Raw genomic sequence first — 51,264 nt, 5'->3', positions numbered from 1 at the left:
TAGCGCCGCAATATGCGCCAGTATTCGCGTAGTTCCATCGTCACCTACTCAAGCAAAGACGCCACAGAGGCACGGGACACAGAGATAGGAAACAGGCCACAGGTTACAGGGAATCAGGACGTATGCCAAGCTGACTCCCAGGAGGCAGAATCTACTTCCTAGACCCTTCTCCGTGCCTCTGTGCCTCTGTAGCGGCCCTCTCCACGAACTGGCACAATCGCTGCTGGAAGATGGCCTTGTCGAAGCGAAGGGCACTGCGGCGCAGGACCTCCGGATCGAAAGCGGTCTGGTCCAATCGGCGCAAGGCCGCCGACAGTGATTCCACCGACTGCTCCGAGAACAGGATGCCCGTCTCCCCGTCCACGATAGTCTCTAGTGAGCCACCCCCGGCGTAGGCTACGACCGGTCGGCCGGCGGCCTGGGCCTCGACGGGGGCGATGCCGAAGTCCTCTAGCCCGGGCCACACCAGGGCTCGACATCCCTGCACCAGCTTGGTCACCTCTTCGTCGGGCAGCCAGCCAAGGAACTCCACGGTGGGACCGGCCAGGGCCTCCAACTGAGGGCGGGCGCGGCCCTCGCCCACCACCTTGAGGGGCAGCCCAAGCTCGCTGCAGGCACGCACGGCCAAGTCCATTCGGCGATAGGGCACCAGCCGCCCCACCACCAGCAGGTAATCGTCCATGTGAGAGCCGGGTCGGAAGCGGTCTGTGTCCACGGGAGGGTAGATGATGGGTGCCTCTCGCCCATAGATAGCCCGGATGCGCCGCTGGACCTCTCCGGCGATGGCGATGAAGTGGCTGACCCGTCGGGCCCCCTGAAGATCCCACTGGCGCAGAAGGGGGATCAGTGCCCTCACCCCCACCCTCTGCCACTTGGCCATGCCCTCGCGGGTTAGGTAGTCCTGGAAGCCCCAGAGGAACCGAGGAGGGGTCAGGCAGTAGGCGATGTGAGGCGCGGACCGACACCGGGCTCCGGTGGCGAATCCGCTGCTGATGCTGACGACGGCGTCGAATCCCTCCAGGTGAAGGGTATCGAATGCTAGGGGATAGAGGGGCAAGTACAGCCGGCTGCGGCGGCTGACCGCTGGCAGGCGGTTCATCCAGGTGGGCCGGATGTCCCAGCTCCGGAAGTGGGGAGGCAATGCCCCGGGGTCGTAGATGCTGGTGTAGAGGGGGGCCTCGGGCCAGATCTCGTGCACCGCTTCTAGGACCCGCTCAGCGCCGCCATACTGGTTGAGCCAGGAACAGACGAGGGCCAAGCGCAACTGCTGCCTCCGTGGGCGCGAGTATAGCAGGGAAGGAGGGAAGGAGGGAAGGAGGGGAGGAGACAGGAGGAAAGGAGGGAAGGAGACAGGAGGGGGAGGAGTGAAGGAGACAGGAGGGAATGATTGGAGGCGGCTAAGGGAAGGTGCTCGCTGGCAGGGAGAGGACGGGGCGGTCATTCGGCGGGGTGGTTGGCGGTACCCCCTTCGCTGGAGCACAGTTCTAGCCTGCCCTTGCTTGGCCTCGCAGCAGCCAGCCACCTGACGATAGAGCGGCTGCCCCCGCGGCCACCGCCCGGCTCCTCCCCTTCCGTCTCCTCTACTCCTCGCCTCCTGTCTCCTGTCTCCTTCACTCCTTTCCTCCTGTCTCCTTTCCTCCTTCCCTCCTTTCCTCCTGTCTCCTCCCCTTGCCCGACTTGTGGGGGGTGCTATACTAGCCTGGCCCCGGCGAAAGGATAGCTCTGTCGTGTACCTGTCCTACTTCCTTAGTGCAATCTACCTGCTGGCGGCCCTGCTGCTGGCGACCTACGGCTTCAATTCGCTGGTGCTGACCGCCCTCTTCCTCCGCCATCGGCGTGGGTCTAGGGCCGAGGAGCCTCGATGGTGGCCCTCGGTGACGGTGCAGCTTCCGGTCTACAACGAGCGCTGGGTGGTGCGACGTCTGTTGGAGGCAGTGAGCCGGCTGGACTACCCTCGCGATCGGCTCCAGATCCAGGTTCTGGACGACAGCGATGATTACACCCACGCCATGGTAGATTCGATGGCGGCGCGGCTTCGGCGGCGCGGGCTGGACGTAACGGTGCTGCATCGCACCGAGCGCTCCGGCTACAAGGCCGGAGCGCTGGCGAACGGCCTGGCGTCGGCCCGAGGCGAGTTCATCGCCATCTTCGATGCCGACTTCGTCCCGCCTACCAACTGGCTTCGACGCGTGGTGCCTTACCTGGCGGCCGACAGGGGGCTGGGGTTCGTGCAGACGCGCTGGGGGCACATCAACGAGGGCTACTCTGTGCCGACGCGGGCCCAGGCTCTGGCGCTGGACGGTCACTTCGTGGTGGAGCAGCCGGCCCGTCAGCGAAGCGGCTTGCTCATGAACTTCAACGGGTCGGCGGGGATATGGCGGCGCCGCTGCATCGAAGGGGCAGGCGGCTGGAGCGCGCGCACCCTCTGCGAAGACCTGGACTTGAGCTACCGGGCCCAGCTGGCGGGATGGCGCGGGCTGTACTTGCCCGAGGTGGTGGTGCCGGCAGAGGTGCCGCCCACGGTCTCGGCCTTCAAGAGCCAGCAGCGACGCTGGGCCACTGGCAGCGTCCAGTGCCTGCGCTACCTGGCCGGGCCCGTGCTACGTTCCCGCCTATCGTTGGGCCAGAAGGTGGAGAGCCTGATACACATGGGCGGGTACCTGGGCCACCCGCTGATGCTGGTGCTGCTCCTGGTGTCTCTGCCACTGCTGCTGCTGGATGGCGGCTTGCGCTTCCACCTGACCTTCTTGGGCCTGGCCAGTCTGGGCCCTCCCACTCTCTACATCCTGTCGCAAGCCATGCAGGGAGGCGCAGGATGGCGCCGGTTGGCGTATTTGCCCGTTCTGGTGCTGCTGGGGACGGGACTGGCCGTGAGCAGCACGCGCGCCGTGATCCGCGCTCTGCGGTCGGACGGGGGTGCCTTCGAGCGCACCCCCAAGTACAGCCTGGTGGGAAGGAGGGGCGACTGGCGGGGGCGACACTACGTGGTGGGGGCCGATAGCTGGACGCTAGGGGAACTAGGGATGGCGGCCTACGCGCTGGTGGCGATCGCCGTGGCGGCGAGCCGGGGCAGCGTCTACGCCATTCCCTTCCTGGCGCTGTACGCGGCGGGCTTCCTCTATGTGGCGGCAAGCAGCCTGAGCGAGGCGCGGGCGGAGCGAGCGGGAGCGCGTCGGGCCGCGCTCAACTCCCAGCCGAGTCGGCCGTGGGTGGGCTGATTCCGTCCGGCCTGGGCTCGTCGACCGACGGGCTCGACTCGGAAAGGGGCAGGGGCTCGGGCTGGGCTGGCTCTCCCTTGCGCATGAGCACGTGTCCCCGAACGATGCCTCCCTCGTCGAGCAGCAGGTCCACCACGTCTACGTCTCCCACGACACGGCCGCCATCCAGGATCTCAACCTTATCCGCTAGGATGTTACCCTCCACCGTGCCCATGACCGAGACGTTGCGCGCCCTAACGTCGGCCTTGACCACGGCCCTCTCGCTGACGATGACGTTGCCGGAGCACTCGACGGAACCGCCCTCGATCAGGCCGCCGATGTGGAGGTTCCCATCGCACTTGAGCTCACCCCTGAGAGTGGTGTTCTCGGGGATGTTCGTGTCTATGAGCTGAGCCGGGTCGAAGACGGCCTTTCTGAACACGAGCGCACCTCGGGGCGGAGATTGGATGCTGGTAAGGGCACTATAGAGCTCCGGGCGTCTCCTGTCAACCGAGCACGTGACCGCCGGGGGCTGACGGTACGGATCCCGATGTGCACCGCTGCTCAGGTCCTGCGCTGCGCTCAGATTGCGAAAAGAGGCCCGAATGCACTGTAGGTGCGCCTCCGCTCGATGGGTGCGCGTGCGCGCCTTGCCTCCCGGTGCCTGCTGCGCTCGGGCCCTTTCCCGCCGGTGCGGGAGGAGAGGTTTGGCGGATGCTGATAGGCACATCCGAGAAGGGACGTCCGACGGCATCAAACAGCTTCTCCTGCGGTGGGACGATCGAGCGCTGGGCCTGCCTTTCGTTCGTCCGACTCTCGGAGACCTGCTGCAGAAGACCACCCTGTTCCAGGTGCACCTGAGGAAGGCCCTGCGCCTGCGGCGTGACGGATGGGGCGCTTCGGGTTACGATCGCGACGTACGAGCGGGAGCGATCTCCCGCTGTTGAGCTCTCCGAAGGAGGCGCAAGATGCAGCCCACCGACGTGGCAGCCATGATGGAGCGCCTGACCCAGATGGTGCAACCCTGGCACGAGGGGGTCACCAACCCAGCGGCGGCGCAGGAGGCAGTGCTGAACCGGCTCCTGCAGGGCTACGCCCGGACGGGCTACGGACGGGAACGCGGCGCTTCCTCCGTCGAGTCCATCGAGGAATACCGGCGGCGTTTCCCGGTAATGACCTACGAGTCCTACGAGCCTCTCATCCGGCGGGTGATGGGGGGCGAGACGGAGCTTCTCCTTTACGAGGAGCCCATTGGGTGGGCCATCACTCGGGGGAGCACCAAGGGCATCTCCAAGTTCATCCCCATGACGCCCACCGACCTCAGGGTGCGGGTGAGCGCCGCCCGGGCGGTGGTGAACTACGCCCTGCAGACGAAGCGCTTCGAGGTGTTCCGCGGGGTCAACCTGAATCTCAACTTCCCCTCCGTGGTGGGCACCATACGGGTGGGGGAGCGGGAGGTGGAGTACGGCTACAGCTCCGGCATCTACGTCAAGCATGTCTCGGCGCAGACGCCCGTGCGCTCCCTCCCGACCCAGGAGGAGATAGATGCGCTGGGCGGTGGCAAGACCATCGCTGACTGGGACCGCCGCTTCGAGCTGGCCTATGAACGCTGCCGGCAGGAAGACGTCAAGCTAGTGGGAGGCGTGGCCCCGACGGCGGTGGACTTCGGACGATACCTCCGCCGGGAGCATGGAGTCTACCCCAAGGACCTGTGGCAAGTGCAGGTGATGACCCTGGGCAGCGTTCCGGGGATCAACACCCGATACAGGCCGGTGCTGCGGGCGCTATATGGCCCGGTGGACGTGTACGAGATCTACGGCGCCACCGAGGGGATGTTCGGCCAGCAACGGGACGAGAAACGCGCCTGGGTGCCCAACTACGACCTCTTCTTCCTGGAGGTGGAAACGCGAACGGGCGTCAAGATGCTGCACGAGATGCAGCCCGGCGAGACGGGAAGCCTGGTAGCATCTACCCCGATCCTGGCTCGCTACCGCATCGGCGACCTGATCCGCGCCTACGAACCGCCTTACTTCCGCTGCATCGGCCGCGACACCCCCTGGACGCCCCTGCGGCACTTGTGGGACGGGCTGGTGAACTGGGACTTCAACCGACTCTGATACGTGATGCGTGATTCGTGATTCGTGATGCGTGATACGTGACGCGTGAGCGGTGCCAACACTAGCTACCTATCACGCATCACGTATCACGTATCACGCATCACGTACCACGCATCACCGCCGCGTGAGCGCTCCCACCAGAATGGCGATTCCCACTCCTATTAGGATCAGAGGCCAGACGCTGCCCCAACCTATGACCGCCCCCGCCCCAACGAGGAAGAGGACGATCGCCAGCACCAGCCTCCCCGAAAGGGGACGGCGATACTCGGGCCTCAGATACCGGAACAGCACCTCCAGGCCCACGATCACCCCTGCCCCCATCAGAATGATGCCGAAGGTGCTTATCCCCTCCAACCCCGGGATCAGGCCGGCATTCTCGGCCAGAAGCACCAGCCCGGCGAAGATGAGCGCCAGAGCTAGAGTGAGGGTGCCAGGGCGGTCGCTGGCCCCCTTCTCCTCCTTTTCCTGGCGGTCTCGCCGCTCCTTCTCCTCTTTCTCCTGTTTCTCGCCGCGGGTGCGATACTCACTAGGTTCGCGAGGGGGGTAGTCATCGGACATCGCTAGTGCCCTCCTGGAGATGCGTCCAGCGTGAAAACGGCGGCCCTTGGGAGATGATGCGGGTGGACCTCTAGCGTGTCAAGGCGCCATGGGAAATGGCACGCGGATGACGCCTATGCGACGCAGCTTCCCACTGATCTTCTTCCTCTCCTTATCCCTCCGGTTGGCGCAGATTGGCTCTAGCTCAGCGTCATCCGCGTTCCATTCCTTGCGGTTTGCCTGGAATGTGGGGACTGGTGTGTACTAGCGCGGTCGTCGCAAGCAGGAGAGGCTGTGGACTACCGTGCCGTGGTGTTCGACTTTGACTACACGCTGGTGGACTCGTCCGAGGGGATTCTGGACTGCATCAGCTACGCGCTGGACCAGCTGGGCCTCCCTGCCGTGTCGGCGGAGCGGGCGTGCCGCACCATCGGCCTCTCCCTGCCCGAGATCTTCGTGGAGCTGGCCGGCACGGAGCAGGCCGCCCGCAGCGACGAGTTTGGGCGCCTCTTCGTGGACCGGGCCGATCGGGTGATGAACGAGATGACCCGCCTGTACCCCGAGGCGCGCGCTGCCATTGAGGAGTTGCTCGAGTGCGGCCTGAGGCTGGGCATCGTCTCCACTAAGTACCGCTATCGCATCGAGCGGTTCCTCGAATCGGAGGGGCTCAGGACCGCCTTCGCCGTGGTAGTGGGGCGGGAGGACGTGCCTGTGCCCAAGCCCGACCCCTACGGCCTTGTCGATGCCATCGCTCGATTGGGGGTCGTCCGGCAGCAGGCGCTGTACGTGGGCGACAGCGTGGTGGACGCCGAGACAGCCAGCAGGGCAGGGGTGGACTTCGTCGCCGTCCTCTCCGGCGCCACCGAGGCCGGGGAGTTTGGCCCCTATGCCCCAGTGGCCGTGCTCCCCTCCCTGGCCGAGCTGCCGGAGTTGCTTGGCTGCCCCGGATAGAATGGTGCGCTGATGACGCTGATACTACGCTGATTCCCGCCGATCCCGTGGTACTAGACCTGTGTGATCAGCGTAATGTCAGTGTCATCATCGTTCTATCGTGACGCCGGGCACGCGCACGATGAGGACCGGGTCGCCCGGCGCCGTGGACTCGAAGACGGCCGGCAGCCGCTGAGCCAGAAGGGCGCCGGCCTCGGGCCCGTAGGCCTGCCGCTCCAGCGGCCCCACGTAGACGTAAGCCACGCTGTAGCGATCCAGCACTGCCTTCGCTTCTTCCCATGAACGGGCGGTGTAGAGGCGCTCGACGTCTGCCTGACGTTCGCTGAAGCGGGAGGTACCCCGCCACTGCATCTCGTGGAAGTCCCAGCCCAGGATCGTAGGAAGGCCGGTGTTGGCGCTGACGCGGCCGAAGGCGGTGTACGATCCGCCAGGCGCCTCGGCGATGACGGACGTTCCCCGGACGTTGGCCTGTAGCCAGGCAATGGCTTCGTACTCCGCCGGCCGGTGCCGAGCCAGGTGGGCGGTGCCGTCCAGGGTGGGGCTCCCGGAGAACCCGTCGGCGCGCGTCCACAGGCTGAGGGGTGGGTAGACCAAAGCCATGAGCAGGAGAGCGAGCGCGGGAACGGCGAAGGTGAGCCGGGCCCAACCGCGCCACTGGTTCCAGAGGCAGTACGCGGCGTAGCTGCATCCTAGCGACAGCAGCACCCAGGCCTGATAGTAGAACTTGAAGACGGTGTTCATCCGTGTGCCGAAGTAATCCCGGAGGTAGACGAACTCGACCGCCCAAGTGAGCCCCAGGGCGAGAGCCATCATGGCCAGGCTCAGGGCGGCGGTAGGGGAGAGGGGACCCAAGGCTGCGGCTTGCTGGTCTTCCCCGGGTGAGTTGTCGCCTGGCCTCCGGATCAGGCGGGCGAGGGCAGCCGCCATGACGCCGCTGACCGCCAGGAGCATCCAGGGCGAGCCGAGCCTGGTGACCAGGGAGCGAGCAAGGACCTGGCCCCACGGTTCGTTCCCCACCAGCTGCCTCAACTGCTCCATGCCCCGGAGCTGGGACAGGACCTGGCGACCGGCGGGGAGCGCCAGCAGTCCCAGGCCGACGGCGAGCAGGAAGAGATACGGGGTGGCGAAGAGGGCAGCCCACCACAGACCAGCAGGGCGCAGCGCCGCCCGCCCGTGGTGCCACAGGTGCCAGCCGGCATACGCGGCGGCCACAAAGTAGAGCGGGCCCAACATCACCAGGTACTGGTGCAGGTGCGTGTGGCCCAGGAAGTTGGGGACAATCCCGGATGCCTGAGACTGGAACGACAGGTAGAAAGGCAGGTAGGCCAGCAGACCCCCGAGGCCCATGCCCACAGCCACCGCCACGGTGATCCGGCCGCGCCGGCCGGAATGGGGGAGACCGATCCAGGTGGCGGCGGCGAACAGTGCTAAGTAGATAGGCCAGTCCCAGGTGTTCAGGAAACCGAGGGCCCCCAGCGACACGGCGGCCATGCCCAGGAAAGCTTCATGGGCCCTCGGCACCGGCTCCCTCCGCAGGCGCAGCGTCCACTCTACGCACAGCGCTGCCGCCAGGGCGGCGAAGGGCAGGGCCAGGACGTGAGGATGCATGTCGCCGAGGAGGAAGCTGAAGAAGGGGAACTCGTCGATGACCTCTATAGGCTCCCCCAGGGGGGAGCGATCGTTGATCACCCTGGACGCACGCCACCACCAGAGGTAGCGATCCGGTAGCCAAGGCCCCGGCTGCGGTGCCTCCAGCAGGTCCTTGATGTCCAGCCAGCGCCAGAAGCTGGCCGGCAGCAACCCGCGGGAGTGGATCACCTCCAGGAAGCCTTCCAGGTTGCCCATCACCGTCAAGGCGACGCTGCCCAGCAGTCCAAACGAGACGGGCACCCTGCCTACAGGAGAGCGGCGATGGTGGTGGGCCACCATCCCCCGCACCACGGCAAAGGCGCCGGCCAAGGTGAGCGCGAACAGACTGGCAATGCCCAGGTTGAAGGCCACCGCTGGAGCCACGTCGGAGAGCCTAGCCAGGGCAGCCATCATGAGGTAGCCAAAGTAGTAGTAGCTGATGGCGTAGCCGGCAAGCCAAGGATCGTGAGGAGGGACCGACCCGTCACGGAGCAAGGCATTGAGGAAGGCAAACTCCATCGGCTTCTCGGTGCCCTCGATCTCGGGCATGTACGAGCGGGTCAGCACCGCCAGGACGAAGGCCCCCACGAACAGCGCCTCGGCGATGACCGCCGGCTGCACCTCCCCCGGCTGCGGGCGTAGCCGTCCGCCCATCGCCCATCCCAGAGCGAAGACGAGGGCCAGGCAGAAGGCGAAGGCAGTCGCTTCGACCCGCAGGAAGCCCAGGGCGGAGAGCAACCAGAGCCCGTATGAGGCGGCCAACAGGCCGAGGGGCCGGGCCAGGGCGAAGCTGGCGCCAGGCAGGTGGATGAAGAGGCGGCGGGCCAGGGGCAAGCCGGCCAGCCCCACCACCTCCAGCACCAGAAGCCAGCGCAAAGCGGCCAGGACGTCAGATAGGGGGAGCATGGATGGAGCCTACTCCTCTTCCGTACCGGGCACCAACCAGCTTCGTCGGCGATGGGCGTGCTGCGCCAGCGCCACTAGCGCGTCTGCCTCCTCGGGCGAGTCGCAGCTGGTGGAGAGGAAGAGGCCCTCCGGCTCCAGCTCGTTCAGGAGCACCGAGACCTCCCAGGGCTCGCAGAACAGGCACAGGCCCTTGCCCCGGGCCTGCACCCGCCGTAGCAGTGGCAGCCACCGGCTCATGGGCGGAGCGCCAGCACCGGGCACCCACTGGATGGCGGTGAGCCGGGGGAGGGCCAGCAGGGAATCCAGGTGACGGGCTGCGCCGGGCCCGTCCAGGTGGTACACCGTCCGGGGGACCAGGCGAGTCTGCTCCTCAACGAAGGGGAGGAAGAAGCGGTCGAACATCTCCCGTGAGATCATGATGGAGAAGTCGGTCTGCAAGTCCACGGCGGGGCGCTCCGACCACAGCCCCATCCAGAACACGTAGCCGCCCACGTGCTGATGGATGATGCCGTTGCAGGCCTGCCAGTACCGGTACCAGGCCTGGTTGATCCTGGGCAGGGCGGCGAGGACCTCGCCGGGGTGCTCGATCAGGTCCACGGCCAGACGCTCGGCGCCCCGCAGTCGGGCCAGGATCTCACCGGGACCGTTGAGGTCGGGGATGGAGACGTAAGCGTACCCGGGCGCCTCCCGCGCTCCGGCTTCCAGGAGACGACTCACCTTCATCCACCAGGGATTGGTGGGGTCGAAGCCCAGGGGGGGACAGTAATCCCAGTCGGCGATGATGGGCTCGGTCCAGGTTGTCTGACGGTTGAGGATGTGGAGGGGTGCCCCCAGGAAGGCGGCCAGGACGGCCACCATGCCCCCGGACACGGGCCGCAGGACGGGGAAGGCATCGCCGCCGTAGTAAGTGGCCGCCAGTACTCGCCGCTGGCGCTCCATCACCGTTTCGGGGTCGGTCCAGTAGGCGACCAGTTGCTCCGGGGCGACGTCCTCCTCCGGCAGGGCGGCCTTGGGCGCATGCACGGCGATGGGGACGCGGTCCACCACCTCGCCCTCCCACCAGGCCTCGTACCTCTGCTGGATGAGAGGCCAGTCCAGCTTGTCAGGCAGCTCCATTGGGTCCATCAGCGCCTCCTCCCCACCGCCTGGAGACCCTCACCGCTATCGCGGCGTTGGCTGCGGCGAATGCCGGCCCGAAGGGGTTTCTGTGCATAACTACATGTAAAGCTGTGGATAAGCGCAGAGCCTATCCACAGAGCTGTGCACCTACCCTGTGGACAAGCTTGGTCGCCGCAGATCACTGCGACGATTGTGCGGGTTGGAGACGACCTGTGCAAGCCGGGGCGGAGGCTCACCGCCGAGACCGCAGAGACCGCAGACAGGAGATAAGGAGAGCAAGGGAGAGGGGAACACAGGGGAGGGGCACAGGCGCAGACGGCAAGGAAACCAGGCCGGCAGCTCACGAAGCCTGGCGCTCGTCATCGAGCCGCGCTCTTCTGGGTCCTTCGTGTGTTGTTCTCCGCGGTCTCAGCGGCCTCTGCGGTGAGGTCCCAAGGCGTTACATGAAGCGCTCGAAGCGTTCCTTCTTCACCTTACAGATGGGGCACCGTTCGGGAGGCTCATCCCGGGCGCAGAGGTAGCCACACACCCGACAGCGCCACACGGGGTAAGCGAGCGACTCGATACCCCGGCGCTGGGCCTCCTCTCGTTCTCTCTGGCGGACCTCAGGGGGTGGCCGCCGCTCGGGAATGGAGCCAATGGTCTTCTCCCCCCGCACCACGGGCTCGGTCACGTACAGGCCGCAGTAGCAGGTATCGTAGTCGTTGAGGTCGGGGTCGCGGTAGTCGCACGGGCAGATGATGTCGCGATCCTCCTCCTCGATCCCCGAAGCCAGTCGGCAGGGGCAACTCTGATAGCCGTACCGCCTCTCGTTGACCAGCAGGCCGTGCACCAGCTCCTTGGTGAAGGCCACGTCCGGGTTGAGATAGTAGGCGGAGGCACCCTGCTCCCGAGTGAGCTTCTCGTAGAGCCGATCCACCTCTTCGGCGGTCACCTGGGTTGGCTCAGTCATCCTGGGCCAGCTCCCGGATGGCACGCTCGTCGAACCCCACTATGGCCCGCTCCTGGTTCACCACCAGGGTGGGGAAGGAGCGGGCTGGGTTCCAGCGGCTCACGTCCTCTATGACCTTGCGGCGGTCCTCGCCCTGCTGTAGGTCCACATCCACGTACCGGTAGGCAAGGCCCAACTCGTTCAGAAGGGCCTTAGTCCTCCGGCACCACACGCAGGTGCTGAGGGCATACATGAAGATGTCACCGACGTCCTTGCCTTCAACCTGGTTCACTTCCACAGCCATGCTTACTCACCTCCATTGTTGCAGCGACGGACAGTGTACCATCTGGGCGGTAGGGGCGCGAGCGGCGGACAAGGGGAGGGGGAGAGGGGGAGACGCGGAGACGGCCATCGTTTGGTCCGGCGGGGTCTGGCCCCTGCGACAGGCCGCTCTGTAGGGCGGCACCTGTCGCCGCCCTCCGGACTGGTCCGTCGCAGGGGCAGGGCCCCTCGTGTGGGCACGATCTATGGCGCTTGGGCCTGCTCTCCGCCCCTCATGTGCCCAGCGCCAGGGCTCCGGGAGCGCCCAGCAGCTGGTAGGCGCTCAGGGCCGAAGCCAGGGCCTGGCGGGCCGCGTCCGGAGACAGGGACTTCAGTTCCCCGTCCAGCGCGCGCTCCAGCCTGAGTGGCCGTGGCGCTACCATTCCCAGGATGTCGGGCACGTCTGCCACCAAGAGAAGCCCGGGCAAGTATAGAGGGTCTGCCTCCTCGGCGGCGAAGGGCAGGCACAGAGTGGCAGGAAGCGCCTCCAAGGTGGCCGAGGCGATCCGGCGATCCAGGGCCGCCGCCAAGAGCCCAGTCATCGAGGCGGCGAGCGATCCGCGTGCGACCAGGTGCACGCGACCGATGTCCTTTCGTCCCAGGAGGTAGCTGACGCTGCACATCGTGTCCCAGGCGCGCATGCCCACGAGGGGCCGGCCCAGGGCCAAGGCAGAGAGGAAGTCGTGGTCGCGGTCGGGCTTGGTCTCGCCCACGCCTCGGGGATCGAAGGCGTAGACGGCATGGCCCTGATCGAGCAGGGAGAGTGTTTCAGCCTCGGGCAGGGCATCCTTGCCCCCCTCTAGCAGATAGAGGTAGACATCGGGTGCTTCGCCTGAGTCAGGCCGCGCCAGAACTGCGGGCAGGACGATGTCGGGCTCGCTGCGGAACCAGAACCGCTCCAGTCGGTAACCCTTCCGCTGTTCCTCCGTCACCAGGCGCACGTCGAGGGGAACGTCGAGCGGTCGGCCTCCCAGGATCTGCCACAGGGCCTCGGCCAGCGACTGCTGCCGCTGCCGGACGCCCTGAGCGTCTTCCGGCTCGGGCGTTTCTGGCAGGCACTCGACGCGAGCGGCGAACAGGTCCGCCAGGCCGATGGCTCCTGCGGGAAGGCCGGCGGGGAAGACGCGCAGGTAGCTCTCGCCGGGTGCCTCCTCTTTGCCCTCGGCCTCCAGCGCCAAGTGGCTCGCCACCTGGGGCCGCCCCATCAGCCAACGGTCGAACCAGGCGTACATGGCGCGGCGCATTTCCTCGTTATAGGCGTGCTCGTCGTAGCTCTCGAAGGTGGCGAACCGGGAAGCGTCGTATAGGGCGTACACCTCGGCGATCCGGTCGGCGGCCAGGCGCGCCGAGAGGATGGGGAAGCCTCGGTCCAGGATGCCGTGGATGAGGAGCAGGGCCCTGGGCGCGATCATGGCAGTGATCTCGGTCAGGTCGGCGATGCCGACCAGGCCGGGGATGGTCTCGCAGGTGCAGAAGGCCTTCTCCATGTAGTCACTCACGATCTCCACCGAGCAAACGGGCACGGAGGCCTTGATTCGCTCGTCCAGAGCGGAGACGTACATGGTCTGGTTGCCGCCGCCAGAGCAGCCCGTGCAGCCGATGCGCTCCGGGTCCACGTCGTCGCGGGAGCAGAGGTAGTCTATGGCGCGGATGTTGTCCCACAGCTGGACGCCCTGGAGGGTCTGCCCGGCGGCGAACAGATACCAGGACCGTCGGTGGCCCATGGGCTCGCGGTCGTTGTAGCCCACCGCATCGACCGAGAGGACCACGTATCCGCGCCGCGCCAGCCCCACCATGCGCCGCTGCACTGGCTCCTGGTAGCGGCCCAGGGGCCAGTGACCGTGGGGGCAGAGGATGGCGGGAGCAGGCCCGGTGAGCCGGTCGGGGACGAAGACGCTGCCGGTGACGTAGAAGCCGGGCTGGCTCTCGAAGGCCACGTTCTCGATGCGGTAGCCCTCCCGCTGGTGGGTCGAGGTGATCTGAGCGTTGAGGGGAGTGCGCTCGGGGAAGCCGCCCAGGGAGTGGATCAGCTGGGCGCGGATCTGTTCGCGACGCACCTCCCAGGACCGCAGGCTGTAGATGGGCATCTGTCGGCGCAGCACGCGATCGGCAGCCCGGAACAGGTGCTGACGCATCATGTCGGGATACGGTTGTGGGAGTACGAGGCCCGCCCAGGACGGAGTGCTTTCGCTGTCGCTCATGGATCCTTCCCCCTTGTGAATGCGTCCGGCCTCGGTCAGGCGCCCAAGCCGGCCAGGACTTCGATCTTCAGGGCCTTGAGGCGCTTCATGACGTCGTTCTGTCCTCGGCCAAAGTAGTCGTGAAGGGTGCGGTATTCGGCGTAGAGGCGGTCGTAGACGGCATGGGCTCGCTCGTCGGGCCGGTAAGTGACATCCGCCAAGTAGGCCATGTGGGCTGCGGCCTCCTGGATGGTATCGTACCCCCCAGCCGCCTTGCCCGCGGCCACCGCGCCGTGCATGGCACTGCCCAACGCGCCCGCCTGCTGGCTGGCGGCCACCTTGAGTTCGCGCCCTAGGACGTCGGCATAGACCTGCATGAGCAGGCGATTGCGGCCGGGCAGCCCGCCACAGGTGACCACGTCGTTGATGGGCACCCCGCTGTTCTTGAAGGCGTCTATTATGACTCGGGTGCCGTAGGCGGTGGCTTCGATGAGTGCCAGGTAGATCTCCTCGGGGCGAGTGGCCAGGGTGGCCCCCAGTAGCACTCCGGTGAGGTCGGCGTCCACCAGGACGGAACGGTTGCCGTTCCACCAGTCCAGGGCCAGAAGCCCGCTCTGCCCGGCTCTGAGGGCGGACGCCTTCTCCTCCAGGTACTGGTGCAGGCTGAGTCCGCGGCGTCTGGCTTCGGCAGCGTACTCCTCGGGGACGGCGTTCTCCACGAACCAGGCGAAATGATCGCCGACGCAAGACTGGCCGGCCTCGAAGCCGAAGTATCCGGGGAGGATGCCGTCCTCCACCACGCCGCACATTCCCTCCACCTCGCGCATTTCAGTGCCGCACACCATGTGGCAGGTGGAGGTGCCCATGATCATGACGAGGCGATTGGGCTCGACCACGGTGGTGGCGGGGACGGAGACGTGGGCGTCCACGTTGCCCACGGCGACCGCGGTGCCCTGGCGCAGCCCGGTGAGTTCGGCGGCGTAGGGGGTGATGCCTCCGGCCCGGGCGCCCAGGGGATAGATATCGCGAGACATCTTCTCGTCCACGATGCGGCGCATTCTCGGGTTCAGGGCGGCGAAGTAGTCCTCGCTGGGGTAACCCTCGGCCTTGCTCCAGATGGCCTTGTAGCCGGCGGTGCAGGCATTGCGCTTCTCCTGGCCGGTAAGGAGCATGACGATCCAGTCGGCGCCCTCGATCAGCTTGTGGGCGGCATCGTAGACGTGAGGTGCCTCCTCCAGGATCTGGAGCGCCTTGGGGATGAACCACTCGGAGGAGATCTTACCGCCGTAGCGACGGAGGAAGGCCTCGCCTCGCTCCCGGGCCACCTTGTTGACCCGATCGGCCTCGGGCTGGGCGGCATGGTGCTTCCACAGCTTCACCCACGCGTGGGGCTCGCCTCGCCAGCGTTCGCGCAGGCACAGGGGAGTGCCGCGATCGTCTATCGGCATCATGGTACAGGCGGTGAAGTCAATGCCCACCCCGATGACGTCGTCGGCGCTGGCCCCGGCCTGTTCGAGGACGGCGGGCACCCCCCGACGCAGCGTTTCGACGTAGTCGGCCGGGTTCTGCAGGGCCCAGTCCGGCTCTAGGCGCTGGCCGGTAGTGGGGAGGGCCTCGTCAATGACGCCGTCGGCGTAGGGGTGAACGTGGGAGGCCACCTCCTCACCATCGCTCACCCGCACCAGGACAGTGCGGCCCGACTCAGTGCCGAAGTCCACTCCCACGGTGTACTTGTCGGTCATGTGTGCCTCCCGGCTCTAGAGCATCTCCACCATTGCCTTCACCACGCCGTCGCCTTCCTCGGCCACCAGCTCGAAGGCGCGGCCGGTCTCTTCCAGAGGGAAGCGGTGGGTTACCATGCTGCGCAGATCCACCATCCCTGCCTGGGCCAGGGCGATGGCGCGGGGGTAGGTGTGCTTCATGCGGCGCACCATCTTGATGGTGAGGCCCTTGCGCCGGGCAGTGCTGGCGGTCAGGGTGAACTCGTTCTCGGCGGGAATGCCGATGAGGAGCACCTTCCCGCCGTTCCGGGCCAGCCGGATGGCCTGCTCGGGGCCCTCGGCCGAGCCGGCGGCCTCGATAACGAGGTCGGCGCCTCGTCCCTCGGTGACCTGGGCCAGACGGACCACCGGATCCTCTCGGTCCACATTGACGACGGTGCCGGCGCCATAGCGGCGGGCGTACCCCAGCCGGTAGTCGTGCCTGTCGGTGGCGAACAGGGTCACCGCCCCCGAAACGCGGGCCAGCTGCAGGGCCAAGAGCCCGATGGGCCCACAGCCCACCACCGCCACGCTATCGCCGACAAGCATCTTGGCCAACCGCATGGCGTGCAGGGCCACTCCCAGGGGTTCGAGCATGGCGCCATCTTCGGCGGTGAGGCCCTCGGGCAGGGGGAAGCACCGCTCCCGTTCCACCACCACGTACTCGGCCAGGGCGCCCTGATCGGGAGGCACGCTCATGAACCGAATGTGCAGGCAGAGGTTGGGGTGCCCCTCGCGGCACATCTCGCACTGGCCGCAGGAAATGGCCGGCTCCACCGCCACCATCTGCCCCACGCACAGCCCCTGGACTCCGGGACCCAGCTCGGCGACCTCACCGGCGAACTCGTGTCCCATGATGTGGGGCTCGGTGGCGACGTTCTCGCCGATGCGCCCCTGCAAGTAGTAGTGCACATCGGAGCCGCAGACACCCACGGCTCGGACCTTCACCAGCACCTCGCCCGGTTGCGGCTGAGGGATGGGCACCTCGCGGATCTCGATGGTTCTTGGACGTACTAGGTAGGCTGCTCTCAAGGTTGCTCTCCAGGGCCGGTCACCAGGTGGGGCTGCCAGTGTCGGGAAAGTGCTCGTGGTCGGTTAGGTTGCCAGCGGCGTCAAAACGAAGTTCATACTCTGGCCCCAACTGCACCTCTCCCTCCAACGAAGGCACCAGTGCCTCGCTGACAACCATCTGGTCCAACCGCAGGGTATTCCGGATGCGGCACACGCGTGCTACCTCAGGTGGGAGCCCGGTGGAGCGCAGAGCGGCCGCGATGGCAGCGGCGTCGCTGGCGAAGGCGACCGGCACCTTGGCCCGCTCCCAGAACCCGCAGGCGGCGGCGTTGACCCGTAAGGCGTTCAGGTCGGTCTTGGCCAGCAGTCGCTCGGTGATCACGTCGGCGAGGCCGAGGCCGTTGGCGTTTCCGTGGGAGGCGTCGGTCAGGTCGAGCGCTGCCAGATAGCGGATTCGGGGACGCACGGGCTCCGGCTGGCCCTCAAGGCGCATTCGTCCTATCACCTTGGTATCCATGCCGGTGCCGCTGACGTCCTTACCCAGGTAGTCCACGATGAGCAAGTCGGCCTCAGTGAAGGGAAGACGAGGGGCGTGGCTCTTGGCTTCCTCGAGGAGCTCCGCCTCGCGCTCCAGCAGCTCCTGAGGCGTCACCCCGACCACGCGCCACGTCTGGCCCATGGCATCCTCCAACACGGCCAGTCCGGCGATCACCGGGGCACGGGCCAAGATGAGCCTGGCAGCCTCGGGGATGACGTCGCGCAAGCCGGTCGCTCCCAGACGGTGGATGCGGGTGGCGCCGGCCTCTTTGCCCAGGCCGACGGCCATCATCTTGGCCAGCCCGCTCTCCCAGCGGCCCTCGTAGTCGGTGTGCGGTTTCACCCGACCCACCACCACGATGCCGTCGGCGGTGAAGGCGTTCCGGTCGAGGACCACCTCGGTGCCGCCAGCGGACGTCCCCAGGGTCTCCACCTCCATGGTGGCCCGGATGGGTGCCCCCACGCTCTCCTCGGTCACGCCCAGGGAGGCGAGCAACTCCAGCTGGCCGGCGACAGTGGCGCCGCCATGGGAGCCCATGGCGGGAACCAGGAAAGGCTCCCCGCCGCGGGCGCGGATGGCGTCGCAGACGGAGCGAAGTATAAGGGTGATGTTGGCGACACCCCGACTGCCGGCCGTGACGGCGACCTGCGCCCCGGGAGCCAGGACGGGAAGCACCCGGGCCATCTCGGCGGCAACGGCGGCAGCAATGTCGCGCAGGGGATGGGAGAACAACTGCTGCCTCAGCCAACGGAAGGGCGGGAGGGTCACTAGCGATGCCTCGGCGAGTGGACGGCCTGCAGCCCAGTGCACCGGCAGCTCATCGGCGCTCGGCCTCGGTGCGGCCGCAGTCGGTAAGGAGATCGGCGATGGTGGTGGAGCGCATGGCGGCGACTGCCTGCGCCTGGGCCGTGGCGAGGAAGGCCTCGAGGCCGGCGGCAAGAGGCAGGGCGGGGTCGGCTGCCGGCTGGTGCCCGTCGGGCAGCCTTCCGTCCACGGCGCAGGACACGTCATACACGGTCAAGTCCTGAGGAGACCGGGCCAGCAGGAATCCACCCTTTGAGCCGCGCAGGGACGCCAACACGCCGGCCAGAGAGAGACGGCGCAGTACCTTGGCGGTGCCGGCCGCGGGAGCGCCCACAGCTGCAGCGACCTGGGCCGAGAGATGAGGCCCCGAGCCGGGTGGCTGAGAGGCTAAGTAGATGAGGGCCTTCAGGGCCCAGTAGGTGCTCTTGCTGACAAACACGGTAGCGACTCCGGCGGGATTATAGCATCGCCGCCGGGGCGGGCCAACGGACCGCTGGGGGGAGGGGGAGACGCGGAGACGGGGAGAGGGGGAGAGGGGGAGACGCGGAGACGGGGAGACGGGGAGAGGGGGAGACATGAAGGGTCGGACCCCATTTGGCTCTTCGCGTATCCCCTCTCGCTGCAGCCGTATCTCCCCGTCTCCCCGTCTCCGTGTCTCCCCGTCTCCACCGACGCTGGGGAACGCAGAAAGCCCCTCGACCAGGACGCATCGAGGGGCAGCGCCGGGCAAGAGAGTGTCAGCGGATCAGACGCCGGCGGCGGTAGCAGCCAGCTTGGCAAAGACCTCCGGGTCGCGCACAGCCAGATCACTCAGGGTCTTGCGGTCGAGCTCAACGCCGGCCTGAGACAAGCCGTACATGAACTGGCTGTAGCTCAGACCGTGCTGGCGGGCGGCGGCGTTGATGCGGGTGATCCACAGGCGGCGCATGTCCCGCTTGCGATTGCGGCGGTCGCGGTAGGCGTAGGACAAGGACTTGAGCATGGCCTCGTTGCTGCGGCGCCAGAGCTTGCCGCGGCTGCCATACTGGCCCTTGGTCATCTTGATGATCTTCTTGTGGCGGCGACGGGTAACCGGTCCGCCCTTAACCCTAGGCACTTAGCACCCCCTCAGTCCGCTCTCAGTCTAGGTACGGGGCCAGACGCCGCACCCGGACCCGAGTGGCGTGGTCCTCGACTATGATCATCTCGGACAGCATCCGCTTCACCCTGGGCGCCTTACGGCGACGCAGGTGGCTCTTGGGGCCACGGGTGCGCATGAGCTTGCCCGCACCGCTGTACTTGAAACGCTTGGCCGTGGCCTTGTGTGTCTTGATCTTCGGCATGAAAGACTACCTCCACAGGTGCACAACAAACGACAGCCGGCAAGGCTTCATCCCGTCAGGGACTGCTCAGGCCTGGCTGTGCGGGAGAGTGTATGCGGGCTACCTGCCCTTATGCGGTGCCAGCACCAGGTTCATGGTGCGGCCTTCCATGGCAGGTGGCTGCTCGACTGTGCCCACGTCATTCAGATCCGACGCCAGCCGATTCAGCATGTCGCGGCCGATGTCCATGTGGGCCATCTCTCGGCCGCGAAAGATGACGCGAAGGCGCACCTTGTCTCCACGCTGGAGGAAGCGGCGAGCATCGCGCATCTTGTAGCCTATGTCGTGCTCGCCCGTCTTTGGCCGCAGGCGAATCTCCTTGACCTCGGTGGTCTTCTGGGCCTTCCTCGCTTCCCGCTCCCGCCGAGCCCGCTGGTAGGCGAACTTCCCGTAGTCAATGATCCGGGTTACGGGAGGATCCGCGTTAGGGGCTACTTCCACCAGGTCGAGACCCCTTTCCGCCGCAACCGCTAGAGCCTGCCGCGTCGGCATGACACCCAACTGCTTCCCGTCGTGATCAATGACGCGCACCTCTGGCACGCGGATCTGCTCGTTGACGCGGTAGTCTCTGCTGCCTATTGGTTCACCTCTCCCGTCGGCTGGCTAATGGCACTGCGGACAAACACCATGCCCGGGGTGCCCCGCCGGGCTCGGAGGCTATCATACAACACAGCAACGAAACTGGTCAACTGCTGCCGGTGGGGATTTGCCCAGGCCAGCCGCTAGTACGCGCCGACGCAGGCCTTTCCTGGTCATGGCCCCGGCTAGCGAGTGCACGTCGCCAGGCACGTCGGCCTCGCTTCAGGGTCGGCCCGCGCCCATCGCGGGCCTGGCATCGCTGGCCCAGTGGAGGTCAGCCTCATGACCTACCCGGAGGATGGGCTAGCCCACCTGGTGAGAGCTGAGGCTGGACAGAGGCGGAGTGTTGAGCGGGCAGTCCTGTGTGGCAGACGCGCACTTGCGGCCTTTTCGCAGGCCCTATGGGCAAGCTCTCCGGCCATCTACGAAGGTAAGGCGATGGCATTCGAGTGCCATTTTGGGGGGTCAGCGCCCCGGGCGCGGTAGGCACATGGCGACGGGGCGGGCGCACTCTTCAGGGGGAGGCGAGCCGGCGGCCAACGAGGCGCTGGCTCCGGTAATCTGGGGGCACAGGAAGGCCTAGAAGACGGCGCTGGTGGGCATCGGTAGCGCCGATCCCGAGTTGTCCGCAAGGTGCGCCTGGTTGGGGCAGGCAGCTATAATGGGCGAGGTGCATATCCCCTTCAATGCCGGAGTGGGCTTTGGGCGAAAGAGTGTTCGAGGAAGCGGTCAGTCTTGAGGGGCACATTATCGACTCCCTCATCCTCCCCCGGGTCTGGGATGCGATCATGGACCTGGGTGGGGACTTCGAGGTGGAGGAGATTCGGGTGGGCCGGCACAAGCAGGAGCCGAGCTACGCCCGGCTGAAGGTCTTTGCTGGGTCGGAAGCACAGCTTCACCGGATCATCACCAGCCTCCAGGGATATGGCGCTGAGCTGCTATCGCCCGACGACGCTCGCACGGAGGCGGCCCCGGCGGATGGCGTGCTCCCTTCACATTTCTACTCCACCACCAATCTGCCTACTCAGGTGCGTATCGGCGGTGTCTGGGTAGACGTGGACGGCACGGAGATGGACCTGGCCATTGTGATCGACCGGGAGGCTGGGTCGGCCCGGAGCGTGCCCATGGCGGAGGTGCGCCGGGGCGATGAGGTGGTGGTCGGTCACGGGGGGATCCGCGTCATCCCGCTAGAGCGTGAGCGGCAGCGAGAGGAGTTCTCTTTCATGCAGAGCTCGGTGTCGTCGGAGCGATCCAAGAAGATCGCCATCGCCGCCATCGCCCGGGAGATGCGAGCCACCAGGGAGAGGGGCGAGCGGATCGTGTTCGTGGTGGGCCCAGCGGTGATTCATAGCGGGGCGGGGGAGTACCTGGCTTCTCTGATTCGCGCTGACCTGGTGCAGGTGCTGTTTGGCGGCAACGCCATAGCCACTCACGATGTGGAGTCGGTGTTGTTCGGCACCTCGCTGGGATTGAGCTTGAGTAACGGAATACCGGTGGAGGGCGGCCACCAGAATCACATGCGGGCCATCAACGTCATCCGGCAGGCTGGCTCGCTCCGGGCAGCAGTAGAACAGGGGATACTGACCCGGGGCGTGATGTACGAGTGCATCCGCAAGGGGGTCGACGTGGTGCTGGCCGGCTCGATCCGCGATGACGGCCCCATGCCGGATGTGATCACGGACGTGGTGGCGGCCCAGAAGGCCATGCGTCAGAGCCTGAAGGGAGCGGGGTTGGTGGTCATGGTGGCCACCATGCTGCATTCGATCGCGGTGGGCAACTTGCTGCCGGCGACGGTGCGCGTGGCTGTGGTGGACATAAACCCGGCAGTGGTGACCAAGCTGGCCGACCGGGGCAGCTTTCAGGCTCTGGGGCTGGTGACGGACGCGGAGTTGTTTCTGAGGGAGCTGTGCGACGAGCTGGGGGTGTCGGTTCGGCAGGAGCGGGTGGAAATGGCCTGAGGCCAGGGTTCATTGCCCGCTGAACCTTATCCCTGCTATACTGAGTGAACAGAGGGCCGTTAGCTCAGTGGAAGAGCACCTGCCTTTTAAGCAGGGTGTCGTTGGTTCGAATCCAACACGGCTCACCTATCGCGATTTGAACCACAATACCTAGTACCCACCGCGCTCGAGCCCACAACATATTGTGTCATCTGGCAGCCTGTGGAGCGCCCTCCTCAACTGAGGAGGGCGCTTTTGCTACCCTGCCTCGCCTTCGATCTTTCCTCACACTCAGCTCGCCCTGACATTACACCCGTACCTCGCGCCCATCACAGACACGTCCCATTTCGGCGCCGGTACGGCAGGGAGAGTTGTATCATGTCCCCAAAGGGAATCCGCAACCTGAACTGGGCCGACATGGAGAAGGACACCATCCCTCTCGAGACACTGGTGGGCCAGTTCAATGTCTACAACCAGATCGAGGGCAAGTCCAGGAAGACGCGCGACTGGTACGAGGAGAGCCTCAACCAGTTCCAGGCCTACCTGGAAGCCGAGGGCCTGCCGGCCAGACTGGGCGGCATCGGCATCCAGGAGGTGCGAGGTTTCGTCTTGTACCTGCAATCGAAGGACAAGTGGGATGGCCACCCCACTACACCGTGTCGCGGCGTGGGGCTCTCGGCCATAAGCGTGGGCACCAGGGTGAGGGCCATCCGGGCTTTCTTCGCCTGGCTGCACAGGGAGGGCTTCACCGAGGAAGACCTACCGGCTGAGCTGAAGGTGCCCAAGGCGCCCCAGAAGCTGGCGCCCGTGCTAGCTAAGGAGATAGAGAGCCTGATCGGAGCCATCGACCGGGACACGGCAAGTGGCGCCAGGAACCTGGCCATCCTGACCATGCTCCTGGACACCGGCCTCCGCCTCTCCGAGGTGGCCGACCCGGAGATAGGCAACGTGCTCTTTGAGAGTGGCTACGTCAGGGCGTTGGGCAAGGGAGGCAAGGAGAGGATCGCCCCTTTGGGGGCGACGGTGAGCTCGGCCTTACAGCGCTACATCTGCTACTTCCGGGGAGAGCCGGCCTATCCGGGGATAGAGAGAACGTGTTCCTCACCCTTGGGTGCTGGATCGAGGAGCAGACCTTTCGGTTGGCGACGCGGTGGTCGGAGCCGGGCCGGCGGAAGCGCTGGGCGAGGGCCTACGAGGGGTCGATGGGAGAGATCGATGAGGCGGTTCAGTACTACGTGGAAGTGCACATGCGGGTGTTGGAGGAGATCGATAAGACCGGACCGCGGCGGTCCATGGGGCGATCAAGCGCCAACAAGAGCTTTCTCATGCGGGCCCGCACGTGTGCTTATGAGAGCGCAGGTAGCTCCGCCATGGAAGGTATGGTGAACTACCTGCTCAGCGATGACCCCTGGGCAGCGGCGGCTCGTCGTGACTACGATTTCTTCATCGTGCCTATGGCCAACCCGGCCGGGGCCCACAACGGCATGACGCTGCTGACTGGGCCCCGCGGCGTGCACCTCCTGCTGGCTAAGCCGGCCTCGGCTGACAGCGCGTACGAGGCTATGATGAAGGCAGGGGAGAGAGTGCGGCCCGCTCGGTTCGTTGACGTGCACAACTGGCAGCGCAAGTGCGGCGATGGTTTACTGGGCATGGAAATCCAGCGCCGCGAGAGGTTCCTCTACTACAGGCCTGGCGATAGCCAACAAGGCAAACGCTGGCACTTTGGGGACCCGCATGTGCCTTGTGCTTCGCCAGGTTCCGAGGAGAGTCTAGCTGCCTACATTCGCCGCGAGTTCGGAGCTCGGGTTGCCACATTGGAGCTCTCTTGGTTTGGCCGCTCCCCTGACCATGCGCGGCGGTTTGGGGGCCGGGCGCTGTGGGCCCTGCTGATGGGCGACGCCGAGCTACCCGATTGAGAGGACCCCGCTCCTGTCCGTTTGGCTAACGCCTGGCTGCCAAGGCAGACGTCGGGTCTCTCGCCACGTCTGCGAAGGTGTGCGAGCGCCGGGCGCCAGCATGCGGTTCAGGCGGGCCCGGCCTTCTCTAGCGCCATTCTCCCTGCGGCGGGCCGCGTGTTGGGGCTCGAACTCCTCAACGGTCAGATCGGGATCGGCAGAGGAGTCAGACATGGCCAGGTAGTTCATCTCGTTCTGGGGCCTTCGATCAGACATCCCGCCCGGTCATCCAGCACAGACACCGTCTACCGCCTGATCCGGAGCAGGAAGCTGGCGGTGGCCGGCTATGAAGCCGATGAAGGCCAGGGGCGCGACTTCGAGGAAGGGACAGGCATGCTAGAGGGCCTCGGTGTTGGCACGATGACGGCGCCAGAGCTCGCGGCAGTCACTGATCGCGGCCGGCGGTTGGGGGTGGGTGACGAGGTACCGTAAGAGGCGGAGGGATTGCCGGCTGAGCTGAAACGGGATGTGGTGCCAGAGGGCGCTGAAGGCCTCATGATCACCATTGGCAGGCACTTGGGCACCTCAGGCTTGGCCGGCGAAGCGACGAAGGAACTGGCGCTGTTGCTCGCTGAGTGGCGGGCGCAGGTTCCGCTGCACTGGGCACGGCTCGGCTCGCTGCCACAGATGTCGCCTGACACCGGTGGCTATCCCCAGTCCGACTCCCAACTCACGAAGAGCCGCGATCAACTCCCGGGCCTCGAACAAATACACCGACTCGATAGTCCAGGGCCGGGTCTGGCCGCGCGAGGGTCCAGGAGCCTGCCTGGAGCCAGTCAGCACCAGGTAGAAGTCGGGCTCAGCAGAAGTGGACAGGTTGAGCAAGCCGTCCTGCTTCGTGGACGATTTCACGTCTACAGAGCTGCCGGCCAGCGGTCCCTGCCTGAAGTAGCCGTCTATGGACCGCTGGGAGGCAGATTCGACCAGGTCGATTCCGAATACCCTTGGGGCCATGTACTCGCCAACGTGGCCGAGCTGGGCGGGTCGGCCGGTGATGGCCGCTATCTCAGTCTCGATGGCGTTGCGAGCTCGGATGACTTCGGCTAGACGCTCAAGATCCTCGCTGCTGCTGGGCATCTTGCCCCTCCGTGGCAGGTCTTGCTCTTGCGCCGCCGGTCTGCGTCCGCCAGCGGCATGGTGTCGGCGAGTCCGTCGAGAAGGTGTATCTCGTTGAGAACAGGATTCACAACAGCACCTCCCACAGGTCCACATAGGTCCGGGGCCGAGGGCTTGCCTGTCGCCACCCATCCTCAGTCCGCCAGCGCTTTCGCAAGAGCCTCGGCTGCGTCCCGGTAGTATACGATGTCTACCTTTGCCGCCATCTCGTCCGACAGCTCGTTGAGTTGCCGCCGCGCCGAGATGGGCACCAGGAGCGTCACTGCGCCCTTCTCCACTGCCAGTTCCGCCACACCCACCGCGTTGTACAGTGGATCAATGCCTCCGCCCAGGTTCAGTCCCCCGGCCACCGCCAGGCCACCTCTCAAGCTCCTTCCCAGCAAGGCGCCGCACAAGGCCAGCAGCGTCGGCACTCCCAGATCTGTCCCGCTGCGCGCCACATCGAAAGCCCGCAACTGCACCGTGAACTCGTGCAACCGCGGATCCCTGTCCCCCACCAGCTCCCGAACGTGGCCAAACAGGTTCTGCTCCGCGCACTTGACGCTCTCGCGGAAGGGACCGGGCGCCGGCACGTTCACGATCCTCACCCCTGAGCCCGGCCCCACCGTGACGTCGATCTTGTACAGGCCCAACCCCTCGTTGACGCCGCCTGAGCTAATGGCCCAGACCTGGCCGGGGGGCAAGGGGTCGCCTCCGATGGCGCTCTCGCTGTAGAGCTCGGGCGTCGCCACGAACCGCTCTACCCCGCTCTCTCCTATCAGGTAACTGAAGGCAGTGTTGCGGAACTCCGCGCTGCCGATCCGCTTCTGTTGCTCCTTCACCCTCCTGCGGCATTCCATGCCCAGCCGTATGGCCCACTCAAGGTCCTCATCCGGGATAGGCATCTCTCTGTCCGGGTAGAGCAGCTTCAGCAGCCCATCGACCGTCTTGTTGACCGCTGTAGTGTCCCCTCCGCTCAGAGCGCTTCCGTAACGATAGCGGCCGTGCACCGCCGACAGTCGATCCTCGGCCCGCAACTGAGTCAAGCACTCGCTCAAGAAGTCGCTCACCAGTCCGAAGTGGCTGGTCAGTAGGGCCTTGTCGGTCTTAGGCACGTCCCAACCGGGAAGATAGGCATGGATGCGGTCCATCAGGGCTGTGTCGTCCCGCATCTCCTTCGGCATGGGGGTTGTGTCCCGTCAAGTGGTGGAAAAGAGCCGGTGCCTCGGAGCTTGGTTGGGTGCATGTCTAGGCCGCCACCAGAGCCGGATCGGGCCTGCCGGCCGGCTGTCCGATCTTTCTCATGGACGCCTCACTGAAGTAGCGACGCCCCACCAGCCACTCGTCGTTTTGCTCTGCCAGTAAGGCTCCCAAGAGTCGGATGACGGATTGCCTGTTGGGGAAGATGCCCACCACGGCGCTGCGGCGCTTGAGTCCTCTGTTGAGCCGCTCCAGGGGATTGGTGGAGTAGATCTGACGCCAGTGCTCGGCAGGGAAGTCGTAGAAGGCGAGGATCTCCTCCGCCTCTTCTAGCAGCTCCACTGCTTTGGGGAAGCGAGGCCGCAGAAGGACACACACCTGGGCCAACTGCGCCTGAGCCTGCTCTCGACTCTGTTGCTTCCAAGATGGGCCTCACCGTGGCTGCCACCACCGTAACCAGAGCCTGCTCGGAGCGGCGCCTGGGCTCTAGCCACCCGGGGAAGTAGCTGCCCGAGCGCAGCTTGGGGATCCCTGCGTCCAGGGTGTCCACTCGGCCGTCCCACCCCGTTGCGGTAGGTGGTGCGCTCCTCGGTGCCCTCATAGCGACCGGCCCCCACCAGGGCCTTCACCTTCTCTTCCATCAACTCAGGCACAAACTGGCGCACCGCCTCTTGCAGGGAGTCCAGCCCCCTCCCTGCCCCTTGCACAACAGCTCAACTGCCCCCATCCTGTCCTCGGCCACTGTGTCCTCCTTGCTGCTGTCTTACCCGACAAGCTCAAGAAGCACACGGTGGCCCTTTCGTCAACCCACTTTTCCACCACATGAGTAGACTCTAACTGGGGAAACCACCGGCGCGCGACTGCGGGCTGAACACACCCGTCCCCCCGATCCTGAGCTCTTGCGCTGCAACCTGCCACTGGATGCATCTCAGAATGGGAGCAAGTCCGGGACACCGGTAGCCTGCAGGAGCGGTGCGTAGGTCCTCGGCCTCTCGATGAAGCGCGCTCCTCCTCAAGGCGGCTCCGCGTCTGGGGATGCGCACGCCTCGAGTGAGGCCAGGCGGCTAGGCGTCGCCCTGAGTGCCGGCTCATTGCTTGCCCCCGCATCGAGGTGCGCCCCTGCCGCCTCGGCCAGAGGGAGTCTCCCCAGCATTTGCCCCACGGATTGGGCCGACCTATGCTGTGCCAGTCAGAGCCAGCACTGCGGTGGGGTGCCTTCGGGCCCGGATGCCCAGGCACAATGGCGAAGCCGGTGCAAGTCCGGCGCTGTCCCGCAACTGTGTGACCGGTGCCTCTCACGGTCAAGCCAGGTCGCCCGCCCCGCTGCGCTCCGTCAGCCTCGCGGAAGGGGGGAGGGAGCTAGGCAGCTGTTCCCCTCTCAGCCTCAGGGCAACACCTGAGAACCCTCTTGCTAGCGCGGCACCACTTGGGGAGGTCTGCTCTACGGCATGGAGACTCGCCTGCACCATCTCATCTCCCGTATCGCCCCTCTGGACACCCGCGCCCAGGCTGAGGCCCAGGCGCGCCAGGACCGGCTTACCAAGCCCCGGGGCAGCCTGGGCCGCCTGGAGGAACTGTCCGTCCAGCTGGCGGGCATAGCCCGTTCGCCTTGTCCCAGCTTGCAGCACAAAGTCATCGTCACCATGGCCGGCGATCACGGGGTGGCCCGGGAGGGGGTGAGTGCATACCCTCAAGAGGTGACAGCTCAGATGGTGGCCAACTTCCTTCGCGGCGGGGCAGCCATCAACGTGTTGGCCCGTCAGGTCGGCGCCCGAGTGGTCGTCGTGGACATGGGTGTGGCCACCAACCTGGCGCCGCATCCGGCTCTCATCAGCCGCCGGGTGGGGCCCGGTACGGCCAGCATCACTGGCGGACCGGCCATGTCGCGCGAGCAGGCCGTCCAGGCCCTGCTGAGCGGCGCCGAGGTAGTGGAGGCGGAGCTGGCCAGAGGGCTCGACATCTTGGGTACGGGCGACATGGGCATCGGCAACACCACCCCTTCGGCCGCCATCGCCGCCGCCTTCACCGGCCTCCCCCCGGCCGACTTGGTGGGCAGGGGCACGGGCCTGGACGATGCCGGCCAGGCCCGCAAGATGAACGCCGTTAGCCGAGCACTGGACGTCAACCGCCCCGACCCAGACGACGGGCTGGACGTGCTGGCCAAAGTGGGCGGCTTCGAAATCGGCGGGATTGCTGGCGCCATACTCGCTGCCGCCGCCCTTTCCCGGCCGGTGGTGATAGATGGCTACATATCCACTGCCGCCGCCCTCGTGGCCACCTCGCTGGCGCCTCAGGTGCGCCCCTACCTGATCGCTTCCCACCGCTCCCACGAGCTCGGTCACCGGCTGATGCTCGAATGGCTCGGCTTCCGCCCCCTGCTCGACCTGGACCTGAGGCTGGGAGAGGGGACGGGCGCCGCTCTGGGCATCTTCCTGGCGGAGGCTGCCTGCCGCATACTGGCCGAGATGGCCACCTTCGAAGAAGCCGGCGTGGCCGGTAGGAGCCAGACGTGACCGGAAGCTCCCTGACCCAAGAGACGGCACCGGCCACCGGTCTGCGCTTGCAGGCGCGCGGGGCGGCGGCCGCTCTTCAGTTCCTGACCGTATACCCGGCATTGGTGCGATCGCGCTTCGCGGAGCAGGAGTTGGGAGCTTCCGTAGGCTACTTCCCTTTGGCGGGACTGCTCCTGGGCCTGAGCCTGGCCGCGTTCGGCTGGGTAGCGAGGGCAATCTTTCCTCTGCCGGTTGCCTGCGTCCTCGTCATCGGCGTGTGGGAGCTCTTCACCGGCGCCCTCCATCTGGACGGCTTCCTCGACTCGTGCGACGGCCTGTTTGGCGGCCGGACCCTAGAAGACCGGCTGCGCATCCTTCGCGATCACCACGTGGGAGCCTACGCCGTCGCCGGCGGCGTCACCATCCTGCTCCTGCGCTACTCTGCCCTGCTGGCCGCCGGGCTGCCCCTCACCGGGCTGGTCCTGGCAGCAGTGTGCGGTCGCTGGGCCATCAGCCTATCTCTGGTGGCCTTACCCTATGCCCGGCCTGACGGGCTGGGCCGGGCCATGAAGGACCACGCCGGCCCCGCCCAAGCCGCCGTGGCCACCGTCACTGCAGTGGCCGCCCTGGTGGCTCTGAGCGGCGTGACGGGGCTGATAGCCCTCGCCCTCGGGGCAGTGACCGCCGCCGCCTGGGCAGCGGTGGTCATGCGGCGGCTGCCCGGCATGACGGGCGACACCTATGGCGCCACCTGTGTCCTGGTGGAAACGAGCGTCCTGCTGCTTCTGTCCGCGAGGCTGTGGGCGTGAGGCCCTGGCGGCCGCGTGGCGGCGGGGTCAGGCTCCTCCTACTTCGCCACGGAGAGACAGACTGGAACGCCGCCGGACGCTATCAGGGTTCCACCGACACCACCCTGAGCGAGAGGGGCCAGGCCCAGGCTCGGGCAGCTGCCGCTGCCTTGAGCTCCGAGACGCTGGACCGCATCCTATGCAGCCCCCTCCGCCGGGCACAGGAGACGGCCGAGGCTATAGCCGGCAGCCGCCCGGCCTGCGGGGAGGCACTTTCGCCGCTGTCCATCGAGACCGAGCCTCGCCTTGCCGAGATCTGCTTCGGCGACTGGGAGGGGCTGACTCATACCGACATCGCGCGGGCCTACCCCGAGGCTCTGCGGGCCTGGCGGACCGACCCCCTCACCTGCGCCCCGCCGGGCGGGGAGACGCTGGCTCAGGTGGCTGCCCGAGTGAGACAGCTGCTGGAGGAGCTTCGGCACGGCCCCGCCGGGCAGTCACTGCTCCTGGTGGGACACGGCGGGTCTCTCGGTGTGTTCCTCTCCTTGGCTTTGGGCCTACCTCCCGAGCGCCGCTGGCAACTGCGCCTCAACCACGCTGCCCTGTCGGAGCTACTCCTCTACTCGGAGGGCGCCATTCTGATGCGACACAACGACACCCATCACCTCACCAGTCTCGGCTGCCCCTCCCGGGCGGCCCGGCACCGCCCCGAGAGAGCTCGCGGCACTGCACACCGGGCGAAGGCTTGACGTGGGCCAGCTCCACTTCATCCTGGGAGGAGCCCGCAGCGGCAAGAGCACGTTCGCCCAGGAACTCGCCTGCCGGATGGCGGGAGACGATGTGCTCTTCGTCGCCACCGCCGAGGCCTCTGATCCAGAGATGGAGGCCCGCATCCGCCATCACCGCTCCCAGCGCCCTCCCGCCTGGCGTACCCTGGAAGCCCCCCTTCATGCCGGTGCCCGGGTGGCGGAGGCTCTCACCGGTAGCGAGAAGGCCATCCTGCTGGACTGCCTTACCCTGCTGGTCAGCAACGCCATCATAGCCGCCGGCGGTGAGCGAGAGCCGGTCGCGGCGGCGGCCGCGGTGGAGGCAGAGGTAGAAGCCCTGCTCCGTTGCACCTCTCTGGGCCCACACCTCATCGTGGTGAGCAACGAGGTCGGCCTGGGCCTGGTGCCCGAGTACCCTCTCGGCCGCCTCTACCGCGACAGCCTGGGCCGGGCCAACCAGATCGTCGCCGAGCGAGCCGATCGGGTCTACTTCCTGGTGGCCGGCATCCCGGTTGACCTCAAGCGGCTGGCCGATTCCCTACAGGGCCCTTCTCCCCCTGACCCTGGCTGAACGTAGACCGAGAGTGGACGCAGCAGTCTGCTCCTACCAGGTCCTGCCTCGGGTAGCGGCAGGCCACTGCGCCGGCCCATCCACCGTGTCGGACGCTGCGCTTAGCCCCGAAACCGAATAGCATCCCCAGCGCGCTCGTTAACTGGTTGGAGCGTGATGGCAGGCAGGAGACGGTGATCGAGCAGGAAGCCCGGCTGGTCAAACAGGCGCTCGAGGGCGACAGAAGCGCCTTCGGCGATTTGGTGCGTCTGCATCAGCGATCGGTCCGAAGCCTTGCGTACCGCCTCTGTGGCGACGCCGCCTTGGCCGACGACGCTGCCCAGGAGACCTTCCTGCGGGCCTGGCGGGCTCTGGCGAGGTACGAACATCGGGATTCTATGCGCAACTGGCTCCTGCGCATCGTCACCAACGTGGTCACCGATTCGCTCCGCCAGCCGCAGCCGGCCGACCTCGATCCGAGCGACCTTCCATCGCCGGAGGAGTCGCCTTGGGAGGCCACGGAGCGGCACGAGCTTCGGGCCCGGGTGCGACAGGCGGTGCTGAACCTGCCGCCCGCCGCACGGGCGGCCCTGATCCTGAGGGAGTTCGAGGGCTTCAGCTATGCCGAGATCGCTGAAGTGCTGGACGTCCCGGTGGGGACCGTGATGTCCCGCCTGCACTACGCTCGTCAGGCCCTGCGTCGGACACTGGCACCCGAGATGGAGGCGCGATGACTGCTCACGATCGCTCCTGGCTATCGGCCTACCTGGACGGCGAGCTCAGCGGAGGCCGGCTAAGGCAGGCTCGCGACCATCTCTCCCGGTGCCTTGCCTGCGCGGCCGAGCTGGAGCAGATGCGAGCACTCGACGACCTGGTGCGAGAGAGCCTGCCGTTTGCACCTGCCGCTGCCGATGAGGAGTTCGTACAGGAAGTGCTGGCCCGCTTGCCGAGCCAGTCGGCGCCCGAGCGGTCACCCAGCCCGAAGCTGTGGTGGCTGCTTCCCTGCGCCATAGTGACGGCCTGGGCCTTCGTGCAGGCAGTCCTGGCCGTGGCGCAGGTGGTGCAGGTGGTGGCGCGCGTCGGCCCGGCCACAACCTTCCTCGAGAGCGTCCAGCAGTGGCTGCCCCTGGACAATGCAGGGGGATTCCTGTCGGAGCTGCTTGTGGCCCCGTCGGCGTCCGCTTGGTGGCTGGAGCCCGTAGGCGCGCTGGCGGCAGGCCTGGTCCTTGAGGTCGCGGTGCTGCTCCTCGCGGGCGCCGGGCTGTGGAGCTGGCTGGCCGGTTGGCACGCCTTCGAGCGCCACTTGCACCTCCGTTCCCAGTAGGCATAGGCGTCTGCCGCGCCTCGGCCTTCGTGTCTGCAGTCCGAAGCTGAAGGAGGTTAGTGATGGATCATTTCGGAATCGTCCGGCGAGCGCTGCGGATCACCCTTCGATACCGCATGCTGTGGGTCTTCGGCTTGCTGCTGGCAGCCTGTAGCGGGTCCGGTGGCGGGGGGACCGGACCCGGATACCGCTTTGACGCCAGCGACGTGCAGCGATATGGCGTCCCCCGTCTGGCGGAACCGGACCTGATGGCCATCCTGGGGGTGGTGCTCGCTGTGGTCGTGGTGGTGGGCATACTGGCCATCTTCCTGGGGCTGGTGGCAACCGTGATCAGCTACCTGTCCCATACCGCCCTCATACGGGCAGTGGACGACTACGAGGTGACCGGAATCCGGCGCAGCCTGGGCGAAGGAATCCGCATCGGCTGGTCCTGGCGGGCGGCCCGGCTATTCCTAATAGACCTGGTCGTGACCATACCCACGGGGATCCTGTTCGTGGCCCTCTTCTTCTTCGCCCTTGCCCCGCTCCTGTTGTGGGCCACCGGCTCCGATACCGCCGGCATCATCGGTACGGTGACCACAGTGGGACTGGTGGTCCTGGTGATCATGCTCGGTCTCCTGGTAGCACTGGCGCTCTCGCTCCTGCGCCCGTTCTTCTGGCGGGCCGCAGTGCTAGAGGACCGAGGCGTGTTCGAGGCTATCGGCCGCGGGTTCCGGGTGGTCCGAGATCGCTTCAAGGACGCAGCCGTCATGTGGCTGATCCTGCTAGCGATACGGATCGCCTACGGGCTCGCGGTGGTCTTGGCGGCTATCGTTCTCGCCATCCTCGGCCTGATGGTGGGCGGGCTGCTCGGATGGGTCACCTACGCCCTGGCCTCGCTCGTCTTCTACGGCTCCACCCCGGCCGTGCTCGGCGTTCTGCTGGGAGTACCCGTCGGGCTCACGGTGCTGGTGCTCCCCCTGCTGTTTCTGTCGTCCCTGGCAGCGGTATTCCGCTCCACCCTCTGGACCCTGACCTACCGTGAGCTAGCCGCCTGAGCCTCCCGTCCGGAGGCGAACGAGAGGGGCTTCCCCTGCTGGCTGAGCCGGGGAAGCCCCTGGTACTCCGGCATCCCTGGAGCGCCGATCAGTGGGGCACGTCTGCCCGCAGGGCGGGAACGCCTCCTCCCTCAGTGATAGGTTCGCCGAGGATGCCGCTGAGGAGATCGGTCATGGCTTGGTTGCGGCCCAGGTAGACGACCAGCAGGTTCCCTTCGGCCCAGATGTTGGGCCGGTCCACCCAGGCCACTTCAGTGCGGGACACCCGATAGCCATCCGCCGATACGGCCATCGAGTCGCGCAGCCGCTCTGCTTCTGTGGCGTACTCGTACACCTGCACCGGCACCCCGTAGACCTGGATCAGCCACCCGGCGGCAGCCTGGAGGAAGGGTTGCTCTACCCGACGCACTACCTTCACCGCAGCCCCCCGCGCGCCCAGCGCCTGCACCAACCCGTCGGCGCGGATAGGGCCGGCGGCCATCGCCGAACTGGCTTCCGGGCGTAAACGCGGATGGGGAAGGCCGGCGACCATCGCCACCAGCACCCACGGCAGAAGGCGCACAGCCGCCCGTTGTGCAAACACTATCATGGGACAACCTTCTCCAGACGAGGCTTGGCTTAGGGGCAGCGGCGCACCAAGGGCCGATGCGCCGGCGCCCACCTACAAGAGCCAGAATAGATCAGCCAGCCAGGTGCTAACTCGGGCACAATCAACAAGGGCCAACGGCGAGACCGAATGCCCCGGACAGGCCACCTATGGAGGCATCCAGTCCGGGCGAGCGCGGCGGTCCGCTGCACCGGGGCGTAGGAGTCCTCCGCCACCGGTGGAAGCATACGCCCGCGGGGTTAAGGCGACATAAAGGAGAGCTTACAGTCGCATTAGCACTATGCCATGCTGCAGCCGATCCTGCCTCAGCCGTGGCCCTCAGCAGTGTAGGGGTGGATGTGGACATCTACTGGAGGCTGTTGAAGGCCAGCCAATGAGCGAGACCGGCGCCCCGCGCGCCCAGCTCATACATCTGTCTCTGTACAGCGTGGCCGAGCCCCTCAAGGCAGCCAGGAGCTAGGCGAGCTAGACCGCCTTCTTGGCCCGACTGGTCTGGTAGGAGCCGGTGGCCGGGGCCGCCGTTCCATGAACACCTACCAGGGCCAGACTGCCCAACGAGGCTAGAACCCAGAGCCCCGGCCGGCAAGGCGCAGAGCGGGGCCCGCCACAGGGTGAGTCGGTCGTGAAACAAGGCAGACATTACCGACCCAGCTCCCCTTGAGGTGAGGCCGCCGTGCTACAGCTTGCGGGTGTGGATCGAGTTGGGTGTCCCGGTCTTCATAGGAGCCGATTGGGACTTGTGAGGATGCCCAAGGCAGGCGGCCCTGGGCATCCTCTCCCTTATGGGGCATCACTTATCCCGCTGAGTGTGAAACATGTACGCATGGTAGCCATAGTGCCATCTGCACCACCTGCTCGAGCGTGCCTGTGCTGGCCAGGTAGTTGCCGTCGCCTGAGTACTCGGCAGTGATGCTGTGGTTGCCCACGGCAAGAGCTGAGGTGCTGTAGGTGGCTACACCACCAACGAGCGAGACTGTGTCCAGGGTGGTGCCGCCATCTTTGAAGGTGATGCTGCCCGTGGGCGTGCCAACCCCAGAAGTGACCGTGGCCGCGAAGGTGATCTCCTCGCCGAAGGTGGACGGATTGAGCGAGGATTGCAGTGTCGTGGTGGTGGCCGCCTTGTTTACTGTCTGCTCAAGCGTGTCGCTGCTGCCCAGGTAAGTCTCATCGCCGCCGTACTCGGCAGTGATGCTGTGGCTGCCCCCCGCAAGAGCTGAGGTGCTGTAGGTGGCCACGCCGCTGCCGTTGAGGCTGCCGCTGCCCAGGGTAACGCCGCCATCCTTGAAGGTGATGCTGCCCGTGGGTGTGCTACCTGCACCACTCACCGTGGCCGTGAAGGTGACCTCCTCGCCAAGGGTGGACGGATTGGCCGAGGACTGCAGTGTCGTGGTCGTGCCCGCCTTGTTCACCACCTGCGCAAGTGTGTCGCTCGCGCTGCCCAGGTAGTTACCGTCGCCTGAGTACTCGGCAGTGATGGCGTGGTTGCCCACGGCAAGGGCCGAGGTAGCATAGGTGGCCACGCCGCTGCCGTTGAGGCTGCCCGTGCCCAGGGTAACGCCGCCATCCTTGAAGGTGACCATGCCCGTGGGCGTGCCAACCCCAGAAGTGACCGTGGCCGTGAAGGTGACGGACTGGCCAAAGCTGGAGGGGTTGGCGGAAGAGGTCACGATGGTGGTGCTCCTATCCTTAGGGCTCGTCTTCACTACCACGATGTCACTGGTATGTTGGATACTGCTGAAGGCATTGAGGGGCGCTTCCCCATCCGGGCCATTCCAGGTGGCGTCGCTAACGCCGGCCACGTAGATGTTGCCACCGCCGTCCAAAACGATGGCACCGCCGTGGTCGTCGCCGCTGCCGCCGTAGAAGGTGTGCCACCGGTAGGCGCCCTCACCATTGAGCTTCAGCACCGCGATGTCGAATGAGAGGCCGCTGAAGCCGTTGAGGGGCGCTGCATCTCCGGGGCCATTCCAGGTGGCGTTGCTGAGGCCGGCCAGGTAGATGTTGCCGCTGCCGTCCAGGGCGATGGCATTGGCCCAGTCGTAGTCGCTGCTGCCATAGAAGGTGTGCCACTAGTAGGCGCCCTCACCATTGAGCTTCAGCACCACGATGTCGTCCCCACCGCTGAAGGCGTGGAGGGGCGCTTTATCACCGGGGCCATTCCAGGTGGCGGCGCTGGAGCCGGCGACGTAGACGTTACCGTCGCCATCCAGGGCCATGGCATAGGCCACGTTGCTGCCACCGTAGAAAGTGTGCCATTGGTAGGCGCCGTTGCCAGCGAGCTTCACCACCACGATGTCATAGCCACCGCTGAAGCCGTGCAGGGGCGCTTGCCCAGCGGGGCCATTCCAGGTGGCGAGGCTGTGGCCGGCGAGGTAGATGTTGCCATCGCCGTCCAAAGCGATGGCATAGGCCCCGTCAAACCAGACACAACCGTAGAAGGTGTGCCACTGGTAGGCGCCGTTGCCATCGAGCTTCACCACCACGATGTCGTCCCCACCGCTGAAGCCGTTCAGGGGCGGTTCATTACCGGGGCCATTCCAGGTGGCACGGCTGGAGCCGGCCACGTAGATGTTGCTGCTGCCATCCAGGGCCATGGCAAAGGCTACGTCGCTGCCACCGTAGAAGGTGTGCCACTGGTAGGCGCCGTTGCCAGCGAGCTTCACCACCACGATGTCATAGCCACCGCTGAAGCCGTGCAGGGGCGCTTGCCCAGCGGGGCCATTCCAGGTGGCGGCGCTGTCGCCGGCCACGTAGATGTTGCCGTCGCCGTCCAAAGCGATGGCATTGGCCGCGTCGGTATCGCTGCCGCCGTAGAAGGTGTGCCAAAGGTAGGCGCCGCCGCTATCGAGCTTCACCACCACGATGTCGTATAGTATTCCGTCGCTGAAGCCGTTCAGGGGCTCTTGCCCATCGGGGCCATTCCAGGCGGCGGCGCTACCGCCGGCCACGTAGATGTTGCCGTCGCCGTCCAGAGCGATGGCAGCGGCTCCGTCCTCGTCGCTGCCGCCGTAGAAGGTGTGCCAAAGGTAGGCAGGGTCAATGGTGAGGGGGTAGCGCGGGTCATAGTCACCCAGGCGAAAGCCCACTACTCCCTCCTGGGAGAGAGTGAAAGCTACCGCCACCGCAACCCGCTCACCACCAGTCTGCTGCCAGGCAATCGGGGCACTCTCGCTCAAGGCTCCCCGCCCCGAGGGAACGCGAAAGGAAAGGGACCCATCCTCTTGCACGGAGACAGGCAGGTTGTAGCGTAGGCCAATCCGGCTCGGGTCAGCACCGGCAGCCACCTGATAGGTGCTCTTGGCAATGCCGCCTGGGGTAGACTCATAGGTGAGAGTGATGCCTGGCCAAAGCTCCCTATAGGTGACGGTTGGCAGTGCTTCTGCCTTGCCACTCTCTCCCTCGGCCACAGGCATAACGGCGGCGCCGCCCACAAACTCCACCGCCAGGGCGTGCCCCAGGGAAGCCAGGTACACCCTACCCACCTCGAAGGCGAGCACGTGCCCGCCAGCCTGGTACTGCAAGCCGGTGGTCTGCACCGGCTGTGAGAAAGAAGACACGCTGATGCTCGCTGCTGCCGCGCTCCAGGGCAGCGGCAACAGCACCAGGGCGATTACAAGCAAGCAGTGCAAGGCGGCGCACCGACGGGTAAGGGGGAAACAGGCAACCATGGTGTATCCTCCTCGTCGCTATATGAGTGCCAGTCGCCATGGCCAGCCCGTCTTGCCCCCTGTTGACAGTCAAGCTCATGTTGGACGGCGGGCAGTCCTCCCCACCTACCGTCGGTACTGGCTATCTATGTATCGGGCGAAGGGAGTAGGACTTTAGACCTATTACTGGGTGAAGAGGTGGAGAGAACGCCGAGCCCATGCCCCCCAGGGCACCACAGGAAAGGAGAACGGTGCCGTGGGGGCAGGCCCCAATGTCTGCGGCTGGCCTCGCCTCGAGACGGACGCGAGATGCCTGCCCTTCGTCCATGGCCGGCCAGTGAGTGCCACCACCACTCAGTTGTTGGCCTGGTGTGCCGAGCCCTTGGCGCTGGAGGGCAAGAGCGCCGTGCTCAAGCTGGGCGACAATGCCTCCCGGCCTATGGGCCGGGAGGCGAAAGAGTGGCCGCGCCGCCACAATCAAACAGTCGAGCACACCGGCAGGAGCGTCCGCATCCTGGTCGTGCCTGCCGCCCATCAAGAGTTCCTGGCCCAACCGCATCGAGCCCCACTGGGTCCACAGCAAGCGAAACGTGGTCGAGCCCGACCGCCTGCTCCCCGCCTGGGAGCTGGCTGACCGTGTCTATGTCTACTTCGGGTGCCGGCACGAAGAGCATCCGACCATGCCTGAGAAGGCCGCTTGATCATGCGCAGGTGCTAACTCAGGCACAGTCAACAAGGGCCAACGGCGAGGCCCAACGCCCCAGACAGGCCACCTTCGGCGGCATCCAGTGCGGGCGAGCACGGTGGCCGGCGCCACCGGGACGTAGGAGTCCTCCGCGGCCTACCGCGATGAGCTGATGCCAGGTCCTTCCCCACCAGTGGCGAACACCGGCGGAGGCACAGACCTATGGGGTTAGGGCAACATATGACGGGGCCTACAGCAACACTGGAGGGCTGTTCTGCAGCAGCAGCGGGCCGGCAACAGATCAGGTTCGGGAGACGAGCGGATGCAGGCAGTGGCCGCAGAAGTAAATCCGCGTCCTAGACATGAGGAGCCGGCTCCTTCACTCCTTCAACGGAGGCTATCCCGCCGGCTGCCGAAGCCCTCCCCCCACGATGGTGACTCTCGCCTCGCCCTGCCACTCGTGGTCGGGCGAGGCCCTTAACGTGTTCAGTTCCCCTCGACTCTGAACTCATAGACAGGCCGGAGCCGCCACCGGCGGGCACCGACAGAGATCAACTGGGGGATTGCTTCTCGAAGCGGTAGCCCAACCCGTGCTCGGTGACCAGGTATCTGGGGTTCTTGGCGTCCGGCTCCAGCTTCTGGCGCAGGTGCCAGATGTAGACCCGGACGTAGTCCACGTCGTCGGTGTACTCCCAGCCCCACACCTTCTCCAGGATCTGCCGGGAGGACAGCACCCTGCCCGCGTTCTCCACCAGGTAGGCCAGCAGCCGGTACTCCGTGGCCGTCAGGCGGGCAGGTTCGCCGTTCACCAACACCCGGTTGTCGCCCAGATCTATGGTCAGGTAGTCGTCCTTGTAGGTGACCGGTTTCTCCGAGATGGGCGGCAGCGAGGCCCGGTGCAGGAGAGCCTGCACCCGCGCCACCAACACCCTGAGGCTGAAAGGCTTGGTGACGTAGTCATCCGCTCCGTACTCAAACCCGCGCAGAACGTCCTCTTCCCGTCCTCGCGCGGTCAAGATCAGGATGGGCACCTCCGATAGCTCCCGGATCCGGCGGCAGGTCTGCCACCCATCCATGTTGGGCATCATCAGGTCAAGAATCACGAGGTCGGGCCGGCGCGCGTAGAAGCTGCGTAGTCCCTCCTCCCCGTCGGTGGCGATGAAGACCTCCGCTCCGGCCTGCGTCAGGGCGTACTCCAGCAGGCGGTGCATCTTGGGGTCGTCGTCAACCACCAGCACCTTCTTGCTCTGCATCCCTAGTCCGCTCCTCGTGTGGACTACCGCCGGACGCGCCACCCCCCGCGAAGTGGAGACCTGGGCCGATGCCGTTCTGCGCGCCCGCATTATGTCAGATGCCCAATCATCTCAAACTGTAGCAGTGCACGCAAAGAACACAGCGAGAGTCACAGGGCACTTGTCTCTGTGTTCAGTCACTCTCCGCTGCTACACGCCCGGGAGCCCGCTCGCGCGCGGGCGGCCCGGGCTGTGGGCGTCACGACTTCTGAGGGTCTTCGTTCTCCGCTTCCTCTCCCTCCGTCCGGCGGAACTCCCGCTCCCTTTCCGCCAGCTGCCGCAGACGCTCCTGGACAGCATAGTTGACCGTACCCTCGGGATATCGGCCCTCGGCATCCCGCTCACCGGCGGGCTTGCCCGTCAGTATCTCGATGCCCTCGTCCACGGTGGAGACGGCGTAGATGTGGAACCTTCCCTCCTCCACCGCCTTCACCAGGTCTTGCCGCAACATCAGATTCTGGACGTTGCTGCGAGGCACAAGCACGCCCTGGCTGCCCGTCAGCCCCTTGGCCCGGCACACGTCGTAGAACCCCTCGATCTTCTCGTTCACTCCGCCGATGGCCTGGACCTGGCCCAGCTGGTTCACAGATCCAGTCACAGCCAATTCCTGGGTGATGGGGAACCCGGATAGGCTGGAGAGCAGAGAGTAGAGCTCCGCCGAGCTGGCGCTGTCGCCTTCGACCTCCTCGTACATCTGCTCGAAAGTGATGCTGGCGCTCAGCGTCAGAGGCACCTCTTCCGCGTACTTCCCCTGCAGATACCCCGCCAGGATCATCACGCCCTTGTTATGGATGCGCCCCCCTAACCCGATCTCGCGGTCTATGTTGACCACGCCAGCCCGGCCCATGGCAGTGCGGGCCGTGATGCGCGACGGCCTGCCGAAAGCGTAGTCCCCCATCGGCACCACGGAGATTCCATTCACCTGACCGACCACCGAGCCCTCGGTGTCGATCATGATCACGTCGTCTTCGATGAGCTCGCGCAGCCGCTCCTCTATCCGGTTGGAGCGGTAGATCATTTCGTCTATGGCGCGCTGCACGTCTGCAGCCTCTATCAGCTCATTGCCGTTCTGCCCCGCCCAGTAGTTGGCCTGTCGCACCAGGTCCACCACATCGCCGAACCGCACCGCCAGTTTGTTCTGATCCGACACCACTCGAGCTGCCTGCTCCACCACCCGCGCCACTCCTGAGGGAGCAAAGTGACGCAACCCCTCCTCGTGGCACACGGTGCCGATGAAGCGGGCGTACTGCGTGGGGCACTCCGGCCCCCAGTCCATCTCAGTGGCGAAGTCGGCCTTGACCTTGAAAAGCTCCTGGAAGTCCTCGTCCAGGGCATAGAGCATGTAGTAGAGGATTGGATCGCCGATCAGGATCACTTTGACGTCCAGCGGGATGGGCTCCGGCTGCAGAGTACGGGTGGAGACCACGCGCATCTCCTCGCCCATGGTCTCGATGACGATCTCCTTATCCTGAAGCGCCCGCTTGAGCGCATCCCAGGCGAACGGCTTGCTGAGCACATCGCGGGCGTTGAGGATCAGGTAGCCGCCGTTGGCTCGATGCAGAGCCCCAGCCCGGATCATGGTGAAGTTGGTGATCAGGGCCCCGAACTGCACTTGATGCTCGACCCGCCCGACGAGATTGTAGTAGTTGGGGTTGCTCTCCAGGATGACGGGTGCGCCCGTGAGCCCGCTATTGTCCACCAACAAGTTGGCCCGGTAGCGGTCAAACCGGTTCTCCTGCACGTCCAGCAGACGGCCGAAGGGGATCTGCTGTCTGGCCTCCTCTAGCTGCTCCATCTGCCTGAATGCTTCGGCGTTCTCCTGGATGTCGGCCTGGGCTTCGTCCAGAAATCGGATAACATCCTCGAACTCCCGGTACTTCTCCTTCAGCTCGTCCACCAGGTGACTGACAGCAAACCCGACGGTGCGGCGGTCCAGTTCTTGTAGCCGCTCGCGGGCTTCCTTCTGCAACTGAGGAATCCGTCTGAGTCGCTCGTGCAGTGCCTCTTGAAGCTCGCGCTGGGCTTCCTCGATGCGCTGGCGGGTGTCCTCGTCCAGCGCCGCGAACTGGTCTGGGGTCATGACTTCCCCGTCCAACACGGGGGCGAAGCCGAGTCCCTGCGGCGTCTGAAGCAGCCGGAATCGGCGCGCCTCCGCCTCCTCCTGCAGCTCTCGGAGCAACTCCTGGCGCCGGCGGGCGAACTCCAGATCTATCCGCTCGTGCTCCTGCTGGTACTGCTCGCTCTCCAGCGCCCGCGGGATTTCCACCCGGAGCTCGTCTACGAAACGATCCATGTCGGCGCGCAGTTGCTGCCCTTTGCCAGCGGGTAGCCGCACAGCGCGAGGAAGGTCCGAGTCGTCAAAGTTGTTGACGTAGCACCAGTCATCCGGCACCGGCTGCTCTTGCGCCTTGCGGCTCAGGAACTTGCGCACAAGGGTGGTCTTCCCCGTGCCCGTCGGTCCCAAGGCGTACATGTGATAGCCAGGGCTCTCGATGTCTATGCCGAACGAGATGGCTCTGACAGCCCGATCCTGCCCGATGACTTCGTCCGAAGGGGCCAGCTCTGCCGTGCTGGAGAAATCGAACTGCGACGGGTCACACACGCGACGCAACTGCTCGGCGCTAATGGCGTAGTCTTCTCTCGGCATTCCTTGCCTCCATGGATGCAGTGGCCTCCAACCGCCTTCGCCAACCTCAACTGGCAGGGCGCTACACAGAGGTGCTGGCTCCGGCACGGCCTCACCCCAGCCCGCGGGCACCAACCATTCTAATCAAGACAACGGCCCCGCAATCACCACGCGGAGCCGAAGTGCCCACGCCGGCCATCGCGCGCGGGAAGCCACTCTCGGCTAACTCTCTCCAATCGCTTGCAGAGCCAGACACTACTAGCCCGCCGTGTGGGATGCCAAGCTGAGACACGCCCGCGGCAGACTCCGGCCGGAGCTTACCCAGGCGCCCGGTACCTGTCAAGGCAGTGGCCGTCCTGCCGCCGAGTGTCGGCCTCTCGGGATTGGCCAAGCCAGGCGTCGGTTCGGCCGTACCGGTGCCTCTCGGATGCCGAGCCTGCGCGGCCGCCACTGCCTCAATGCGTGACCTGCGCTCCGCTCCGCTGCATCGGTCAAGCCGTCTGCGCGAAGCAGGAGACGCATTGAGGGCGAGTGCTTGTCGATCTCCCTCACCCGATTCCGGCTCAGGCTTCTTGCCGCGCTATATCCCCTTCTTGGACTGATGCTGCCGGTAGGCCCCAGGGTTGTCGGTCGGACCGACCCCGTTGCGGTAGGTGGTACGTTCCTCGGTGCCCTCATAGCGACCGGCCCCCACCAGGGCCTTCACCTCCTCTTCCATCAGCTCAGGCACAGACTGGCGCACCGCCTCTCGCAGGAAGTTCAGCTCCCCTCCCTGCCCCTGGCACCACCGCTCAACTGCCCCCATCCTTTCCTCGGCCACTGTGTCCTCCTTGCTGCTGTCTTACCCGACAAGCTCAAGAAGCACATGGTGGCCCTTTCGTCAACCCACTTTTCCACCACATGAGGGGACTCTAGCCTCGAAGGAAGGTGCCCCAGGCAGGTGCCCCAGGCGCGGTAGGCACTTGGGCGGCGGCGCGTGGGGGCGGGCAATCCTCGAAGGAAGGTGTCCCTGTGGTGCAGTGGGGGCTGGCTCGCCTAGTCTGAGGGGAGGGAAGGCCTTGAGGGGCGGCGCTGGTAAGCAGGTGTCCCCTCGGCTCTGAGCTGCGGCGTTGCAGTTGCGGTGGCGAGCGGGACGCTGTAGAATGTGTCCGGAGATGGCATGTGGTGGCGGTGGTCTGCTCCGTCTGCGAGTTAGGCTCGGTTGCCATCACCGATGCTTGAGATCCCGCCTCCGTACTCCAAGTCAACCTCAGCGTCGTTAGTGTCTGTCCCCGATTTGACTAGCCCTTGGGGAGTCATCAGCGACACAGGGCAGGTCGAGGCTGCGGGTCCATCAGGGTCAGCGGTGCCCAGGGTAGGCCCTCGGGCCCGGGGGTGCGTATCAAGCGTTCGTTCCCTGGCGCTTGGCCGGGCTTCACTTCAGTAAGCACCTACATGAGGAGCACGCACGCCCGCGGGCGGCACCACAGATCGGTTAGGCTGGTCCGAGGAGTCGTATCCCAAGGTGCGTGAGTTGTTCGAAGGAGAGCACCTCTCCCGGTGTTGATCCTGCAGGTCGCCGGGCGCGTCGAGGCCCGTGAAGGCCAGAAGCACGCTTGACGTGCAAGGGAGCGGTTGCCTATAATAGGAGCGACCTCACTGTTCCCTATTCCCTATGTCACCCCACAGAGGGTAGCCACACCCTGATCGGGAGTTGTGGCATCAACTGATGGATTCCCCCAAGCGCATGACACGAGGAAACTCGGTGGACCAATCTCCCTGAGGCCAAGGCCATGATGTGCACTACCAGTGTGGAGCGTCCCATCCATGCGGCCGCGTCACCACGCCTGGTGTCTCTGCTTGGTCCCTTTGCAGGTGCCGCCATGCCCAAGACGTCAACTCAATATGGAATCGGAGAGGTATAAGTGGACATTGCTCAACTAGAAGAAAAGACTCTTAGTGAACTGCGCACCCTGGCGCGCGACTACGGGATCGCGCGCTTCAGCCGCAAGAAGAAGGACGAACTGGTCATCGAGCTGTTGAAAGCCAATGCCGAGCGCCAAGGGTACGCCTTCGGCGGGGGCGTGTTGGACGTCGTCCAGGACGGGATCGGCTTCCTGCGCTCGCGCAAGCTCCTCCCTAGTTCCGATGACGTGTACGTCTCGCAGTCACAGATCCGTCGCTTCGGACTGCGCACTGGGGACCTGGTGGTAGGGCAGGTCAGGCCACCCAAGGACTCGGAGAAGTACTATGGCCTGCTGCGGGTCGAGGCGGTCAATGGCATGGACCCCGAGGTGGCCCGAGCTCGGCCGAACTTCGACGACCTGGTGGCTACTTTCCCCACTGAGCTTCTGAACCTGGAGACCTCGCCCGATATCCTCACCACCCGCATGATCAACATGTTCGCTCCCATCGGCCGGGGCCAGCGCGGGCTGATCGTCTCTCCGCCCAAGGCCGGCAAGACCACCATCCTGAAGCACATCGCCAACGCCATATCTGCGAATTACGACGACGTGCACCTCATAGTGGTGCTGGTGGGCGAGCGTCCCGAGGAAGTGACGGACATGGACCGCTCGGTAGACGCAGAGGTGGTGGCCTCTACCTTCGATGACGAGGTGGAGAATCACTGTCGGGTAGCCGAGATGGCTCTTAACCGGGCCAAGCGGCTGGTGGAGACGGGCAAGGACGTGGTTATCCTGTTGGACAGCATCACCCGCCTGGCGCGAGCCTATAACCTGGTCGTGCCCCCTTCCAGCCGTACGCTTTCCGGCGGCCTGGATCCGTCCGCCCTGTATCCGCCAAAGCGGTTCTTCGGCGCCGCGCGCAACACCGAGGAGGGGAGCAGCCTCACCATCGTGGCCACCTGCCTCGTAGAGACGGGCAGCCGCATGGACGACGTGATCTACGAGGAGTTCAAGGGCACCGGCAACATGGAGCTGCATTTGAGCCGCCGGCTGCAGGAACGGCGGGTGTTCCCGGCCATAGACATTGATCGCTCCGGCACCCGGCGCGAAGAGCTCCTCCTGGATGCGGATACGCTGAGCCGGGTGTGGACCCTGCGCAAGATGGTCTCGGCCTTGGGTGGAGGCACTGAAGCTACCGAGCTGATCCTGGATCGGCTGCGGAAGACCTCCAGCAACCGGGAGTTCCTGCTCACGCTCAACAAAGAGGCCATATAGAGCTATTGACAGCAGCTAGCCGGGCGGCTAGACTCGCTGAGAACGAGCAGTCGAGGCGGTAGTCCCAGGAAGCCGGCCCAATCGGGGCTGGCGCACGCTGAAGTTTCGTCGAGCCTTCCCTTTCCTGGAAGGTGAACACTGGGAGGCGCGTACGGCTGGCCTGGCTGTGAGATCGCCGGGTGTGATGGAAGGTCGGCGACGGCCTCACCTCTGGCGATGGTCGAAGCGTGTCCGCACCCTCATCAACGAACGCTGGGGGAGCAGAGACTCCGATAGCAGGCGATATGCCCTTCACGTCGCTATTCTGGTGACGGTGTCGGCATTGTGGTTGCTGCCGAAGGACACCTCCTCGCTCCTTGCAATATCTCTTCCGCAGAAGCCTGAGTATCTCCGTGCCGCAGTGGCCCTGGACGACCAGGTTCTGGCCTCTCGCGGTGTGCGCCAGCAGGCCGTCGTTCGGCCGCGCATGGTGCTCGATCGCCTGGCGGTAGTGAGGACGACAGAGGGCCGCTATCCCCAGTATGAGCCCAGCCTTTACGTGGTGCAGCCAGGTGACACCCTCTCTGCTGTGGCTCAGGCTTTCGGGCTTTCCCAGAAGACACTGATCTGGGCCAATGAATCGCTGGTACAACAGCAGGATCTCCTGTCGGTGGGGCAGCAATTGGTGATCCTGCCGATGGACGGCGCCCTCCATCGGGTGGCGGAGGGTGACACCCTGCAGAGCGTAGCCGAGAAGTACCGCGTGTCTCCCGATGACATCGCCCGTTATCCTGGCAACGTGCTGGAGGCGGACCAACGCCTGGTGGTGGGGGCACTTCTGGTGGTCCCGAACGCCTACCTCCCTGATCCGCCGGCCAGAGTGGTACCGACCGCGGTGCCGGCGCGCCCCGTGGTGCAGCAGGCGAAGGTGGCAGAACCGGCCCCCGGCACGGGCGCTCTGATCTGGCCCCTCAGTGGCCTGATCACCCAGGGCTATAGCGGTTACCACCCAGCCATTGACATTCACACCAAAGCGGGCGTGCCGGTGGTGGCGGCCGATGCTGGGACGGTCACACTGGTGTCGTGGCAGAACTACGGCTATGGCTACCACGTGATTGTGGACCACGGCGGCGGCAGGGAGACTCTGTACGCCCACCTGAGCGCCATCAGCGTGGAGGCGGGCGAGGTGGTGAAGCAGGGGCAAGAGGTGGGGGCGGTGGGGTCAACCGGCCGGTCCACCGGGCCGCATCTACACTTCGAGGTGCGCCAGGACGGCGTGCACCGAAACCCGTTCTCGTACTTGCCCTGAGGCTTCCTGAGCCGTAGTGGTCGGTCTGCCCGTCGTTTCCCCGGCCTCAGTACCCGGAAAGCAGCCTGTCCCCGCTCGCTGTGAGCCCACACTGGCTGGCGTGCCCGCGAGTGTGAAGCATGGCGTCCGCACTCAGGGATACAAACGGGGGAGCCTGAAGAGTCAGGCTCCCCCGCCGGTGTTGCCTAGCGTGCTGCTAGAGCACTAGCCCCACGGTTTCTCGTTGGCAGCGTTCGTTCCGGCTATGCGGCCCATGGCGTAGCAGTCCGCGCCGACGTTCGACATGCACTGGTAGAGGTGGTTCCAGAACCCACCGTTCTCGCCGGCGGCATACAGCCTGGGGATGGGCTTGCCCTCGGTGTCCAGCACATGGCCACCCGTGTCGCGGACCATGCCGCCCTGGGTGTTCAGGCACGCGGGGAAGAGCTCCACCGCATAGAACGGGCCCTCAGTGAACGGTACTAGGAGGTCTGGCGGCCGGTCATATGAAGTGAAGTTGGGGTCTCCCGTGTCGAACTCCAGATCCTTGCCGGCCTTGCAGGAGTCGTTCCAGCGTTTGATGGTGTCTTCCAACTGGTCTGGGTCGCGCCCGATCTTCTCCGCCAACTCGCGGATGGTATCGGCCTTGACCACCCAGCCCTTCTCTACCTCGACCTCATTGTTCTCGCTGCACTTGTAACCCTCGATGTTGTCGGCCCAGCTCATGGAACTGCCGAACAGCTTCCCACTCAGCCGGGCTTCCTCATTGAATATCATATGTATGGGTAAGGGGTACTTGTCGCGGACGTACTTGCCGCCCTCGACGATGGAGCCCACCATGTTGAACGTACCCTCTTTCCACGCCACGTCCTTGTTCTGGATGCCTGTCTTGGCCTTTCTGTACTCGTCCCGCCAGCGCCTGTTGTTGGCACCCACCATGATGCAAGCGCCAGCCTGAGGCAGAGCGACGGGGATGGCCGATTCGTAGTCCGGGAACCTGGTGGCGAGGCCGGATGGGGCGGCGAAGGCGCCCATGTTGCGCAGGTCTGCGCCGGCGGCCATGCACATCTTGATACCTTCGCCCGTGTTCAGGGGGCTGCCCTGGCTGAGGAAGGCTGGGATGTGAATGTAGTCGCGGATCATCTGCTCATTGTACTCGTACCCACCGGTGCAGACCACGACGCCTCTTCTGGCCTTGACGAAGACCTCCTCGCCGTCCTTCTCCGCTACCACACCCAGGATCTCTCTGGTCACCGGAACCTGTATGAGACGCTTGACGGGGGTCTCATACATGATGGTGACTTTGGTCTTCTCCTTGATGTAAGTGTCCAGGAAGTACCAGTTCCGCCCTGGACCCAGCTCGGGATCCAGCCAGTAGAACGATGGCTCGGAAGCGACGTCATCTGCCCCGGGGAAGTGGGGGAAGAACGGGATCCAACCACCCTGGCCAAAGGGCGGCGGGGCGCTCACCGGCTCCGCCCCGAGCTCGCGGAACCACTCGAGGTTCTTGTAGCCTTCCTCCAGGAAGAACTGGATCCACTCGTCGGTCTGGGGGAACCCCTCGCCGGTGGTGGCGCGCTTCAGGTACTCGGTGTATCCCTCCCAGATGGCGGGAGATGGGGCGACGAAGCCCTGACCGCAGACCCTGCTGTTGCCGCCACAGTGGTCCTCATCGCCCTTCTCCAGGATTATCACTTCGGCTCCGGCCCGGTCGGCCTCGATGGCCGCAGCTTGGCCGGCAAAGCCCATGCCGCAGATGACCACGTCTGTTTCGTAGTCCCACTTCGTAGGGCTCCACGGAACCGCTGCGGTGACGCCCTGAGCCTCGGCGGAGCCGCCGAGTGCGGCGGCAGCTGCACCTACAGCACCCAGAGCTGCGCCTCTGGTGAATTGCCTTCTGGATACTCTGCGAGACACTTCCTTCTTCTTTGTCACGTGATCCTCCTCGATCATGCTACGTATAGTGCACGATACGAAAGACTTCGGCTGACTACTCAGCCCTGCTCATTATGCAGCTCGTAATTGGTTTCGGCGGATGTACACCACCTCCTCTCCGAGGCACTCCTCTGCCAACGTCGCAGAGTCAGCCAGGTTGCCTGGCGCGGCGCGTCCGGGGAGGTGTTGCGTGCCCCACAGACGGCCGTCATCGCCGGCTCCATGGCGGATGTGATGCCCTGCCAGGCTCGGAAGCGGGGATGCCGCCGCCCCCCTTGCGTCGGGAACTTGCTGTCCCCCCACCAGAGCCAGCCTGCAGCGGCCCAGGCGTTTATAGCATCAGCCGCATGGGCTGTCAAGCGCCGCGGGCCTACGCTTCTGGAGTGCGTGCTGGAACCGGGGTGCCATTAGCCTGCGGGAGCGATGCAGGGGCAGGCCCCCCACCGGTATGGGCGAACACGAGGCTCGCCTGGGTCCTGCCCCTGCGGCTCTCGGGGCGAACCTCTCATTCATGCCTCCTGACGCCTGGGGGCGCGGACTGCGTGAGTGGGGACTGGGCACGCTGGGGTTGCCCTGGGTGAGGCTCAAAGGACGTCCCCTGGGCGGCCTTGCGGAAACCGCATCCTGTGGCTGCGGACAATGCCTCTCGCCGGCGAATCAGCCCAGGCTGCGCATGTGAGGGAACAGCAGAACCTCGCGGATGGATGGGCGGTCGGTGAGCAGCATCACCAGCCGGTCTATCCCCATGCCGAACCCGCCGGTGGGTGGCATACCGTAGCTGAGGGCGAGAAGGAAGTCCTCGTCCATCTGGTGAGCTTCTTCATCTCCGGCCTCGAAATCCCGCCGCTGAGCCCGGAAGCGCTCGTATTGCTCGACCGGGTCGTTCAACTCCGTGAAGGCGTTACAGAGCTCCATCCCGGCGACGAAACCCTCGAACCGCTCCACCCATCCCTCGCTGCCGGGGACGCGCTTGGCCAGGGGAGATATCTCCACCGGGTAGTCCATGAGGAAGGTCGGCTGTATCAACCTGGGCTCGACGTAGCCCTCGATCAGGTAGTCTACCAGTTTGCCCATAGTCGGCTTGGGCTCCGGCCGGCCGCCGATGTCGAGGATGGCCCGGTGTAGGCTCTCGATGTCGCCGTGGTCTTCGATATTGATGCCGGTTTCCTCGCGGATCGCCTGTCTGAGGTCTCTCCGGATCCAGGGTGGGGCCAGGTCCACCTCCTGCCCCTGGTATGTGATGCGGGTGGTTCCCAGGACCGTATGGGCGACGTGGGCGATCATCGTCTCCGTGCGGCGCATGACATCGTGGTAGTCGGCGTAGGCCTCGTAGAATTCGATCTGGGTGAACTCGGGGTTGTGCTTGTACGAGACCCCCTCGTTGCGGAAGTCCCGCCCGATCTCGTACACGCGTTCGTACCCGCCCACGATGAGTCGCTTGAGGTAGAGCTCGAAGGATATGCGTAGGAAGAGGTCCTGGTCGAGCTGGTTGTGATGGGTGACGAAAGGGCGAGCGGCGGCGCCTCCGTAGATGGGCTGCAGGATGGGAGTCTCCACCTCCAGGAAGCCTTCGGCATCTAGGTACTGCCGGAGGGCAGAGATGATAGCGGCCCGCAGGCAGAAGAGGCGGCGGGTGTCATCGTTGACTATGAGGTCTACGTACCGATGTCGGTAACGCGCCTCCACATCGGTGAGCCCGTGCCACTTGTCGGGAAGGGGATGAAGGCTCTTGGCGGCGAGCTGGGCCGATCGCACGTTGACGGTGGGCTCCCCCGTGCGGGTGCGAAACATCTCTCCCTGGACAGCCACGAAGTCGCCGATGTCGGTGGCCTGCCTGAAGGCTTCGTAGGCGTCCCGACCGAGCACGTCGCGGCGAAGGTATATCTGAAGCCTACCGGCGCCATCAGCCAGGTGGGCGAAGGTGGCTCCGCCCATAACCCGCTCGGTCATGAGGCGGCCGGCGACCGCCACCCTGGGTGCTGGCTCCGATGCGTCCTTCTCCCACTCCTCGAGAGCCCGCAGGGCCTCGGAGGTGGTGTGGGTACGCTCCACTCGGGCGGGATAGGGCTCTATCCCCTCCTCTCGCAGGCGGCGAAGCTTCTCCAGCCGTTGCCCGTCTGGGGAGAGTAGCTGAAGCTGCCGGTCTGCGCTGATGCCGTCATCCATCGGGCCCACTCCGGTTCAGTCGATGCTGACTATCGTGACCTCGACGATTCCGCCGGGGGCCCGGAAGGAGGCCCTATCCCCCACTCGCCTGCCGAGGAGAGCACGGCCCAGGGGGCACTCGTTGGAGATGCTGCCGTCCGTGGGATCGGCCTCAGCGGAGCCTACGATGCGGTAGGTTTCGGGAGGAGATCCGTTCTCGCAGATAGTGACGGTGCAACCGACGGTGACCTGGTCGCGGCCGGTGTCGCTCTCGATGCGGACGGCTCGCTTGAGCAGGTCCTCCAGTTCGGCGATCCGTCCCTCCACAAAGGCTTGCTCATGCTTGGCCGACTCGTAGCCAGCATTCTCAGCCACATCGCCTTCGCGCTTCGCCTCGCGGATGCGCTCGGAGATCTCCACCCGACGCACCGTGCGAAGATAGTGGAGTTCCTTCTCCAAGCGTTCTCTGCCGGCATCGGTGAGGTAGACCAGCCTGTCGTCCATGCTCAGCCCAACTCCTTGCCCTGGGTGACCATGCGGCCCTGAGGCCGCCTCCTGTCAAGAGGCAATAGAAAAGAAGCGCCGCAGCCCACCTGACGGCTGCGCGCTCCCGTTCGGACACGATCGGCGGCCCGGCGCTCCAATGTTCGGGCTAATTATAGCTTGATACCCACGACGCCGCAAGCGTCCGCATCCTATCATCTAAAATCCTACCGAGCGGGTATCGTTCCCTCAATTGATAATCCTACTGGGGGGAGCGATGTCTGCGAGGGAGAAGATGAGTCGGCAGTCCCGTGAGGAGTATCTCAAGGTGAT

The 51,264-nt window shown here is 65.6% G+C and carries 42 protein-coding genes, 1 tRNA gene, 2 pseudogenes and 1 riboswitch; of the genes and pseudogenes, 17 read left to right on the top strand and 28 right to left on the bottom strand.

Annotated elements, in window-relative coordinates:
• Nucleotides 1–151: 151 nt before the first annotated feature.
• On the bottom strand, nucleotides 152–1,264 hold the full coding sequence (locus tag HPY83_10975; GenBank protein ID NPV08465.1) for a glycosyltransferase: 1,113 nt from the start codon (nucleotides 1,262–1,264) through the stop codon (nucleotides 152–154).
• 463 nt (nucleotides 1,265–1,727) lie between these two features.
• Between HPY83_10975 and HPY83_10970 the strand changes: the two genes are divergently transcribed.
• Entirely contained in the window at nucleotides 1,728–3,218 is a 1,491-nt protein-coding gene (locus tag HPY83_10970) for a glycosyltransferase (protein ID NPV08464.1), read from the top strand.
• Here HPY83_10970 and HPY83_10965 read toward each other — a convergent pair.
• Nucleotides 3,184–3,639 carry a polymer-forming cytoskeletal protein gene (locus tag HPY83_10965; GenBank protein NPV08463.1) on the bottom strand — a complete coding sequence of 152 codons (456 nt, stop codon included), beginning with the start codon at nucleotides 3,637–3,639 and terminating at the stop codon, nucleotides 3,184–3,186. The two genes, HPY83_10970 and HPY83_10965, sit on opposite strands and share 35 nt — an antisense overlap.
• Before the next feature lie 265 nt (nucleotides 3,640–3,904).
• On the opposite strand from HPY83_10965, the gene HPY83_10960 reads away from it, so the two are divergent.
• Together HPY83_10960 and HPY83_10955 are read left to right on the top strand one after the other, a co-directional pair.
• A complete protein-coding gene (locus HPY83_10960) occupies nucleotides 3,905–4,144 on the top strand; it encodes a hypothetical protein (GenBank protein NPV08462.1) in 240 nt (79 codons plus the stop codon).
• A gap of 21 nt (nucleotides 4,145–4,165) precedes the next feature.
• On the top strand, nucleotides 4,166–5,314 hold the full coding sequence (locus tag HPY83_10955) for a hypothetical protein (GenBank protein ID NPV08461.1): 1,149 nt from the start codon (nucleotides 4,166–4,168) through the stop codon (nucleotides 5,312–5,314).
• 114 nt (nucleotides 5,315–5,428) lie between these two features.
• On the opposite strand, the gene HPY83_10950 is transcribed toward HPY83_10955, so the two are convergent.
• A complete protein-coding gene (locus HPY83_10950; protein NPV08460.1) occupies nucleotides 5,429–5,872 on the bottom strand; it encodes a hypothetical protein in 444 nt (147 codons plus the stop codon).
• 273 nt (nucleotides 5,873–6,145) lie between these two features.
• Between HPY83_10950 and HPY83_10945 the strand changes: the two genes are divergently transcribed.
• The gene (locus tag HPY83_10945) at nucleotides 6,146–6,802 is read left to right on the top strand and encodes an HAD family hydrolase (GenBank protein NPV08459.1); all 657 of its coding nucleotides are present in this window, start codon (nucleotides 6,146–6,148) and stop codon (nucleotides 6,800–6,802) included.
• An 87-nt stretch (nucleotides 6,803–6,889) separates the two neighbouring features.
• On the opposite strand, the gene HPY83_10940 is transcribed toward HPY83_10945, so the two are convergent.
• From HPY83_10940 to HPY83_10885, 12 genes are all read right to left on the bottom strand, one after another.
• Nucleotides 6,890–9,337, bottom strand: a complete 2,448-nt coding sequence (locus HPY83_10940) for a hypothetical protein (protein NPV08458.1) — start codon at nucleotides 9,335–9,337, stop codon at nucleotides 6,890–6,892.
• A 9-nt stretch (nucleotides 9,338–9,346) separates the two neighbouring features.
• Nucleotides 9,347–10,462, bottom strand: coding sequence for a hypothetical protein (locus HPY83_10935; protein NPV08457.1), 1,116 nt, complete (start codon nucleotides 10,460–10,462; stop codon nucleotides 9,347–9,349).
• A gap of 433 nt (nucleotides 10,463–10,895) precedes the next feature.
• Nucleotides 10,896–11,408, bottom strand: coding sequence for a ferredoxin:glutaredoxin reductase (locus tag HPY83_10930; GenBank protein ID NPV08456.1), 513 nt, complete (start codon nucleotides 11,406–11,408; stop codon nucleotides 10,896–10,898).
• Entirely contained in the window at nucleotides 11,401–11,691 is a 291-nt protein-coding gene (locus HPY83_10925) for a glutaredoxin family protein (protein ID NPV08455.1), read from the bottom strand. Before HPY83_10925 ends, HPY83_10930 begins: the two co-directional genes overlap by 8 nt.
• 250 nt (nucleotides 11,692–11,941) lie before the next feature.
• Nucleotides 11,942–13,909: a prolyl oligopeptidase family serine peptidase gene (locus tag HPY83_10920; protein NPV08454.1), complete on the bottom strand. Its 1,968-nt coding sequence runs from the start codon at nucleotides 13,907–13,909 to the stop codon at nucleotides 11,942–11,944.
• A gap of 35 nt (nucleotides 13,910–13,944) precedes the next feature.
• The gene (gene araB, locus HPY83_10915) at nucleotides 13,945–15,630 is read right to left on the bottom strand and encodes a ribulokinase (protein NPV08453.1); all 1,686 of its coding nucleotides are present in this window, start codon (nucleotides 15,628–15,630) and stop codon (nucleotides 13,945–13,947) included.
• 15 nt (nucleotides 15,631–15,645) lie between these two features.
• Nucleotides 15,646–16,680: an NAD(P)-dependent alcohol dehydrogenase gene (locus HPY83_10910; protein NPV08452.1), complete on the bottom strand. Its 1,035-nt coding sequence runs from the start codon at nucleotides 16,678–16,680 to the stop codon at nucleotides 15,646–15,648.
• 19 nt (nucleotides 16,681–16,699) lie between these two features.
• Nucleotides 16,700–17,965 (bottom strand): DUF2088 domain-containing protein, encoded by a 1,266-nt coding sequence (locus tag HPY83_10905; GenBank protein NPV08451.1) that lies wholly within the window; start codon nucleotides 17,963–17,965, stop codon nucleotides 16,700–16,702.
• Nucleotides 17,966–18,014: 49 nt separating this feature from the next.
• The gene (locus tag HPY83_10900) at nucleotides 18,015–18,440 is read right to left on the bottom strand and encodes a transcriptional regulator (GenBank protein NPV08450.1); all 426 of its coding nucleotides are present in this window, start codon (nucleotides 18,438–18,440) and stop codon (nucleotides 18,015–18,017) included.
• A 306-nt stretch (nucleotides 18,441–18,746) separates the two neighbouring features.
• Complete coding sequence (gene rplT, locus HPY83_10895) at nucleotides 18,747–19,097, bottom strand: 50S ribosomal protein L20 (GenBank protein ID NPV08449.1); 351 nt, start codon at nucleotides 19,095–19,097, stop codon at nucleotides 18,747–18,749.
• Between the two features lie 22 nt (nucleotides 19,098–19,119).
• On the bottom strand, nucleotides 19,120–19,323 hold the full coding sequence (rpmI, locus tag HPY83_10890; GenBank protein NPV08448.1) for a 50S ribosomal protein L35: 204 nt from the start codon (nucleotides 19,321–19,323) through the stop codon (nucleotides 19,120–19,122).
• A gap of 99 nt (nucleotides 19,324–19,422) precedes the next feature.
• Entirely contained in the window at nucleotides 19,423–19,941 is a 519-nt protein-coding gene (locus tag HPY83_10885; GenBank protein NPV08447.1) for a translation initiation factor IF-3, read from the bottom strand.
• 686 nt (nucleotides 19,942–20,627) lie between these two features.
• Between HPY83_10885 and HPY83_10880 the strand changes: the two genes are divergently transcribed.
• The 4 genes from HPY83_10880 (at nucleotide 20,628) to HPY83_10865 (ending at nucleotide 23,794) form a co-directional block, all read left to right on the top strand.
• Nucleotides 20,628–21,899, top strand: a complete 1,272-nt coding sequence (locus HPY83_10880) for a TIGR00300 family protein (GenBank protein NPV08446.1) — start codon at nucleotides 20,628–20,630, stop codon at nucleotides 21,897–21,899.
• 53 nt (nucleotides 21,900–21,952) lie between these two features.
• A tRNA-Lys gene (locus tag HPY83_10875) sits at nucleotides 21,953–22,024 on the top strand.
• Nucleotides 22,025–22,256: 232 nt separating this feature from the next.
• The gene (locus tag HPY83_10870; GenBank protein ID NPV08445.1) at nucleotides 22,257–23,264 is read left to right on the top strand and encodes a tyrosine-type recombinase/integrase; all 1,008 of its coding nucleotides are present in this window, start codon (nucleotides 22,257–22,259) and stop codon (nucleotides 23,262–23,264) included.
• Nucleotides 23,204–23,794, top strand: a complete 591-nt coding sequence (locus tag HPY83_10865; GenBank protein NPV08444.1) for a hypothetical protein — start codon at nucleotides 23,204–23,206, stop codon at nucleotides 23,792–23,794. Before HPY83_10870 ends, HPY83_10865 begins: the two co-directional genes overlap by 61 nt.
• Nucleotides 23,795–24,358: 564 nt before the next feature.
• Here HPY83_10865 and HPY83_10860 read toward each other — a convergent pair.
• From HPY83_10860 to HPY83_10850, 3 genes and pseudogenes are all read right to left on the bottom strand, one after another.
• Nucleotides 24,359–24,910 carry a hypothetical protein gene (locus tag HPY83_10860; GenBank protein ID NPV08443.1) on the bottom strand — a complete coding sequence of 184 codons (552 nt, stop codon included), beginning with the start codon at nucleotides 24,908–24,910 and terminating at the stop codon, nucleotides 24,359–24,361.
• Nucleotides 24,911–25,083: 173 nt separating this feature from the next.
• The gene (locus HPY83_10855; protein NPV08442.1) at nucleotides 25,084–26,112 is read right to left on the bottom strand and encodes a hypothetical protein; all 1,029 of its coding nucleotides are present in this window, start codon (nucleotides 26,110–26,112) and stop codon (nucleotides 25,084–25,086) included.
• Nucleotides 26,113–26,176: 64 nt separating this feature from the next.
• Nucleotides 26,177–26,855, bottom strand: a pseudogene (locus HPY83_10850) (hypothetical protein).
• 465 nt (nucleotides 26,856–27,320) lie between these two features.
• Nucleotides 27,321–27,466, top strand: a riboswitch (cobalamin riboswitch).
• Between the two features lie 110 nt (nucleotides 27,467–27,576).
• Between HPY83_10850 and cobT the strand changes: the two are divergent.
• From cobT to HPY83_10815, 7 genes are all read left to right on the top strand, one after another.
• On the top strand, nucleotides 27,577–28,641 hold the full coding sequence (cobT, locus tag HPY83_10845) for a nicotinate-nucleotide--dimethylbenzimidazole phosphoribosyltransferase (GenBank protein NPV08441.1): 1,065 nt from the start codon (nucleotides 27,577–27,579) through the stop codon (nucleotides 28,639–28,641).
• A complete protein-coding gene (cobS, locus tag HPY83_10840) occupies nucleotides 28,638–29,429 on the top strand; it encodes an adenosylcobinamide-GDP ribazoletransferase (protein NPV08440.1) in 792 nt (263 codons plus the stop codon). The genes cobT and cobS overlap by 4 nt, the downstream gene beginning before the upstream one ends.
• Nucleotides 29,426–30,157: a histidine phosphatase family protein gene (locus HPY83_10835; protein NPV08439.1), complete on the top strand. Its 732-nt coding sequence runs from the start codon at nucleotides 29,426–29,428 to the stop codon at nucleotides 30,155–30,157. Before cobS ends, HPY83_10835 begins: the two co-directional genes overlap by 4 nt.
• A 1-nt stretch (nucleotide 30,158) precedes the next feature.
• Entirely contained in the window at nucleotides 30,159–30,746 is a 588-nt protein-coding gene (gene cobU / locus HPY83_10830) for a bifunctional adenosylcobinamide kinase/adenosylcobinamide-phosphate guanylyltransferase (GenBank protein NPV08438.1), read from the top strand.
• Nucleotides 30,747–30,919: 173 nt separating this feature from the next.
• Complete coding sequence (locus HPY83_10825) at nucleotides 30,920–31,459, top strand: sigma-70 family RNA polymerase sigma factor (protein NPV08437.1); 540 nt, start codon at nucleotides 30,920–30,922, stop codon at nucleotides 31,457–31,459.
• Nucleotides 31,456–32,049 carry a hypothetical protein gene (locus HPY83_10820; protein NPV08436.1) on the top strand — a complete coding sequence of 198 codons (594 nt, stop codon included), beginning with the start codon at nucleotides 31,456–31,458 and terminating at the stop codon, nucleotides 32,047–32,049. Before HPY83_10825 ends, HPY83_10820 begins: the two co-directional genes overlap by 4 nt.
• Nucleotides 32,050–32,111: 62 nt before the next feature.
• On the top strand, nucleotides 32,112–33,086 hold the full coding sequence (locus tag HPY83_10815; GenBank protein ID NPV08435.1) for a hypothetical protein: 975 nt from the start codon (nucleotides 32,112–32,114) through the stop codon (nucleotides 33,084–33,086).
• Nucleotides 33,087–33,174: 88 nt separating this feature from the next.
• Here the strand turns inward: HPY83_10815 and HPY83_10810 are convergent, their stop codons facing one another.
• The 7 genes and pseudogenes from HPY83_10810 to HPY83_10780 form a co-directional block, all read right to left on the bottom strand.
• Nucleotides 33,175–33,675: a hypothetical protein gene (locus HPY83_10810; GenBank protein ID NPV08434.1), complete on the bottom strand. Its 501-nt coding sequence runs from the start codon at nucleotides 33,673–33,675 to the stop codon at nucleotides 33,175–33,177.
• Nucleotides 33,676–34,487: 812 nt separating this feature from the next.
• Nucleotides 34,488–35,600 carry an Ig-like domain repeat protein gene (locus HPY83_10805; protein ID NPV08433.1) on the bottom strand — a complete coding sequence of 371 codons (1,113 nt, stop codon included), beginning with the start codon at nucleotides 35,598–35,600 and terminating at the stop codon, nucleotides 34,488–34,490.
• Between the two features lie 66 nt (nucleotides 35,601–35,666).
• Nucleotides 35,667–35,744, bottom strand: a pseudogene (locus HPY83_10800) (hypothetical protein).
• A gap of 18 nt (nucleotides 35,745–35,762) precedes the next feature.
• Nucleotides 35,763–37,361 (bottom strand): hypothetical protein, encoded by a 1,599-nt coding sequence (locus HPY83_10795; protein ID NPV08432.1) that lies wholly within the window; start codon nucleotides 37,359–37,361, stop codon nucleotides 35,763–35,765.
• Between the two features lie 1,215 nt (nucleotides 37,362–38,576).
• Entirely contained in the window at nucleotides 38,577–39,278 is a 702-nt protein-coding gene (locus HPY83_10790) for a response regulator transcription factor (protein NPV08431.1), read from the bottom strand.
• Between the two features lie 238 nt (nucleotides 39,279–39,516).
• Entirely contained in the window at nucleotides 39,517–41,964 is a 2,448-nt protein-coding gene (locus tag HPY83_10785) for an AAA family ATPase (protein NPV08430.1), read from the bottom strand.
• Nucleotides 41,965–42,523: 559 nt separating this feature from the next.
• Nucleotides 42,524–42,763, bottom strand: a complete 240-nt coding sequence (locus HPY83_10780) for a hypothetical protein (protein NPV08429.1) — start codon at nucleotides 42,761–42,763, stop codon at nucleotides 42,524–42,526.
• A 1,084-nt stretch (nucleotides 42,764–43,847) separates the two neighbouring features.
• Here HPY83_10780 and rho point away from each other — a divergent pair.
• Nucleotides 43,848–45,101, top strand: a complete 1,254-nt coding sequence (gene rho / locus HPY83_10775; protein ID NPV08428.1) for a transcription termination factor Rho — start codon at nucleotides 43,848–43,850, stop codon at nucleotides 45,099–45,101.
• A 184-nt stretch (nucleotides 45,102–45,285) separates the two neighbouring features.
• Nucleotides 45,286–46,389 carry a M23 family metallopeptidase gene (locus tag HPY83_10770; protein NPV08427.1) on the top strand — a complete coding sequence of 368 codons (1,104 nt, stop codon included), beginning with the start codon at nucleotides 45,286–45,288 and terminating at the stop codon, nucleotides 46,387–46,389.
• A 204-nt stretch (nucleotides 46,390–46,593) separates the two neighbouring features.
• Here HPY83_10770 and HPY83_10765 read toward each other — a convergent pair whose 3' ends face one another.
• The 3 genes from HPY83_10765 to greA all read right to left on the bottom strand — a co-directional run bounded on the left by HPY83_10765 (nucleotide 46,594) and on the right by greA (nucleotide 50,952).
• The gene (locus HPY83_10765) at nucleotides 46,594–48,303 is read right to left on the bottom strand and encodes an FAD-binding protein (GenBank protein ID NPV08426.1); all 1,710 of its coding nucleotides are present in this window, start codon (nucleotides 48,301–48,303) and stop codon (nucleotides 46,594–46,596) included.
• A 657-nt stretch (nucleotides 48,304–48,960) separates the two neighbouring features.
• Nucleotides 48,961–50,469, bottom strand: a complete 1,509-nt coding sequence (gene lysS, locus HPY83_10760; GenBank protein NPV08425.1) for a lysine--tRNA ligase — start codon at nucleotides 50,467–50,469, stop codon at nucleotides 48,961–48,963.
• Nucleotides 50,470–50,484: 15 nt separating this feature from the next.
• The gene (gene greA, locus HPY83_10755) at nucleotides 50,485–50,952 is read right to left on the bottom strand and encodes a transcription elongation factor GreA (protein NPV08424.1); all 468 of its coding nucleotides are present in this window, start codon (nucleotides 50,950–50,952) and stop codon (nucleotides 50,485–50,487) included.
• Nucleotides 50,953–51,264 lie beyond the last annotated feature (312 nt).

The sequence above is a fragment of the Anaerolineae bacterium genome (genome assembly GCA_013178015.1).
In the GTDB taxonomy this organism is placed as follows: domain Bacteria; phylum Chloroflexota; class Anaerolineae; order DRVO01; family DRVO01; genus Ch71.
The sequence above is the reverse complement of the archived record's forward strand: the minus strand, read 5'-3'. Positions and strand labels throughout refer to the sequence as shown.

What these genes read in the sequence shown, in the direction of transcription:
- HPY83_10950 (NPV08460.1), bottom strand. Translation starts at nt 5,872, where the DNA reads ATGTCCGATGACTACCCCCCTCGCGAACCTAGTGAGTATCGCACCCGC.
- HPY83_10820 (NPV08436.1), top strand. Translation starts at nt 31,456, where the DNA reads ATGACTGCTCACGATCGCTCCTGGCTATCGGCCTACCTGGACGGCGAG.
- HPY83_10955 (NPV08461.1), top strand. Translation starts at nt 4,166, where the DNA reads ATGCAGCCCACCGACGTGGCAGCCATGATGGAGCGCCTGACCCAGATG.
- HPY83_10865 (NPV08444.1), top strand. Translation starts at nt 23,204, where the DNA reads ATGCGGGCCCGCACGTGTGCTTATGAGAGCGCAGGTAGCTCCGCCATG.
- HPY83_10855 (NPV08442.1), bottom strand. Translation starts at nt 26,112, where the DNA reads ATGCCGAAGGAGATGCGGGACGACACAGCCCTGATGGACCGCATCCAT.
- HPY83_10810 (NPV08434.1), bottom strand. Translation starts at nt 33,675, where the DNA reads ATGATAGTGTTTGCACAACGGGCGGCTGTGCGCCTTCTGCCGTGGGTG.
- rpmI (NPV08448.1), bottom strand. Translation starts at nt 19,323, where the DNA reads ATGCCGAAGATCAAGACACACAAGGCCACGGCCAAGCGTTTCAAGTAC.
- HPY83_10790 (NPV08431.1), bottom strand. Translation starts at nt 39,278, where the DNA reads ATGCAGAGCAAGAAGGTGCTGGTGGTTGACGACGACCCCAAGATGCAC.
- HPY83_10935 (NPV08457.1), bottom strand. Translation starts at nt 10,462, where the DNA reads ATGGACCCAATGGAGCTGCCTGACAAGCTGGACTGGCCTCTCATCCAG.
- lysS (NPV08425.1), bottom strand. Translation starts at nt 50,469, where the DNA reads ATGGATGACGGCATCAGCGCAGACCGGCAGCTTCAGCTACTCTCCCCA.
- HPY83_10870 (NPV08445.1), top strand. Translation starts at nt 22,257, where the DNA reads ATGTCCCCAAAGGGAATCCGCAACCTGAACTGGGCCGACATGGAGAAG.
- HPY83_10940 (NPV08458.1), bottom strand. Translation starts at nt 9,337, where the DNA reads ATGCTCCCCCTATCTGACGTCCTGGCCGCTTTGCGCTGGCTTCTGGTG.
- HPY83_10815 (NPV08435.1), top strand. Translation starts at nt 32,112, where the DNA reads ATGGATCATTTCGGAATCGTCCGGCGAGCGCTGCGGATCACCCTTCGA.
- cobT (NPV08441.1), top strand. Translation starts at nt 27,577, where the DNA reads ATGGAGACTCGCCTGCACCATCTCATCTCCCGTATCGCCCCTCTGGAC.
- greA (NPV08424.1), bottom strand. Translation starts at nt 50,952, where the DNA reads ATGGACGACAGGCTGGTCTACCTCACCGATGCCGGCAGAGAACGCTTG.
- HPY83_10860 (NPV08443.1), bottom strand. Translation starts at nt 24,910, where the DNA reads ATGCCCAGCAGCAGCGAGGATCTTGAGCGTCTAGCCGAAGTCATCCGA.
- HPY83_10880 (NPV08446.1), top strand. Translation starts at nt 20,628, where the DNA reads ATGCCGGAGTGGGCTTTGGGCGAAAGAGTGTTCGAGGAAGCGGTCAGT.
- araB (NPV08453.1), bottom strand. Translation starts at nt 15,630, where the DNA reads ATGACCGACAAGTACACCGTGGGAGTGGACTTCGGCACTGAGTCGGGC.
- HPY83_10920 (NPV08454.1), bottom strand. Translation starts at nt 13,909, where the DNA reads ATGAGCGACAGCGAAAGCACTCCGTCCTGGGCGGGCCTCGTACTCCCA.
- HPY83_10770 (NPV08427.1), top strand. Translation starts at nt 45,286, where the DNA reads ATGGAAGGTCGGCGACGGCCTCACCTCTGGCGATGGTCGAAGCGTGTC.
- HPY83_10795 (NPV08432.1), bottom strand. Translation starts at nt 37,361, where the DNA reads ATGGTTGCCTGTTTCCCCCTTACCCGTCGGTGCGCCGCCTTGCACTGC.
- HPY83_10925 (NPV08455.1), bottom strand. Translation starts at nt 11,691, where the DNA reads ATGGCTGTGGAAGTGAACCAGGTTGAAGGCAAGGACGTCGGTGACATC.
- HPY83_10930 (NPV08456.1), bottom strand. Translation starts at nt 11,408, where the DNA reads ATGACTGAGCCAACCCAGGTGACCGCCGAAGAGGTGGATCGGCTCTAC.
- HPY83_10785 (NPV08430.1), bottom strand. Translation starts at nt 41,964, where the DNA reads ATGCCGAGAGAAGACTACGCCATTAGCGCCGAGCAGTTGCGTCGCGTG.